Raw genomic sequence first — 57,671 nt, 5'->3', positions numbered from 1 at the left:
GTCAGACTGCATTGGCTGCCCCAGCAAGGTGCGCTACGGTGGCAACCTGACACAGGATTAGTCACAACTTTTTCGACAGATAGAACTGAATGGGCGTCGCTGTAGTATAGTAGGAGGAGTTGACTCGTTCGGGTCGCTACTTTTGGTGCGAATGTTTAGCTTCAAATTAGCGATCGAACTCAGGTCAAATCAACTGAATAACGCGATTAGCATAGCGCGATTGGAGAGGTGGCAGAGCGGTTGAATGCGGCGCACTCGAAATGCGTTTTAGGGAAACCTAACGGGGGTTCGAATCCCCCCCTCTCCGTTAAGGTTAGTCAAAAAAGTTAATTCAATTTCATTAAAGTCGCTGGTAGGTTCATATCCTTTATGCGTCTAGAGCAAGTTTTACCCTGGGGCCGATCGCTTCAGGAATACCGAGAAATGTTTGGGCTAACCCAGGCAGAGTTGGATCTGCAAATTCTCGATTGTGCCGGCGGGCCAGCCAGTTTTAACGCGGAGATGACCGCCCTAGGTAAACGGGTGGTGTCCTGTGATCCGGTGTACCAGTTTTCTGCTGAGCAAATTGCCCAGCGGATTGATGAAGCTGTGCCGCAAATTGTTAAAAGTGTGGAGGCCAACCGCGAAAAGTTCGTCTGGACGGGGATCGATACCCTGGACGAGCTCTTGCGGATTCGCCTAACGGCGATGCAGACGTTTTTGGCTGACTTTCCCCAGGGGCTCCTGGCGGGACGCTATCGTCAGGAAGCTTTGCCTCAATTGCCCTTTCCCGATCGCGCCTTTGACTTAGCTATTTCCTCGCACCTGCTATTTACCTATTCGGAGCATTTATCCTTAGATTTCCACATCGCCGCCATTACCGAAATGTGTCGGCTGGCTCCCGATGTCCGCATCTTTCCATTGTTAATGAATATGACGGGGGAGCGATCGCCCTATGTGGATCCTGTAATTGAGCATTTCCAGGCGATCGGCTATACCCTGAAGATTCAGACCGTCCCCTATGAGTTTCAGCGGGGTGGCAACCAGATTTTGCGGCTTTTATCGGCAACCTAAGGTAACTCATCAGCGATCCCCCGAGTGAAGAAGTAGATAGATCCATTGCAATGGATAAAACGTTATGTAACAAAACTTTTTGCTAAACGTTAACAATTGCTGCGAACGCGGGACGATGCTAGCTTTTTTTGGAAGAATGCTTGGTACATAAAGATTTCCACGCGTTAACAAAAAGAAGGAGACACACCTTGGTTACCACAACCTTACTCGCTGTTGCTCGCACAGTGGAATGGAGCCCCAAAGTTGCAGTTGTCATGATCCTGTGCAATATTCTGGCGATTGCGATCGGGAAATACACGATTCAACAAAAAAATGTTGGTCTGGGGCTGCCCTCCGCTGACCAGTTCTTTGGTGGCATGAGCCATGGTGCAATGCTTGGTGTGACCAGCTTGGGTCATATCCTGGGAGCTGGCGCAATTTTAGGTCTAGCCTACGTGGGTGCGCTGTAAGACGCCCTGGGTTTGCAGTTTCAAGTCCTCTGCTTCTGATGTCTCACGGGCTGGAGTCTATGCGCTCCAGCTTTTTTGTTGGCATCCCATGGGTGGGCGATCGTGTCAATTGCCGATCGACTGTTAATGCCAACTCGTTTGTTTTGATATCACTTTAAATCGTTTGCTGTTTTTAAATCGCTTGCTGTTTGCATCGCTGTTTAGACGGCGGTTTGCACGATGAAACATTTGCAATTGCCCACTCGCCGAAGATTCCTCAGTTGGGCGGCTTTGGGACTGGGCTGGGTGACCCAAGCCTGCCAACAATCCCCACGATCGATTCCCAAAAATACCGCTACAGGGGCGATCGAACTCACCGTCATGATCGGAGCCCAGGAAATTCCCACCTGGAAGCCTGTTATTGATCAGTGGGAAGCTGAACAATCTAAGATTCGCATCAAGATTATTGAAGGGCCAACAGCCACTAATTTGGTGGAAGATCTCTACACTTCAGCCTTTTTGTTGGGCGAGTCCCCCTACGATTTAATTTTCATGGATATCGTCTGGGTGCCGAAGTTTGCGGCGGCGGGGTGGCTGTTAGATCTCTCCGATCGTCTCTCCGAGGCTGATTTGGCCGATTTTCTCAAAGCCGATGTGGCGGGGGGGCGCTACGCAGGGGGACTGTATCGCCTGCCCGCGCGGACGGATGCCGGGATGTTGTTCTACCGCAAGGATTTGCTGACGGCAGCGGGCTATCAACCGCCGGAGACGACGCTGGAATTAATCAAAATTGCTCAAGAGCTGCAAACTCAACAAAAAGTGCGGTGGGGCTATCTTTGGCAGGGACGCCAGTATGAAGGGCTGCCCGCTATGTTTGTTGAGGTGTTGGCGGGGCATGGGGGCTTTTGGGTCAACCCGGAAACGCAAGAGGTGGGCCTCGATCGACCCGAGGCGCTGAATGCACTACAGTTCTTGGCTGATACGATCGCGGCTGGAATTGCGCCGCCCGGAGTCACGACCTATCAAGAGGAAGAAACCCGTCGCATGTTCCAAAACGGGGATGCGCTCTTCCTGCGAAACTGGCCCTACGTCTGGCCGTTGGCCAATGCCGCTGATTCCCCCGTGCGCGGCAACATTGCAATCAAACCCATGGTACACGCGCCGGGATTTGCCAGTGCAGGCTGCTTGGGCGGTTGGGGCTGGGGCATTGCCAAATCGACCCGCCATCCCGAAGCCGCATGGCAAGCGGTGCAACAGTTATGCAGTCCCAGGGCACAAAAACAAATCGCCCTGTCCTATGGTTACCTCCCCACCCACCGATCGCTGTACCAAGATGCCGAAATTTTGCAGAAATATCCCTTTTTCCCATCCATGCTAACGGTGTTGGAATCGGCAGTGTTGCGGCCTCCGATCGCCCAGTATGCCCAAGCTTCTGATATTCTCCAGCGCTACCTCAGTGGGGCCTTGAGCAAACGCATACCTCCCGACCAGGCCCTGAAATTGGCAGCCCAGGAAACGCGCCAGTTGTTAGGGAAGAAGATTTAAATGAATGAGGATGCCAGAGATGATAGATTCCCCGTCTGCCACAATTCCAACGATCGCTCAACGAGAGCGACGGATCGGTTGGCTATTGATTGCTCCAGCATTGTTACTTTTAACCTTAGTCTTTGCCTACCCGATTCTGCGTGCCATTGGACAAAGTTTTTTTACCCAGAATTTAGGGACGGCATTGCAACCCCAGTTTTCTGGGTTGGCAAACTATGCTCGGATGGCAGCGGATAGCCGATTTTGGCAAAGTTTGACCAATTCTGCTGGATTCACGATCGTGTCTGTCGCGATCGAATTAATCCTTGGTATGGGGATTGCGCTTGTTTTAAACCAATCCTTTCGGGGTCGGGGCATCGTGCGGACGATCGCGATTTTACCCTGGGCGTTGCCGACTGCATTAATCGCTTTGGCTTGGACATGGATTTTTAACGATCAATTTGGCATTGTCAATGATTTACTCCTGCGCATCGGGATTATGCGGCAGGAAATAAATTGGCTCGGGGATCCCACCTTAGCGATGGTCGCATTGATTGTGGCGGATGTTTGGAAAACCACACCATTCATTAGCATCCTATTATTGGCTGGGTTGCAAGCCATTCCAGCGGATCTCTACGAAGCCCACGCGATCGATGGTGCGAGTCCGTGGCAGAGCTTTTGGAAAATAACGTTACCGTTATTAATGCCTCAAATTTTAATTGCAGCGCTCTTCCGCGTTGCCCAGGCTTTTGGAATTTTTGATCTTGTCGCCGTGATGACTGGGGGTGGCCCTGGCGGAGCGACGGAGATGGTTTCGCTTTATGTCTATGCCACTATTATGCGCTACCTAGATTTTGGCTATGGCTCAGCGTTAGTCGTCGTAACGTTTCTCGTATTAGTGCTTGCGATTGTTGTGATGACCTTTTTAGTGCAAAGACTTCGTAAAAACTTGGCATAATCCTTTCAACTCACGATCATGACTTCCCCTCAAATGTCCAAAACCCTCCGATCGATCGTCATTGCAATTGTCATTCTTTTCTGCCTTGCGCCTATTCTCTGGCAGTTGCTGACTTCCTTTAAAACCAATGCAGAGATTGCAGCCATTCCCAATGTCTATTTCCCTACAAGTCTGACCTTAGCGCACTATCAAGAACTCTTTGTCCGTCGTCCGTTCTGGAATTATTTAATGAATAGTGCGGGGGTGGCGAGTGTTTCCACACTGTTGTCCTTGGTATTAGGTGCCCCTGCGGCCTACGTTCTAGCTCGGATAAAACTGCCGGGGAAACAACTAATCTTAGGGACGATTTTATTGATGACGCTCTTTCCGTATATCCTGCTGTTTTTGGGGCTATTGGAACTGGTGCAGAAATTTGGCTTAGGCAATCAATATCTCGCATTAATTATTCCCTATACTGCAATTAACCTGCCATTGACAATCTTAGTGTTAAGAAGTTTTTTCCAGCAATTACCGACCGACCTAGAGGATGCTGCTCGAGTGGATGGTTACAATACAGTGGCAATGCTGGTGCAAATTGTTTTGCCGATGACAATACCCGCTTTGATCACTACAGGAATTTTGGCATTTATTTTTGCCTGGAATGAGTTTCTTTTCGCTCTAACTTTTATTACCCAGGAATCCATGAAAACCATTCCTGTTGCGGCGGCTCAACTGGGGGGTGCATCGGTGTTTGAAATTCCCTACGGCCCGATCGCCGCTGCAACTGTTTTAGGAACCTTGCCGTTAGTTGGCTTAGTCTTAGCATTTCAGCGGCGAATTATCAGTGGCTTAACTGCTGGAGCTGTCAAAGGATAAGCCTGAATATCAGTCTCGACAGCATCGTATATCAGGTAGGAGATTACAACGAGGTTAACGATGGCAACGCTGGAATTACAAAATCTACGAAAGGCTTATAGCCCAACCGTTATTCCTGTCAAACAGATTAATGTAACGGTACAGGAGGGAGAATTTCTAACACTGCTTGGGCCTTCAGGCTGTGGTAAATCTACAATTCTGCGCTTAATTGCAGGACTGGAACAGCCAACTCAGGGCAAAATTCTCATCGATCACCAAGATGTGACTGCCCTGAGTCCCGGCGATCGTAACATTGCCATGGTGTTCCAAAGCTACGCACTCTATCCCCACATGACCGTCCGGGATAACATTGCTTCTGGGCTGAAACTTCGCAGGGTTCCCGCCGGTGAAATCCAGCAACGGATTCAAGAGGTCGTGCTGTTTCTGGGTTTGGAAGCATTGATGGATCGCAAACCGGGCCAACTTTCTGGGGGGCAGCGCCAACGGGTGGCTGTGGCACGGGCCTTGGTGCGTCAACCCGCAGTCTTTTTGCTAGATGAACCGCTCAGTAATTTGGATGCGCTGCTACGGGAACAGGTGCGGGCAGAACTCAAGCAACTGTTTGCGGCCCAATCTGCCCCTGTAGTCTATGTCACCCACGACCAAACCGAAGCCATGACCCTATCGACCCGAGTCGCGGTACTGTACAACGGTGAGCTGCAACAACTGGATACGCCACAACAGATTTATACTCACCCTGCGAACCAGTTTGTCGCTGGATTTATTGGCAGCCCCCAAATGAATTTTTGGACGTTGCCCTGTGTCGATCGCGCTGTTCATCTGGGGAATTGTCAAATTCCATTGCCTGCTTCGATTCCCAGTGTCAATACTCTCATCCTGGGCGTTCGGCCTGAGCAAGTGGCGTTGGCTTCAGAACCCAACGATCGCAGTATTCTAGGCAAGATTACCCTTGTAGAACACCTTGGGATGTCCTGGTTAGTCACGGTTACGATTCCCTCCACAGAAACGCAAGCGTTGACATTACGAGCTGTGTTACCCATCGATCGTCGCTATTCTGTGGGAGATGAAATTTCGCTGCAACTTCCGATCGAGTATTTTCATTGGTTTGATGTCACCAGTGGCCAAGCTTTTGAATTTGATTCACTCTAGCGATGGCGATCGGGGTATTTCGCTATATGGGTTCTAGCAACTCATGGGAGAGTCCCACCCAAACGGCTTGGGGCTAGGACACACAGGCCAGGACGCATGGGGTAGGACGCATGGGGTAGGACAATTTGGGAATCGGCATGTAATCCGTCGTGATCCGCCCCTAAAATCGCTACACTGGCAAATACACGGCGCATCTCACCAAATTAAGTTGCGGGCCGCCCCCAGTCCCCCTATCACCCATCGACTGTTCATAGAGCGCATCTTCACATTCATGAGTTCTGTAAACTGATCGGTAAATGTTCCATGGATAACGCTATATTCAGGGGGTAATTCTTGGTGCGCATTTTCCGTCGCTTACCTCTTGTCTATCACCAACCTCTTGTCTATGGCTGTCTGACATCACCTCTGACATCACTTCTGACATAACTTAAGTCGTCCTCTATGACTTAATGGCTTTGTGCCTTGTTGTCCAATTCTGTGTTCCTATGACTAAATTTCAGCCCTATGGGTTCTCTTCTAAGCAAGTCCAGCAAGATACCAAGATGGAAATCGATCGCATGCGCGAAGTGGTCATCCTGCTGGAACATTTAGCGAAACAAGAAGAAAATACCCTGCGGATGATTTTAGATCGTTTGTATGATATTGGTTCCATTCATCTCATTAATCAAAAACTGCCCCAACCTTGGCTGAATCAATTTTCTCGATCGATCGCCTGCATGTCCAAACCTGTTTTTCGAGTATTTGCAGTGCGATGGTTTCACAGAAATTGTCCGCAAATGATTGCCGACTGGCTCTATACCGTAGCCACTTTTCAAACCCAGCGTGCTCAAGCCCGTAAAGCTCAAGGTAATCAGCCTGAAGGTCAAACTGCCAAAATAGCTATCGAAGATGCTGGAATCTCGGCTGCGGTTCCTACCCCTGCCCTGCCCCCTGCCCCATCGGTTTTGTCTCCCGCTAGCACGGCTGAAACCCCTGCCGCGATCGCGGTGCTGAACCAACTTGAGGCTTCCCAGCAGGAAGTGCTCTTTCTCAAAAGCCGGATCAAGTGGTTGACGGGGATTGTGGTTGGCTTAACGATCGCCCTTGGCAGCCTCACGGTCAGTCTAACCAAACCCCTCCAACTGGTACCGACCCCCACTAGTTCAACCCCGGCTCAGCGCAGTTTAACCACCACCATTAGCCAAACACCCTGACCCAAAATCATCGTGCAATGCTGATTGCCCATGGAGCCTGATAGCAGCCAGTTGCTCAATCAACACTCGTAAAAAGGCTTCAAGCACGGTGAATTGAACTTGAGGACTGATGACGAGCCGCTAGAGGACGATTGGTCAAGAGGTGCCATCTTCGTTCAAGGTCAGAAGGCTTGATGTCAAATAGCCTCATGTGTACAACGGATGATCATGATAGTTGGACGAGAAATTATAAGAAAGTTGTTAATCTTGGTAAGTTGCATGGCAAGAAATGGATTTAGGTTGGGAACGCTATAGAGCAGGTTAATCCCAATCAGCGACAAGCGATCTATGGTTATCTCGATCTCGGCGACTTCTAGCATTTCCTTGTATTTAGGCAATTTACTGCACCGCATTAATCACCGGATTCGGAAATCCATAGATCTTGCCGAAATCCTGAATGCCACTGCTATTGAGCTACAAGGATTTCTAGAAACCGATCGAGTCAAGATTTACCAATTTCATGGGGATGGTAGCGGTAAGGTTGTTGCTGAATCGCTCGCGGCAGAACAGCGTTTACCTTCTCTCTATGGTTTGAACTTTCCGGCAGATGATATTCCACCTGAGATTCGCCAACTGTTCATTGCGGCTAAAGTGCGAACAGTGGTGGATGTGGCATCTCGCGAGATTGGACAAAGCGCTATGCGCGATCCGCAAACCGGAGAACTGCAAGCAGAAAAATGGGTTTTTCGTCCCTTGGATCCCTGTCATGCGGAATATTTAACAGCAATGGGGGTTAGGTCCACGTTGGTGGCTCCCATTCTGCATCAAGATCGTCTCTGGGGGTTAGTCGTCTCCCACCATGCTGAGCCGAAGCGGCTGTCCCATGAGCAGATCGAAGGCGTCCAACTGGTCGTTGATCAACTGTCGATCGCGATTTCTCAATCGACTCTGGTTCAACAAGCCCAGGAAAAGGCATCTCGGGAAGCAGCACTCCGGCGGATTACGAACTTACTCTATTCCTCCACTAGCATTGAATTGCAGGCGGCTTTAGAAGAAACTGTTCAGGCATTTCAAGGAACTGGAGGCCGCTTATTTATCCAGTCCGGGGTTTTGGCCCAGGCATCGGATTTCACCTCGACTGACCAAGTGATAGATGCAAGGGTCTATACCTCTGGTCTGCAACCGAATCAGCAATTTTCGCCCCTGCTCCACATGGAACAATGCCATGGCCTCCAGCGGCACTTTAAGACGGGTGAAGGGATGCCTTGGGCGATCGATGATATTTTCCAAGTCCCAGTGTTACGAACCATTCAGCCACTTTTCCATACGACTTCCATTCGCAGTTTGTTAATTATTCCCTTGATTGCGCGGCAACGATTGCTGGGATACTTGACGGTTTTCCGCAACAGTTTTGAAACAGAAACTTTGTGGGCGGGTGAATTTAATCCTGATCAACGACAACTCTACCCTCGTCAGTCCTTTGAAATTTGGCGACAGTCCCGCAATAATCAGGTTCATCCTTGGAGCGAGAGTGAAGTGGAACTGGCACAAGCGATTGGAAATCAGTTTTCTGCGGCGATCGAGCAATATGAGCTCTATCAAAAGCTGCAAAGCCTCAACGCCAACCTTGAACAACAAGTCCAACTTCGTACCGCTGAACTGCAAGAGACCACGGATGATTTGCAACAGGTAACGGAGCAACAACATGTTCTCTTTGAAGTGGTAACACGCATTCGAGAGTCGCTGGATCTAGAAACAATGTTTCAAACCACAACCCAAGCCCTCTGTCAGGCGTTGCAAGCTGAGCGGGTTGCTCTCTACCAGTTTAATTCGGACTGGAGTGGCACCTTTGTGGGGGAATATGTGTTTCCCGGTTGGAATAAATTAGTCGAGACAGACCATCGCGTTACGATCGCAGATACCTATCTTCAAGAGACTCAAGGTGGACGCTACCGTAACCATGACTCCTTCGTGGTTGACAACATTGATCAAGCTGGCCTAGCAGATTGTCATACTCAGCTTTTGGAGCAGTTCCACGCCAAAGCGTTTGTGACGGTACCGATTTTTGTCGGACAAGATTTGTGGGGGTTACTCGGTGCTTACCAAAATTCCCAGCCCCGCCATTGGGAATCCGCTGAAGTGAAGTTTCTGGTTCAAATTGCCAATCATTTAGGGGTTGCAATTCAGCAGGCGAGTCTATTAACTCAAACCCAACAGCAGGCTACGGAACTCTCGCAGGCTTTAGCTGAACTGAAGCATACCCAAACTCAACTGATTCAAACGGAAAAGATGTCCAGTTTAGGTCAGTTAGTGGCAGGGGTGGCCCATGAGATTAATAATCCAGTCAATTTTATCCATGGCAATATTCGTCATGTCAGTGACTATGCCGATGATCTACTCAGTCTATTGAAGTTGTATCAGCAGGAGCATCCCATTCCCAGCGATCGCATTCAAGATTGTCTTCAGTCAGTAGATATGGATTTTTTGGTTGAGGATTTACCAAAAACCCTGAATTCCATGAAGCTAGGGACAGAGCGCATTCGACAAATTGTGCTGGCTCTCCGCAATTTCTCACGGTTAGATCAAGCCGAAGTTAAAGCTGTGGATCTGCATGAGGGATTAGAGAGTACGTTGATGATGGTGCAACACCGTCTTAAGGCTCAGTGCAATCATCCCTCTATCCAAATCGTAAAATCCTACGGTGAGTTACCGGAGGTGGAATGCTGTGCAGGTTCGATTAATCAGGTGTTTATGCATCTGTTGAGTAATGCGATCGATGCGATCGAAGAAAAACGCCGTCACCTATCTCCGGAAGAACGGGCCATCTATTTGAGTTCAATTGAGATTCGTACAGCGGTGATCAGCGACGATCGAGTTGCAGTGCATATCGCGGACAACGGACAGGGAATTACTAAAGCGATTCAGCCGTCAATTTTTGACCCCTTCTTTACCACTCGTCCCGTCGGCCAGGGCACCGGATTGGGACTATCTATTAGCTATCAGGTGATTACAGAGCAACATGCGGGTAGTGTAACTTATATGTCGGAACCCGGTGTGGGAACTGAGTTTACGATCGAATTACCGATTTTCTTCCGAGCTTAGGGATTTGCAAAGAAATAATATCCCCTCTTCATTCCCCTACCCTCCTACCCTTTTACTCTCCTACCCTACCCAATTGGAATTTTATTTATGCGCTGTTCCCTTAGGTGCATTCATTCGCTGAAGTAGATTCAAACGATAGCAACCCATGGCGGGTTGATTCACGAGTTATCAAGCTTCCTGATGATGAATTCTAGCCTGCCTGTTGTTGCCGTTGTATTTGCCGTTCGCGAATCCGTTCCAGGGTACCCACGGGAATTGCTTGAATTAGCGTTTTTGTATAGTCCTGCTGGGGCGATTGGTAGATGCGATCAGCAGCATCCATTTCCTCAATTTTGCCGCGATTCATCACCATAATCCGATCGCTCATAAATTTCACAACACTCAAGTCATGGGAAATGAAAATGTAAGTGAGACCAAATTCTTCTTGGAGTTCTTTTAGCAAGTTCAATACCTGCGCTTGAACCGAGACATCTAACGCAGAAACCGACTCGTCACAGATAATGAATCGGGGATTCATTGCCAGCGATCGAGCAATGCAAATCCGTTGTCGCTGACCGCCAGAAAATTGATGGGGATAGCGGGTTATGGCATCCGCCGCTAATCCAACCCGGTTGAGGAGATAGATGGCTCGATCGCGAAATTCACTAGTGTTTTTGCCCCCAAAAATCTGCATAGGTTCCATGATGGCGTCACCAATGCTCATGCGAGGATCGAGGGAGCTGAAGGGGTTTTGGAAGATAATTTGCATTTCCTTGCGCAATTGCCGTAGCGCATTCGGTCGTAATTCCAAAATATCCTGACCGTCGAATAAAATTTTCCCCGACTGGGCATTGACCAACCGTAATAGCGTCCTCGCTAGCGTCGTTTTGCCACAACCTGATTCGCCCACTAACCCTAAGGTTTCCCCAGGATAGATGTCAAAGGAGACATCATTGACCGCCATCATATAGCGCTGGGTACGGCCTAAAACCCCTTTAACCGGATAAGCAACGCGCAAATTTTGTACAGACAGTAAAGGTTTTTGCGATCGCAGGGTTTGTAACCGATCCTGTTTTTCCGCTGCCGTTACTTCCGGCAGAGTCTGCAAAACCTGATCAACATTAACCTGACGAGCCTCAATTTGCCGCTCTCCTGTGCTGGTAGTGACCACATCCATGAAGTCGGATACAGTAGGCAGAATTTTGAACGATCGATCGGGACGGGGACGGCAAGTGAGTAGACCTCGAGTATAGGGATGGTTAGGCTGTTCAAACAGTTCCATCACCGTACCCTGTTCCACAATTTTGCCGTCATACATCACCGCGACTTGATCCGCAATTTCTCCAATCAACCCCAGATCGTGGGTGATAAAAATCATGCCCATGCCCCGGCGATCGCGCAGTTCCCGCAACAGTTCTAGAACTTGGGCTTGGATAGTGACATCTAAGGCAGTAGTGGGTTCATCGGCAATCAATAGCGCTGGATTGCAGGAAATGGCCATGGCAATCATCACCCGTTGCAACTGCCCACCGGACATTTGATGGGGATAGCGATTCAGCAGGGCTTCCTTGTGTCGGTTCATGGCGCGATCAATTGCGACTACCCCATCCGCCAATAACTGTTCCCGCAGGTCATGGTCGCTCGGTAGTAGGCGTACTTCCTGGAGCAGCGCTACAGCTCGACGACGCGCTTCGGGTTCGGCCACCTGTTGATGGAGTTGAATGGCTTCCGTCAACTGAAACCCGATCGTATATACCGGGTTGAGGGAGCTCATCGGTTCCTGAAAGATCATGGCAATGCGTCCACCTCGTAAATGCCTGAGCTGTTGAGGCGAAAGAGTTAACAGATTAATCCGGCGATCGCCATCCTGGAACCAGATTTCCCCCGCTGTAACTTTGCCAGGAGGATTGGGAACTAAACCCATCACGGCTAAGGATGTGACGGATTTGCCTGATCCAGATTCCCCCACAATCCCTAGCGTTTGCCCCGGCCAAACCTGAAAGGAAATGCCATCGACTGCGTTAATTACAGATGGGGATGTCCCTTTAGCAGAACTGGCTTCAGTGGTGAACTGTACTTGCAGGTTGCGAACGTCCAGGATGGGATGAGTCATGGCGGCTACGAGGGTAAACAAATCCAAACTAGCTTTACTTGCCATCTTACAGGAGGACTCCCAGCCTTAGGGTATCTCTGCGGTCAATTAAAAATTCAATTAGAAATTTATGTGCAGCATACCCCCTGAAATGGAGAAGCAAAAGGGAAAGTGTCCCTTTTGCTTCCTAACAATTCATCGAGACTTATGTATTGAGTGGACTGTTGTATTGAGTGAACTGTATTGAGTGAACCTTGACCAACTTAGTTAGAGGTTCCACTCCTGAAATCATCGAAACCTTCAATGCGCCAATTCAAGTCGGAATAGGCAGGCAAAATAACTGCACTTCCATAATTAGCACCACTCATGTACCAGACCTGGGTGGAACCTGTCGTTGGATTGACCCAGAAGATATCTAGTAATCCATCCCCGTTGAAGTCTCGGATGCCCTGAATCTGCCAGTTACCACTTGGAGCCTTGTTCACACGATAGGATTGCATCAAGGCAAAGTTATTCATTGTCCAAATGTCAACATCTCGAGTCAAGGTATTAAACCAAAGGATATCCATTCGTCCATCCTTATTGAAGTCACCAATTCCTTCAATGCGCCAGGTGATATCGGATACCAAGGGTAAGCTCAGGCTTTGTTGGTAATTAAATCCATTCATGCGCCAGATGTCAGTTTGTCCGGTGCGATAGTTGCGCCAGAGGATATCGGGTTTACCATCCAGATCAAAGTCAGCAATCCCTTCTATTTGCCAAGAAAGATCAGGAACTGTCATCACAGTATAATCTCGAACATAACGATCGCGATCCATTTTCCAAATGACAACTTGGCCGGTAGAGCGGTTTTGCCAGAGAATGTCAAGGCTCCCATCCCCATCGAAATCAGCAGTTCCTTGGACTTTCCAGCTGAGATCGGGCACTTGGGGAATCTTGGCTGTGGAGGTCACAAACTGTGTATTGTTCATGATCCAAAAGATATTAGATCCCGTCCGCTGATTGCGCCAGAAAATATCAACCTTCCCATCGCCATTAAAGTCACCTGTCAACTCCGCCTTCCAGCTCAAATCGTCAATGCGGCCAATGTTAATAGTTTGATTGAAGGTAGAGCTATCGATCGTCCAAATATAGGTAGCACCGGTTTTGGTATCTCGCCACAAAATATCAGTCTTCCCATCGGTTCCAAAATCATTGACGCCATTAATTGACCAACCAACAGGGGCATTGGGCAGGGCAAGACTAATGCCGTAGGCATCTCGGTTCATGTACCAAAGTGATACTTCTTGGGTCTGCTGATTCTGCCACAGAATATCGGGGCTACCATCTTTGTTAAAGTCTGAAATTCCCTTAATGACCCAGCTGGCTTCAGGTACCTTCAGAAGGTGGGTACTGCTGACGTACCGACCATTATTCATGATCCAAATATCATTTTCCCCGGTTCGGTAGTTCCGCCAGAGGATATCCGGCTTACGATCGCCATTAAAATCTGCAATGCCCGCCACTTTCCAAGCTAAATCAGGCACAGATAGCAAATCAACCGATTGGAAACGAACTCCACTAGCATCAGCATTGATTAACCAATCGGTCATCGCGCCTGTGCGTTGGTTGCGCCAAACCACATCGGTAACACCATCACCGTTCAAGTCACCCGTGCCTTCAACGACCCAATCTCCATTTCCGATCGTGAAGACTGAATAGCCCTTCACGAGTGTTACACCATTCATCGCCCAGACTTGTACAATCCCTGATTGTTTCTGCCGCCAGAGAATGTCTTGGTGACCCGCAATGCCCGTAAAGTTGCCAATTCCTTCAATTGTCCAGTTAGTATCCGTGACTGAAGGTAGGGCAATGGCTTCGCCAAAAGTGGTGCCATTCATACGCCAGATTTGGTTGGCTCCAGTGAAGGAATTACGCCACAGAATATCGGCATCCCCATCTCCATCAAAATCAGCGGTTCCTCGGACTTCCCAATTGGGATCGCTCATGACTTGATTGAGTGCATACTGCATGACCGAAGGGCCCTGATTCATCTGCCAGAAAATAACGTCTCCGGTGTTGGTATTACGCCAGAACACGTCAGTCTTTCCATCTACTGAAAGATTGGTGCCCATACCTGCATTATCATCATTAAGGATTGTGCCCGTAGCAATTGTTGCGCTGCTATTTAAAATGCCGTTACTGGGTGAAGAGAGTCTGACCGTAAAGGTTTCATCCGCCTCAAACTTACTGTCACCCACCACATTGACGGTAATCACTTTACTAGTCTCACCGGGGGCAAAGGTGAGTGTGCCAGCGGTCTGACTCACAACATAATCGCCATCGGCTAGAGTGGCGGTGCCATCTTGAATGGCATAGTTGACCGTGACCGCTTGAGTAGAAGCCTGGGAAAGTGTAACGGTGAAGTCATAGGCACGGTTTCCTAGGTTTCCTTCCAGTTGGCTTAAGGTGATCGGCGCGATCGAAATGGTTGGCAGGGCAAGGGAATCGTCGTTGATAATGGTTCCGCTGGCGGATGCGGTACTAATCGTTGCCCCAGAGGCATTACTCAACTGAACTGAGAAGCTTTCATCGGGTTCAACAACGGTATCTCCATTCACATCGATCGTAATGATCTTAGAAGTCTCGCCAGCGGCAAAGGTGAGTGTTCCTGATTTTTGGCCATAGTCGTTATTGGTAACCGTCGCTGTCCCATCTACGGTGGCATAGTTCACTGTAACTGGAGTGGTTGCAGCCTGGGAAAGATTGACGGTAAATGTGAAGGCTTTGGTACCGCTATTGCCTTCAGTTTGTGCTGCGTTGGTCGGTACAATGCTCAGGCTGAGGGACGGGGCAACATCATCATTTTGAATAATTCCATCTTGGCTAGCAGTCCCGATCGTGGCACCAACGGGGTTCTTCAGTTGAACTTTAAAGATTTCATTGGTTTCAACTTTAGTGTCTCCATTGACCGCAATATTGAAGGTTTTCGTTGTTTCTCCAGCATTGAAGGTCAAGCGCCCATTGCTGACTGGGGCATAGTCATTATCCGCAACGGTTGCCGTACCGTCGATCGTGTCGTAGTCAACGGTGATGGTGGACGAAGCTGGTTGAGATAGAGTTGCCGTAAAGGTATAGAGGGTTGTGCCAGAATTGCCTTCATTTTGGGTAATGGCGGTTGTTCCCAAGGAAACTGTTGGCAGAACTGGGCCATCATCATTGACAATCACTCCGGTTTGACTCAAGGTGCCTAAAACAGCATTGCTGGGGTTAGAGAGGCGAACGTCAAAAGTCTCATCGGGTTCAGGGATAGTGTCACCGATCGTGGAAACGGTAAACGTTTTCGATTGTTCTCCTGGGTTGAACGTAATGAGGCCCTTGGAAATGGGAACGTAGTCCTGTCCAGCGATCGCCGTACCATCTACGGTGTCTACTTGAACGGTGACCGTTTGGGTGGCGGGTTGGGAGAGGGTGATGGTAAAGAGCATCACTGAACCTAATGTATTCCCTTCCGCAAGGCTGACTGTACCCGTTCCCAGGGATACGGTGGGTGGCTGTCCATTGTTGGAGTCATCATTGGAAATGGTGACAAAAGCTGACAGAACATCAATCTTCGCGTTGGTTGGATTGCTCAAGTTCAGCGAGAAGTCTTCATCGGGCTCAACGGTATTATCTCCAATCACCGTTACATTGACGGTTTTGCTTGTTTCCCCAGGAGCGAATGTTAAAGAACCGGAGACGGGAATATAATCATTTCCGGCGGAGGTGGCTGTGCCATCTACGGTGGTATAGGTGACTGTGACGGGCTGAGTTGCAGCACTGGATAACGAAACTGTAAAGGTCACAGTCTTTGTGGTTCCAGCATTGCCTTCCACCACTGTAGTGGGTGTTGCAAGAACAGATAGCCCAGGTAATGGAGCCGCATCATCATTCAGAATTTCACCCGTAGCTTCCGTCGTTCCTAAGGTTGCATTTTGCGGATTGCTCAGTTGTAACTTAAAGGTTTCATTGGCCTCAAAATTGGTGTCTCCGAACACTTCGATCGCCACCGTTTTACTGGTTTCACCTGGCGCAAAAATCAAGGTGCCGGATTTGCCACCATAATCGGCGGAGAGGCCAGAACTGACGGCGGTTCCATCAACGGTTGCATACTGGACTGAGACCTGTTGGGTCGTTGGTTGATCTAATTGAATCGTAAATTGGTAGAACTGACTGCCACTATTTCCTTCAGTTTTGGAAACCAGCGTGGGAGTGATCGAAACCTTTGGAACCACTGGAGCATCATCATCCGTGATGGTTCCCGTGGCGACTAATGTACTGCCCCCACCGGAGAATGTTCCATTGGTGGCGCTGCTTAATTGAACCTGGTAGGTTTCATTAACTTCTGGTGTGGTATCACCAATGACTTGAATGGTGATATTTTTACTGGTTTCACCGGGATTAAATGTTAAGGTTCCGGTATTAGCGGTGTAATCTGAACCAGCCGTAGCCGTTCCATTCTGCGTTGCATAGTTGACCGTGACGACTTCGCTGGATGGATTGGATAAGTTAACCGTAAAGGTTGCGGGAGTGTTGCCGCTATTGCCTTCCACTGTTGAAACACTGGAGGAGGCGAAACTAATGGTCGGACGGGCATCATCGTTGGTAATGGTTGCTGTGCCGATCGAATTACCCGAAGTGATGGTCGCGCCCGCTGCATTTGAGAGCTCTAAGGTAAATGTTTCATCACCCTCGAACTTCGTATCCCCATTGACTTGAATGGTGATTGTTTTCTCTGTTTCTCCAGCGGCAAAGGTGAGCGTTCCATTTGCTGCTGTGTAATCTTCCCCTGCCAGGGCGGTTCCATCTTTGGTTGTGTAGTTGACACTGACTGCTTGCGTGGCAGGTTTGGATAACTGCACCTTAAAGCTATAGTTTGTCGTACCGCTATTCCCTTCCGGTTGACTAATCGTTAAAGGCACGATCGCGATGCCGATGTCATCATCTAGGATAGTTCCTGTTGCGGACAGCGTGCTGCCCCCACTGGATAATGTCCCATTAGTCGCGCCGCTCAACTGTACTTGATAGGTTTCATTGGATTCTACGATGGTATCGCCGGTAATTTGAACTGCGATATCTTTACTGGTTTCACCAGGGTTAAATGTGAGGGTTCCAGTGGCGGAAGTATAGTCGGAACCAGCCGTAGCCGTTCCATCCTGAGTTGCGTAGCTGACGGTGATAACTTCGCTGGATGGATTGGATAAATTAACCGTAAAGGTTGCGGGAGTGCTGCCGCTATTGCCTTCTAGGGTCGAAACGTTGGAAGATGCGAAACTAATGGTCGGACGGGCATCGTCGTTGGTAATTGTGCCCGTTGCGGTGGTATTCCCTGGCCCGATCGTGGCGCTGCCCGTAGGATTAGACAACACCAAAGACAAGGTTTCGTCGATTTCAAACTTATTGTCTCCTGCAACTTTGACCGTAATGGTTTTACTGGTTTCTCCAGGGGCAAAGGTCAAGGTTCCATTAACGGTTGTATAGTCCTCCCCAGCAAGAGCAGTCCCATTTTGAGTGGTGTAGTCAACGCTAATTGGACTACTAGAAGCTCCTGATAACTGAACGTTAAAAATCAGATCGGTCGTGCCGCTGTTGCCCTCCGTAACCGATGGCGTGAGTGACTGGAACGTAATTACAGGGGCAGGATCATCATTTGTAATAACGCCTGTTGCAGTCGAGGCCGTACTGTCTAGGCTCGCTCCTTGGGGATTGAGCAGTTCGACCAAGAAGTTTTCATTGGGCTCAAAGATGGTATCGCCATTGACTAAAACGGTAATCGTCTTAGGCGTCGTATCATTGGCGGCAAAGTTTAGCGTGCCGGTAGTGGCTACGAAATCTGCTCCTACCCCAGTGGAAATCGCTGTGCCATCAACCGTGCGGTAATCCACGGAAACAGGGGTTAGACTGGGTTGCGACAGACTAACGGTGAAGGTGTAGGCTACAGTACCACTGTTGCCTTCCGTGATTGCTGGGCTGGAGGGTACGATCGAGAACTGAGGCGTATCATCGTCTCGAATGGTTCCGGTTGCAGATGGCGTTGTCGCTAACGTTGCATTGACTGAGGGATTGCTCAGAACAACATTAAATGTTTCATTTGCTTCAACCAGCGTATCTCCGATGACGTTTACCGTGATCCGCTGGGTGGTTACACCGGGTGCGAAGGTGAGTGTTTGCGCCAGTGCCTGATAATCAGTTCCCTCCGTTGCGGTACCTGCTTGGGTCGCAACATTCACAGTCACGGTTTGGGCACTGGCCCGAGACAGCACCACATCAAATCCGTAGCCACTGGTTCCTGTATTCCCTTCAATGAGAGAGGGTACTACGGGGACGATCGAAATTTCCGGTTTGGATACGGGCACGGTGACGGCAAATTCGGAGGTGTCTCCGCTTTGGGTATCAATTGCCGTGGCGCTGACTAACCCTGTGATAGCGGTTGTTGTTGTGAAGGAAATGTCGGCAAATCCACTGCTATCGATCGTCACATCTTGGAAGCCAAGATAGGTTTCTCCTTCCCCATTGGTCGAGGGATCGGCGGCTGTATTGCTGAAAAACTCAACCCGAATGGTGCGTCCAGCAATTCCGTTGAGACGACCTGTAATAATGGTTTGATCGCCAGCAATGGTGTTTTCTGCAACCAGGGAAACGGGGAAGTTCTGTAGATTATTTGCGCCGGTATCAACATCACCGATATCATTGGGCGTGACTCCCGTTGGGCCTAGATCGATCCCTAATCCAGTGTTATTGCCGATCGAGTTGCCAGAGATCCGATTACCTGTGCCTGAAGTGACGGCAATGCCTGCTTGACCATTCCCAGTAATGATGTTGCTGCCAATTGTATCGACTGCCCCAAGCCCAATTGTATTATTACTTCCTGCAATTGCAATTCCGTTGCCTTTGAAATTAGTGATTTTGAGTCCTTTGACTTGGTTGCCATTGGTAGTGAGGTTTAAACCATTGGTTGTCGTGGCTATCGCGGTTCCATCTAGGGTGATGACGGGAATTGTTGTAAATCCGGCTTGGCTCGTGCCATCAATTATAACGGTATCCGTAATATCTGGAAGGGCTGATTGCAATGCGATCGTTTTGGCCCCTGTACCCGGAATTTGGAAGGTAATAGTATTGGTTCCCGCAAAGGCATTAGCATTTAAAATGGCCTGCCGCAGAGACCCTTCTCCCGAATCATTTGTGTTGGTAACAACCGTATCGTTATCGAGAATTGAAACGCTAGCACTGGCAGCGGCGCTACTGATTAAAAATCCCCCATCATCAACGAGGGCGAGTTCTACGGCTTCAGTTGGTTCTGCTACAACATCATCGATCGGTGTCACAACCAAAATCACATCTTTGACATTATCGCTCAGCGTCAAAGTGATCAGTCCAGTATTAGTATCCCGAACCAACGTAACGCCCGCTGTGGTGGTCGTAATGTCATAGTCTTGAACCGATGCGGTACCCGTGACCTTAGGCAACAACTTGACAATAAGTGTTCCCGTCGGATCGGTGCGGCTGACTTTATACGATCCAGTATCACCGGCCGTTTCAGTTGCAGTGCCATCCTGGGTCACAATGCTGACCGTTTGTTTCAGTTGGGTCCCAAAGACATCTGCGGCGCGGTTGAGATCATCCGCGACTAAATTACTCGCATCGCTGGTAAAGGCAATATAGGCGGCATTGCGGCTCAGGGTCGGATCTTTGGATGCTGCATTTCCTGCATTGATATCCGATTCATCTAAGCTGATTAAACGAGTGCGTCCCGTGACCGTGTCCCGAACAAAAACATCTTGGATATTGCCATTGGTGTCTCCTGTAACCAAATCCGAGGCTGTACTGACAAAGGCTACATAGCGACCATCAGCACTAATTACGGGATTCAGCGAGCCTGATCCGTTGCCACTGCCGGTTCCAGCGGAATTGACGCTCACCAGGGACGTCTGGCCCGTTTGCATATTGCGGATAAACACATCAGCAACATTGCCATTGGTATCCGTGGTCGTTGTTAAATCGCTGGCCGTGCTGACAAAGGCAATCAAATTACCATCTGCGCTCATGGTTGGTGCGTAGGAACCCAGCGTAGTAGGTGTCCCCGTTGTAACTCCAGCGTTACCACTGGTATTCACACTCACTAAGGCGAGGGGATTAGATGCAGCTTGCAGATCGTACCGGAAGACATCCTGGGTTCCGTTGGTATCGTTGGCGACAAGGTTGGTGGCATCACTGGTAAACGCTACATAGCGACCATCATCACTAATCACAGGATTGAAGGAATTATCATTCCCAATGCCGCTAGCCCCCGTACTTAGGAGGGTCACCGCACCAGTTTGGGTATTAAACGCAAATACATCCTGGGCTGCGTTTGTATCCCCTGCCACTAAGTCACTCGCGGTACTGGTAAAGACCACATATAACCCATTGGCGCTGATAGTGGCATTGGCAGATGCAGCATTGCCACTGTTACCCGAACCTGTTTTGCTAACTAACTGGATGACTCCTGTTGTACGATTCCATAGGAAGACATCCTGGGCATTATTGCTGTCATTGGCAACTAGATTACTAGCAGTACTGGTAAAGACAACGTACTGGCCATCGTTACTAATAATCGGATTGGCAGATGCTCCATTGGCTAATGTAGAACCAACTTTACTAATCAGTTGAACTGTACCCGTCGATCGGTTGTACAGGAAAATATCTGCCTGATTATTAGTATCCCCCGCAACCAGATCAGAAGCAGAACTGGTGAAAACAATAAAGTTGCCATCACCACTGATCATCGGTGTAGAGGATGCTCCATTACCAGCGTTGCCAGTGGTTGTGCGACTCACTAGCTTAATCGCATTGGGATCGCTACTGGGTAGTGTGACATCCCGTAGGAAAATATCTGTAACACCGTTGGTATCTCCTGACACCAGCTTATCCACCGAACTCGTAAAGACGACATAGCGGCCATCGGTGCTAATGGATTGATTGGCGGTGACTTCGGAGTTGCCATTTCCTGTAACGGAAGTGCGGGTAGCCCGGGAAACAAGACTGACTGCCCCCGTTGTTAAGTCAGTGAAAAAGACATCTTCAACCCCATTGGTATCCTGGGGAACTAAGTTAGTGGCATCGCTGCTGAAGAAGACAAATTTCCCGTCGCCGCTAATGGCTGGACTCTGTGTGCCGCTATCGCCAACTGTGGGAGGGGTAACCCCCTGCTGCCGGGTGACGAGGGATAACACTTGGCTGTCAATGTTATAGGCAAAGGCATCAGCCCGATTATTGGTGTCATTAGCGATTAAATTAGTCGCACTGCTGACAAAGACGATCGTTTTGCCATCATCACTCATGACAGGATTGAGGGATGAGGAATTACCAACCACACCACCGACTTGACTAATTAAGCGACTAGGATTGGCTGAATCCAGATCTCGCCAATAGATATCTAATGCACCGTTGGTGTCTCCCGTGGCAACTAAGTTACTCGCTAAGCTGCTAAAGGCTAAATATTGTCCATTGGCACTCAAGACTGGGGCATCGGAACTGTTATCCCCTGCTTGGGTGCCGGTAGCGCTGACACTACCCAGAATCAGGTTACCAGTTGCGCGATCCCATACATAAATATCATTTGATGTATTCGTATCGGTCGCTAACAATCGGGACGAAGTGGCAAAGGCGACCCGTCCACCGTTGGCACTAATGGCCAAGCGACCCGATGCAGTGCCATTACCACTGCCAGCGACTGCTGGATTAATACTAATCTGGTCAAATGTCCCACTCGTTACCCCATAGACAAAAACATCCGCTTGGAAACCATCATTGTCTCCAGGTAACAGGTCATTGGCAGTACTGATGAAGGCAACATAGTTACCATCGGCGCTGACAACAGGGTTGGAGGAGGAGCCATTCCCGCTTCCATTAAAGTTTTGGTTAACACTCACCAACTCCAAGCCATTGGTTTTTGTCCAGACAAAGACGTCTGATCCACTGACCCCGTTGCGATCGGGTACTCCCAGTAGGCCAGATGCTGTACTGGTGAACGCGACGACGGAACCATCTTGGTTAATCACCGGGTTCGTTGAGCTGCCAGCTTGGGTAACCCCACCCAAGTTACTCAGCAATGTGATCTTGCCGGTACTGCGCTCCCATAGGAAAATATCTTCTAGGTTGTTATTGTCTGTGACACCGCTGACCAGATTACTGGCGCTACTGACAAAGGCAACATAGTTACCATCACCACTAATTACAGGTCTGAGAGAGGTTCCGTTACCCGCGTTCGTATTGGTCGCATCGTGACTCACCAAAGTATAGGTGTTGTTAACGCGATCGTAGAGAAAAACGTCCTCAAAGCCATTGTTATCTTGCGAGACTAACCCATCGGACTTGCTCGTAAAGACGACATATTGGCCATTTTGGCTAACCATGCCGGGAGAGATGGAGCCTCCCACTGCTGCACTAGACAGGGTCGTTTGAATGCCAGAGAGCAGTTGGGTATTGAGATCATACCGATAGTTAACAGGGTTGAGACTGGCAGTGTTAATGGTGCCAATTTGAGTTTCTAACACCCAATCTCCATCTGCCCCGGTGATGTTATCCGATGCGGCCACATCGGCTTCCGTTAATTGGGCTAAACTTTGCAGGAACGATCGCCCGATCGAGCCCTGCCCCACATCACAACCGTATAACAGGATATCGGCATCAGCAGTCAATGCCTGCCCCCAGGACTTCAATTGCTGTGTGTAGGAGGCTAGGTTATCTCCGCTGAGCCAGGAATTTCCCAGCTGTAGCTGACCGGCGGCACCGTGGGAAAGAATATGGACTGACTCAACGCCCGTATGGTGTAACAGCGTTGCCGTAATTTGACCGATCGCATCCTGGTAAGGATTGAGGAAATAGACCGCCGTATTGCTATCAAGACTGCCTAGTAGGGACGCTGCGTCCTGGACTCCCGCATCGATAAATACTAAGGAGGATGCAGTCCCAGGATTGAATCCTGGCGAAGGAGTTAAGGGAGAAGCCCCGTAGCGATCGAGACTAGAGGAAAATGGAGGGATAGTGAGTGAAGATGAATTCCAGAGGGAAGACCCAGCAAATTCCATGCTCTAAACTCCTGAGATTGGCAGGTGCGAACAGTTACAACACAGTTAGAAAATGAGCCTCTTCCCTAGTGGGCGATCGGGCTGCTCCAAGATAACCGCTGAAGTCCAGTTTCGAACGTGAAACTTGCTTAAAACTTCGTTGAATCACGTGAGCTTGGTTATTTCGTTACCGGAGTGATACAGAATTTGAGATCCGTATAACCGTGTAAACAAAGTTAGCTTGCCCAAAAGCCCTCCGGAGATTTCACGTATTTTTTAGTCCTGATAAAATCTTGTCCGGATTGGTAGGAATTCACCTCATTCCCGGATGTTGGAGAACAGGTTGAGAAACCCGGGTTGGGAGACGCGGGTTGATCGAGGGGCAGGGCGAATAGGGATGGCCAGATAGGGAGGATGGGTAAGGTAGAAGGTTTAGGATGACGCCATTGAGTTTGATGCCATTGAGTTTGATGCCATTGAGTTTGATGCCATTGTGTTTGACGTCATTGTGCTTCGTATAATGGGGTCTGATCCCAAGCGATGTCGTGCAAATGTTCCCAAGTTTTTTACCTAGTCGTGCTAGCCAACTGACCGAAGCAGCTTCCATCACCCTGGCTCAAAATATCCAACGCCAGAAGATTGTTACCCCGCTCAGTTTGACGGCGATCGACACTACCTTTGTCCAGCAAAGCGAGGGCGGTACCCCGATCGTGCTCCTCCATGGGTTTGATAGCTCTGTCTTTGAGTTTCGTCGATTGCTGCCACTGTTAGCCGCATCCCAGGAAACTTGGGCGATCGATCTGCTGGGGTTTGGGTTTACCGATCGCGCTGTGGATCTTAGCTTTGACCCTGAAAGTATCAAAACGCACCTGTACTACACTTGGAAGACCTGCATTGGCCGACCCATGGTATTGGTGGGGGCTTCCATGGGGGGGGCAGCGGCGATCGACTTTGCCTTGACCTATCCCGATGCAGTGGCGCAGTTAGTTTTGCTGGATAGTGCAGGATTTGCCAAAAGTCCTGTGATTTCAAAGTTCCTGTTTCCACCTTTGGGCTATTTGGCAACAGAATTCCTGCGGCAACCGAAAGTGCGCCAACAGGTTAGCCTCAAAGCCTACTATGACTCCAGTTTTGTCACCCCCGATGCGGAACTGTGCGCCGCGCTCCACTTGGAATTACCCCGCTGGAGCAAAGCCTTAATTGCCTTTACCAAAAGCGGTGGCTATGGGTTTCTCAGCGATCGCATTGCCCAAGTGCAAGTCCCCACGTTAATTCTATGGGGACGCCAGGATGCAATTTTAGGGACTCCAGACGCTGATCGTTTCCGCACCACGATCGCCCAGAGCCAGTTAATTTGGATTGACCAATGCGGCCATGTACCCCACTTGGAGAAACCCCAGGAAACCGCAGACCATCTTTTAAGCTTTATTCGCAGTACCTGAACCGATCTCAGACATAGATCGCAGCTCGGCAACATAGTCCCAAGCCTGAGGGTAAGTCCCAAGCCTGAGGGTACCGGGTATCAATCAGATTCCTACAGGCTGATCAAACAGCAGGGCTGATAAAATGGCTGAGCGGCTCGTTTACCTGACCTTGTATGAGTAACCTGCAAATTATCTCTGACTCTGACTTCGAAACCGAAGTGCTGAAAGCGGACAAGCCTGTGCTGGTCTATTTTTGGGCTGCTTGGTGTGGGCCTTGTCGGCTGATGGCCCCCCTCGTTGAGGCGATCGCCAATAGCTATAGCGATCGTTTGAAAGTTATCAAAATGGAAGTGGATCCCAATCCAGAAAGTGTTGCACTGTGCAAAGTTGAAGGGGTTCCGGCTCTACGGTTCTTCCGGAATGGAGAACTCACGAGCCAACATGAAGGAGCCATTCCTAAGCAGAAGTTAGAGGACTTGATCACAACCTATCTTGCGGCTTAGATGAGCTGTTGAGCGATGGCCATGATCGCTTCTGCCTATCACCTCCAAGTATCACTAGGTATCACGCAATCCAACCGGGTATGGAAGTCTATGCCCGGTTAGCTGTCTTTGAAGAATTCACACTTGATCTGGATCGATACCCAACTGGCGCAGGCGATCGGCCAAACGATCGGCCCGCTCCTCTGCTCGATCGGCTCGGCTGCGTTCCTGGCGTACCTGCTCTTGGGGCGTCAGATAGCGCGTTCCCTGCTGGTCATACCAAAACAGCCATTCCCGATCGCGCCCCTGGTAGGTTTGCCGTTCCTTGCCTAACCCTAAGCCGAGTTCCGGCAACCAGATCGGATTGCCAACGAGGGGAAGGTAGGTGCCGTTGATCAACTTATACAGTTCTAACGTCGGTTTGCGCTTGCGCCGAGGATTGTAAATGGCGTAGTAGAGAATGCCCAGCCTTTGGTAGAGGTCTTTTTTACTGCTGTATTCGCCCCGATACTTTTGGGATACCACTTCGATCGCTAACTGGGGCAGAATTCCATTCTCTTCCCATAGGACATAGCTGGGACGCAGCGCTTCGGTTTTGACACTTGCCACGCCTATACTGAGAAATCCATCGGGTACGATCGGCGGCTCATCTGGATTATAGTAAATCCCCATATCGATCCCGAAAAACCAATCGAGACGACTGTCCCAAATTTCCGCCAAAATCAGCTTGAGCAGGGTGGGAATCAATTCTTGGAGTTCGTTATCCAAAGGCGTATCATCGGAATCGGGCAATTCTGCGGCGGTCGGGAGCCAGTCTAGGGGTTCAACATATTTCAACATAATGGTTGCAGTTTAATAGTTGCAGCTTAATAGAACGGTTTAGAACTGCGACATCCTGGAATTGCGATACCTTAAAATTACTATGTTTATTGTATCAGTAGTACAAATAAACTTAATTTAATCCACGTTTCTGTCCGATCTCATTGCTGACCGGCAATCTCTAAAAAACTTCCGTTCAGCTTCCATGACCAGCTTTTACAATCAGAAATACGCCCCTTTGCGAGTCATCTGCTATGCAATTTGCCGATCGCTTAATTCCGCTGCAATCCAATGTTTTTGCTGATATGGATCGTGCAAAGGCCCAAGCCAGAGCAACGGGGCAGGATATTATCGATCTCTCCCTGGGATCCTCTGATTTACCCACCAGTCCCCACATTCTTAAAGTCATTGCTGATTCGCTGCAAGATCCGGCGACCCATGGCTATCTGCTCTTTAACGCCACCCAATCTTTTCGCAAGGCTGCAGCCCATTGGTACGAACGCAAATTTGGCATTCCTGTTGACCCTGAAACGGAAGTTCTACCCCTGATTGGGTCCCAGGAAGGTACGGCTCACTTACCCCTAGCGATTCTGAATCCGGGAGATTACGCGCTTTTGCTTGATCCGGGGTATCCCTCCCATGCCGGGGGCGTGTACCTAGCGGGGGGACAGATTTATCCCATGCCGATTCGGGAAGATAACCAATACCTGCCGAATTTTGCTGAGATTCCAGCAGAAGTCTTGGCCCAAGCCCGAATGATGGTGTTGAGCTATCCCCACAACCCCACCAGCGCGATCGCCCCGTTGGAATTTTTCCAAACTGCCGTCAGCTTTTGCCAACGGCATAATTTAGTATTGGTACACGACTTTCCCTATGTAGATTTAGTGTTTCGGCAGGAGCCAGTGCCGTCAATTTTGCAGGCCGACCCCGATAAAACCTGTGCGATCGAATTTTTTACCCTGTCCAAAAGCTACAACATGGGCGGCTTCCGCATGGGTTACGCGATCGGTAATGCAGATCTGATTCGGGCCTTGCGACAAATTAAGGCCACCGTGGATTTCAATCAGTATTTAGGCATTTTAAATGGCGCGATCGCGGCGTTAACGGGGCCTCAGGATACTGTTCACCACACCGTAGAAACCTTTCGTAAACGGCGTGATGTCTTCGTCAATGCCCTCCATGCCATCGGTTGGAATGTACCTGCGCCAGAAGCGGCCATGTACGTTTGGGCCAAGCTTCCGCAACCCTACGCCCAAAATTCCATCCAATTTTGCCAAGACTTAATTGCCCAAACTGGAGTAGCGGCCTCTCCAGGGGTGGGCTTTGGTCCAGCGGGAGAAGGTTATGTCCGATTCGCATTAGTGCATGAACCCGCAATTTTGATGGCTGCGGTCGATCGAATCGCTCTGTTTCTGGATCACAATAAGCTTTCACAGACTGTCCCACGGTGAGAAGGCTCCACTGCTTATTACAACAACCCAGAAAAATCTGTAAAGAAAAAAGGCTATCAGCAATGGAGCGGCTGTGTCCTAGGCCAAAATCCCAAACGCTGATAACCCACTGTCACTCATCGGACAAACTTGTGTTAATTGACCCCCCGTGCATTCTGAAATCGGACTTGCCATGGATTGTACAGTCGATTTAACAGGGTCACAGAACTGGCCGAATTCACTCAATAGTGTTTAGAGAATCGTAGTGAAAAACAACTATCAAGAGCACTCTAAGCTGAGGGTGTCAAGATTGAGCGCACTCAAAATTAAATCTTCTAAGGTGACGTATTCTTCAGGACTCAAGCCTCCTACACAATAGGAACTGTAACAATGACGCAGAGCGGTTCTGACCACGGCTGCTTGAACAAATCGACGGGCTGCAGCTCGAGCTGAACTTCCGGATTGATAGAACTCTCGATCGTGCCATTCTTCGTTGTTGGAAGAAGTACATTGAAACGAGTAGCCTTCGGAGGTTGAGCTAACTTCAATGAGCCAGCCACAATACGTATCCCTAACCATCTTTTACCATCCAATCCAAACGATCGATCTGGACGGATCAGTTCACCTCACACAACTTTCTCTAAAAGGGGTAGATGCTATCGATCCGGTATCACACACTGCATCCACAAACGGACTGCAATGTCGAATCAGGACGTTAGATATACGCCACTTCTGAAAAGCCCAACATGAGACAGGCACCCTTGTACAAGTTGACATCATGCATCTTGAAAACATGTTGACACCGTACACGTTGACATCGTGTGCGTTGACAATCAATCCAATTTGCAAGCGATCGGTTGCACTGACCCAGTACCTTCAAGCTATCAAAGCCCTGTGGGAAAACCGAGGGGAAATCGGGTAGAAAAAGGGTAGATTTGGTTAAGAATACAATTGACATCTAACTTTAGAAAGGTTCTTCTTTTTTAACTCCGTAAATATTTCCTTGATCAATCCCCTGAATTTGCGACCCAATCCTTGCGACCCAATCCGCATCCGCATACTCGAGCCTCGATGTAAAGACAGGTGCAAGAAGCTAGCAGGGTGATCTATTTAGTGCTGGAGGTTTGAGGCGATAGCCCATGCTGTGAACCGTTTCAATAAAGTTATCGGGGGCACCGGCAGCTTTTAATTTTTGTCGTAGAGCCTTGATATGGGACTTAACGGCTTCTTCCGTTGGAGATTCTGGCAGCGACCAAATTTGTTCAATAATGCCCGATCGACTGAGTACGCGCCGACCATTGGAGACGAGCAATTCTAAAATGGCATATTCCTTAGGCGTGAGGCTGAGGGAATGGTTGGCATAGGTGACTTCGTAGGTACTGGGATCAATTTGCAAGTTCCCCCAGGTGAGTTGTACCGGGACAGTCCCGGTACCCCGACGCAGTAACGCACGCACCCGCGCCATCAGCTCTTGAAGATCGAAGGGTTTCACCATATAGTCATCCGCCCCCGCATCCAGGCCATGGATTTTGTCTGCGATCGTGTCACGGGCGGTCAGCATCAGCACGGGCAAACTATAGTGGCGGTTGCGCAATTGCCGACAGAGACTGAGACCATCCAGTTTTGGGATCGTCACATCTAGAATGAGTAAATCGTAGGGTAAGGTCTTAATCCAATCCCATGCAGTTTCTCCATCCCGCACCACATCTACCAAATACTGGTGCTCGGCCAAAGCGTCACTGAGGACTTCAGCGATTTGAATGTCATCTTCAACCACTAAAATTCGCATAGATTTGTCACCTCTGCTTCTTATGGTAACGAGAGGGCGTCGATTTTGTGAGCCCATTCAAATTTTGTAAATCAACACGAATCAGAATCAATGGGAATTACAGTGTGTAGATGGTAGGAGTAGGCACTTGATTGCAATCAATTTCGAGCAATTGCGATCAACTATGATGAATCGTTGTGTGAGGAGTAGGTTCTGGTATGGGGAAGTGGTTCTCTGAACAAAAATGGTTGGCAGCAGGATTCTCCACAGCGACAATTTGGCTGGGGATCAGCAGTTGGGCATCCTATCGCAATACAACAGAGTTCATTGGCACTACTCAACGGTTACTCCATTCCTATGAGGTCACTCGTACCCTCTCGATGATTTCCCTAGAGATGACGATCGCGGAATCGAGTCGGCGGGGCTATGTTTTTATCGGCAATCGGGAAGAATTCGATCGATATCAAGAAAGCGTAACCCAGCTTCATCCTAGTCTGCAAAGTCTGGAAGATCAGTTAGGGGAAGATCCAGCACAATTGGAATATTTCAACCAAGTCCAGGAACTCATTCCCAAACGGGTCGCGTTACTAGAAAAATCAATCCAGCACTATCGCACGACTAATCAGATTGACATTGAACAACGGCGAATCACAGCGGAAAGTTTACGATTGCGCGATCGTATTCAATGGCTTCTTGCAGAAATGAAAGGAATGGAGGAAGTGCGCCTAAAGCAGTGGCTACAGCACTCCCAGGATTTAATGCAACGTCGAATGAGTTTGGAAGTTTGGTTAACGTTTTCAATGTTTCTGGTTTTATTATTAGGGTTTTTGGCGGTTTATCGTCAGGTTATGAAGCGGCAGCGATTGGAAGCGATGGAAGCCAAATGGGCACAGCAGCAAGAATTAAGTAATTTAAAGTTCAACTTTTTTTCCATGGTTTCCCATGAGTTTCGGACACCATTAAGTGTTGTTTTAGGATCTAGCCAACTGTTGTTTGAAAACCATACCCAATGGTCAGCAGAAAAACGATCGCACAGCCTCCAACGCATTCACTCTTCTGCCCAGGTGATGAAGCGGCTATTGACTGATATTTTGATGCTGAGTCGAGCAGAGGCAGGGAATTTAGAATTTCAGCCGGAGTGGGTTGAATTGGATTCCTTTTGCTTGAATTTAGTCGAGGATATTCGCATGGCCGATCCCCTACAAGATTCAATTAAGTTTATCAGTCATTTCCACGGACAGCGAGTTTATGTGGATGAAAAGTTACTGTATTCAATTCTGAGTAATTTGTTATTAAATTCCGTAAAATATTCTGCGGTTAACCAGGATGTTTATTTAATTGTTGAGGTCGATCGCTACGATTTACTTTTCCACGTGCAGGATCAGGGTATGGGCATTCCTTCGGAAGATTTACCGCATTTGTATGAGCCGTTTTATCGTGGTCGGAATGTCTCTACGATCGCGGGAACAGGGTTAGGATTGGCGGTAGTGAAGAAGTGTGTTGATCTGCATCAGGGAACCCTTAGTGTCGTGAGTCAAGAAGGGCAGAGCACCATGTTTACGATCCGATTGCCTGCGGTCGTGGGTCATCTCAATAAACATCTCTCAGATTGACCTGCTTAATGGTAGAGTCCTAGTCAAGCGGTTGTGAATTTAGTGGAGAGGAGTCATTAGGATGAAGGCACAGGTCTTTCGTGGGGTCAATAACCTACAATACGAAGAAATTCCTATGCCGGAACTGGCCGATGATGAAGTTCTCGTGCAGGTTAAAGTGGTCGGTCTCTGTCAATCAGATATTAAAAAAATTAAATATCCCCTCTATGAACCCCCTCGAATTTTTGGCCATGAAACCGCAGGCACGATTTTCCAAGTCGGTGCAGCGGTGGAAGGTTGGCAGGTGGGCGATCGAGTGGTGGTCATGCACCACATTCCCTGCATGAATTGTGGCTACTGCGAAACCGGTAGCTATTCCATGTGCGAGACGTATAAAAAAATTACGACAACCGCAGGGTTTGCGCCCAGTGGTGGCGGCTTTGCCGAGTATGTCAAGGTGCCAGGACATATCGTGCGTCAAGGTGGGCTGATTCCCATCCCGGAGCACGTTACCTTTGAGCAAGCCAGCTTTGTTGAACCTACGAATTGCTGTCTCAAGGCCGTTAAAAAAGCCCAAATTCGCGCAGGCCAAACGGTATTGATTACAGGGGCAGGGCCGATCGGTTTAATGTTTGTCATGCTGGTCAACCACTTTGGCGCAAGGGCGATCGTCACAGATTTGATTCCAGCCCGGTTAGAAAAGGCAATGGCTGTGGGGGCGTTGGCAGCCTTTGATGCCCGCGATCGATCGCTAACTCAAAAGGTGCAGGACTTAACCCAAAGCTATGGTGTAGATGTTAGTTTATTGGCGGTTCCCAGCGATAAGGCATTTTTCCAGGCGTTGGATTGTACGCGCAAGGGCGGCAAAATTTTGTTTTTTGCGGAGTTTCCCGATGAGGTGGAAATTCCCCTAAACCCCAACTTGCTGTACCGTCGGGAAATTGACTTGATGGGCAGCTATAGTTCTGCCTTTCCACTGCAAGCCTTATCCGCAGAATTGGTGTTTGGGAAGAAAATTGATGTGGATGCGTTAATTAGCGATCGCTATCCACTCAGTGAGTTAAGCCAAGCCGTGGAACAAGCGATTCAGCCGACTCCAGAAACTTACAAAATTTTGCTCTATCCTTAGGTACGGCTACCAAGCTGCCCCTCCCATCGGCTATGTCAGCAGTCAGATTTTTGATGCAATCGAAGACGAATGCGATCGCATCAAAAATTCCCGTGAATTCATTGCGTTAATCTATGGCAAGGGCGTAGGCTCGTACAGGTGGACACGTTCGAGTTTGGCAAATGGGAATTTGAATCAGAAATTCTGTTCCTTGGGGACTAGATCGGCAAGTTAGTTTGCCGTGATGTTTTTCTTTAATAATTTGATGACTGATATAGAGTCCTAATCCGGTTCCCTTCCCAATAGCCTTAGTAGTAAAGAATGGATCAAATAACTGATTTTGGATGCTTTCAGGAATACCAGACCCATTATCAGCTATGGAAATCATAATCCATTCATTATCCATCTGCTGTGTTTTGATATGAACATTTCCTTGGGGGATGGGAACTGTTTGGGGATATTGTTCTATCTGTTCTTCGATCGCGTCGATCGCGTTCGAAAGAATATTCATGAATACTTGATTGAGTTGACCTGCATAGCATTCTACGGATGGCAGCAAACCGTAGTCTTTGGTGACTTGAATTTCAGGTCGCTTGGTTTGACTTTTTAATCGGCTGCGCAGAATCATAATGGTACTGTCGATGCCATCATGAATGTCTACTGCTTTATAATCGGATTCATCTAACCGTGAAAAGTTGCGTAGCGATTTGACAATTTCTGTAATCCGTTCTGCACCCACTCGCATCGATCGAACTAACTTGATGATGTCACTGGTTAAAAAATCAAAATCGAGTTCCTGTAACTTGGCTTGCACCACGGGAGAAGGTTGGGGATATTCCGATTGGTACAGTGCAATGACTTCTAAAAAGTCGCGAATGTAGCGATCGACGTGATTCAGGTTACCGTAGATGAAGCTTGTGGGATTATTAATCTCATGGGCAACCCCTGCAACGAGCTGACCTAAAGCAGCCATTTTTTCAGTTTGAAGGTGGCGAGAATAGTTGTACTGGAGTTGTCGCAAATTCGCTTCAACCAATTGAGCTTCCTGTTGGGCCTGCTGGAGCGATCGTAAAGAGAGAGTATGAACTTGGGAATAGGCCAGCAATAATTCGTGGAAATCTAGCACTCGATAGCTTCCCGATGCTGTTTCCATCAAGATGGGTTCATAGATGGAATCAGCCGATCGTTGGAGTGCCTGTTGCGTCGCTTCCACGATCGAGGTGGTTCCTGGCAGAATCAGAGGTTCCGTAGCCCAAGCATCACAGAATCGCTCCAATGGATGACGGGAAAATAATTCCAAACTGTAGGGACGACTCATTTGCTCAAAAAAGTGTCGCCTTGAAATCATGCCTTGATAGCCCCGATCGCGGGTTAATACCACACCCGGCAAGAGCGGATCTTGATCGAAGAGCACAATTAAGCATTGGCCAATCTCTTGAATCTCTAACTGAGCTTCCCAAGATTTCAACTCAGAGATGGTTGAAGTTAATTCAAAACGCACAGGCCCAACATTCCTTACAATCATTGGCTGGTTGAAGTTTTATCTCAGGCTACAGAAATAAATTCTAGGGATCTGAGTGGATCGCTATAATTCAATTTTTATGAAGGCTTCTGTAAGATTCTCCCTAGACTTACATTTCAGACAAGGGAGAATACATGACTCAGCTACATTGATCGACTACATCTCAGGTGATGCATTGAGGAGTCATAGAGATTAATACAGTTTTAGGAATTAATACTCACGACTATTTTTGAAAAGTATCAACAAAATCATTCACCCTGATCAAACCCAATATTTTTTAGCATAAAGCACTGTATATATTCAAGGGATTAGCCTATCTAAAATAAGACATTATCAGGAATACCTCCCTAAGGTAAGGCAAAGCTGAGGAGGGGATTCCCTTCTTGAATTACTTGGAAGAATACCTTATTTTCCATAGACTTTATTACCCCTAGACTGTATGACTGAGCTGCTTATCTAATTCATAATCTTGACTGTAAAAGATGCATTTTAAGATTAATAAATAGGTCATTTTTAGATTAACTTCTCGTTAAAAATCTGAGTAGAATTTAGGAGATGATTCCCCAGGAATCAAAAGATCGAGTTCCATCCTCTCTCAATCAAAAGCCAGTGGCTTGAACGAATGACAAACCACTGGCTCTGATGAGGAAATGATTGTTGGCTATACCTCTAAATTGCGATCGCAGGTCGCTGTTTTTGCCAATTCACGATCGCCTCGAGTTGCCTTGCCACGGAAATTAAAGTCGCCTCATCCGCCGGACGCCCCACCAGTTGCACACTTACCGGAACCCCTTCTGAGCTAAATCCCATGGGCAGCGCGATCGCAGGTTGGCCGCTGACATTAAACGCAGGGCAAGGGGCAATCCAATGAATTACCTTTTGCAGAATCTGCTGGGCGCTGAGGTGTTTCCAAGCTCCCACCTTTAAATCGGGATACATTAAGGTCGGCAGTAAGATCACATCGTATTGGCTGCATACCTGCACGACCCGCCGTGCAAAGGCATAGAGTCGTTGCCGGACTCGAATATATTGACCTGCCCGAAAGAACTGCGCCTTAAACCACAGATCCCGATTCACTTTCTCTAGGAAAATGCCAGGAATGCCAACATCGCTGTGAATTTGCCAAGTCAACCGAAAGGGCTCAATCATCTCACTAAATTCAAACGACCCAAACTCCAACGGTTCTACCCAATGACCGATCGACTCCAACAGATGGGCCGTCTTCAAAACAGCCTCGTGGCAATCCGCTGCGGCTTCTCCGAGGGGCGGAATCTGGGTGGCAAAGCCAATGCGAAGTTTCCCGGGTTCGCGCTGGGTCGCTTCCAAAAAGCTGTCTTCCGGTTCCGGTAACCAATAGGGATCGCCCATTTCGTATCCTGACAGTACATCCAGTAACGCTGCCGCATCCGCCACCGATCGGGCCAAGGTGCCACTGACCACACAGCCACTGAAATACTCATCCACTGGCGCACAGGACACTCGCCCCCGCGACGGCTTGAGTCCAACGACGCCACAACAGGCTGCCGGAATTCGGACCGACCCGCCCCCATCGGTTCCCGGTGCAACGGCACACAGTCCCGCTGCTACAGCGGATCCCGATCCCCCACTTGATCCTCCAGCGGAGTAGTCTACGTTCCAGGGCGTACGGGTGGGCGCAAAACCGGGGGGTTCCACGTAGGGCAAGGCACCGAGTTGGGATGTAGAGGTTTTCCCCAGGATCACAAATCCGGCTTGCTTCATCTTGGTTGTCACCAAATCATCCTGGGGCGCTATGCGGTTGCGTAGCAGTTTGACACCGTAGCAACAGGGCATATCTTTCACAGAATTAAGGTCTTTAATGCCTGTAGGCACCCCAAAGAATGGAGGTAAATCTGCGCTGGACTGGGTAAGGAGTTCTGTTTTGGCTTGGGCATCCTGCAATGCTTGTTCCGCTGCAACGTGGAAAAAAGCGCCCAGTTTGGGATCTAGCCGTTCAATGCGATCGAGGTAAAGTTGGGTCAGTTCTAGGGGCGAGATCACCTTTTCGCGAATTAACCGAGCTTGGTCTAGGGCGGAGGTAAAGGCTAAATCAGTGGGATTCATAGACGCGATCGAGGAGCCAATGGAGAACGAGGTTGATGCCTAATCTAAGCAAGATGCCACAGCTTAGCGTTAAGGTGAGATCAAGTTTAACAATTGGCACAAAGTGCTTGGCCGGGGATGGTTATGAATCGGATCGATTATCTGCGCATTAGTCTTGTCGATCGCTGCAACTTTCGCTGTACCTACTGCATGCCAGAGGACGCAGACATCCATTACGCGCCCTCCCCTCAGATCCTAACTCCAGCGGAATTACTCACCCTGTTGCGCGGGGTCTTTATTCCCTTAGGGTTCACGCGCTTTCGACTCACTGGAGGCGAGCCGCTGATCCATCCGCAGGTGGTGGAGTTAGTTCGATCGATCGCCCAATGGTCGGAAACCCAGGACATCGCCATGACCACCAATGGGTTTCTCCTGGCCGAAAAAGCCCAGGATTTGTACGATGCGGGCTTACGACGACTCAATATCAGCCTGGATTCCTTGGAACCGGAGATTTTCGATCGCATCATTGGCAATCGCGGGCAATCGCGCTGGCCTGCGGTTTGGAACGGCATCCAAACGGCTTATAGGGTGGGTTTTAATCCCCTCAAGCTCAACGTAGTGGTGATTCCGGGTGTCAATGACCACGAAATTCTCGATCTGGCAGCGTTGTCGATCGATCGGGAATGGCATGTGCGGTTTATTGAATTTATGCCGATCGGGAACCATGACCTGTTCCACGATCGTGGCTGGATCAACTCGGAAGAATTGCGGCAACGGATTCGCGATCGCTGGGGACTCACCTCAGCACAGGTGCGCGGGAATGGCCCTGCCGATGTCTTCCAAATTCCCGGAGCCCAAGGCACCCTGGGATTTATTAGCCAAATGTCCGAATGTTTTTGCGATCGCTGCAATCGGATGCGGCTCTCAGCGGATGGATGGCTGCGACCCTGTTTATTGAATGAAACCGGGCAAATTGATTTGCGAAGTCAACTGCGCCAAGGGGTTGCGATCGAAGAATTACAAACCCAAGTCAAAACGTTAATCGATCTCAAACCAGAGATTAACTACAAGCTACGGGAATCGGGAACGACGGGAACCTACAGCCGTACCATGTCCCAAATTGGAGGATAAATTTATACGGCTAGCTTTAAATGTATCAAGGGCCGCTTTGGAACTCGCAGAATGCAAGCACAATAAAAAGGGCACCCACTCAGTGCCCCACAGATACTCAGATCAGTTTGTCACAGCAAAAAACACCGCCATTAGAAAACCGTAGCAACATCAAAACTTGTGTTGCCTCAAGTTCTCCTAGGGGAAATTCTTGCTTATTCTTCAAGATAGATGAAAAAACGGGATAAATACAGTCTCTATATGAAAACTTAACCTGCTTAAAAGGGTGGTTTTACCGATCGTGTTACCAATTTCCACTGAATAATCGGTGTTTCTAGAACATATAAAGCTCTTTCCATCAAATTGCGGTGATTTTTCCAGGAAATGGCTGTTTTTCTGTCTTGGCAATTTTTTCTAAATATTGCTAATCCTCTTGCTGTCTGGGTTTTCAGTGAAGGCAGAGAAGGGCACCCATTGAAACAGTTGAAGTTCGTAGTCTGCCCGTTTTTAAAGTTTGTGTGAGTGGGTGTGAGTGGGCTTGACATTGAGTAGAATCTGTGAATTCAGAGATAGGAGGAAACTCAGCCTGGGTCTGGCTGTGAAGATCGGCCCGTCGATCGGGGAATCCATGGGCTACTAAGTTTAGGGCTGTACGTCTTGAAGGGAGGCGGTGAGGGCCGTGAGAAGATAGAGGTGTAGAAGAGATTTATGGCGGGAGGGCTGGTCGGTTCCTGATAGGATTTATCTGATTGAGAGGATCAGACCACAAGCAGGATATATGAACGTAGCTGACGATAAAACCGTTGTTCGAGACTATTTCAACTCTAAAGGGTTCGATCGCTGGCGACGAATCTATGGTGAAACCGACGAAGTTAACAAGGTTCAACGGGACATTCGTGAAGGCCACCAACAAACGATCGACCATGTGCTGCGGTGGATCGAAGAAGACGGCAATGTGAGTGAGTTAACCATTTGTGATGCAGGTTGTGGCGTCGGCAGCCTCAGCATTCCCCTAGCAAAGGCAGGCGCAAAAGTCTTTGCCAGCGACATTTCCGAAAAGATGGTCGGCGAAGCCCAGGAGCGAGCAGCCCAGGAATTGGGGGAAAACCTGTCGAATGTTAGCTTCCATGCCCAGGATTTGGAAACCCTAGATGGCAAATACCACACGGTGATTTGCCTGGATGTGTTGATCCACTACCCTCCGGACAAAGCGGGGGAAATGATTGCCCACCTCAGTTCCTTAGCGGAGTCGCGGCTGATTCTCAGCTTTGCCCCCAAGACCCTCTGTTACTCCCTGCTGAAACGGATTGGTGACTTTTTCCCAGGGCCAAGCAAAGCCACCCGTGCTTACCTGCATCCGGAATCCTATGTGGTCAAGATTCTGCAAGAACAGGGTTGGAAGATTGAACGGAACGAAATGACCAAAACTCGGTTCTACTTCTCCCGTTTGTTGGAAGCTGTGCGAGCTTAGACAACGGCGATCGGTTATCTAGTTTGTAACCCTAGTTATCATGACCCAGACACCGTTGAGAGGAAGGATGATGAAACCAGTGGGATTGATCCACCAGAGACTCGATCGCGGAGTTCGACAGCCTGTATCCCTGGGGCTAACCTCGATCGCGGCGGCGATGCTCACCGGAATGCTGACCTATGGCTGTGGCCAGGGTGCGTCTAACCCAGGGCAAAGCAAAGCTCCCGCGATCGCTGTTACCCAGATCGTTGAACATCCTTCCCTCAACGCAGTGCGCGACGGCCTCAAGGCAGAACTAACCCAAGCGGGCTATCAACCGGATCAAACCCTGAAGTGGCAATGGGAAAGCGCCCAGGGCAATCCCAGCTTGGCGGCCCAGATTGCCAAAAAGTTTGCTGGGGATAATCCTGATGTGGTGGTGGCCATCTCCACCCCCTCTGCCCAGGCCATGGCAGCAGCGGCTCCTAAGTTACCGCTGGTGTTTTCCACAGTGACCGATCCCCTGGCAGCTAAGTTGGTGAACAATTTGGAAAAACCCGGTGGATTAATTACGGGCGTCAGTGACCTGACTCCGGTGGATAAGCACCTGCAACTGATCACCCAAATTACCCCCCAGGTGAAGCGAATTGGCGTGCTTTACAACGCAGGCGAGTCCAATTCGGTTTCTCTGGTGAAATTGCTCAAGGCTGCGGCAACCAATCAAAAGCTGGAAGTGGTCGAGGCCACCGTAGCCAATACCAGCGAAGTGGCTAATGCCGCGAAAAGTTTGGTGGGCCGCACCGATGCCATCTACATTCCCACAGACAATACCGCTGTATCGGCGCTGGAATCGGTTATCCAGGTAGGTGTGCAGAACAAACTGCCTGTCTATGCTGGAGATAATGACTCCGTGGAGCGGGGGGCGATCGCCAGCATAGGCTTTGACTATTACGATGTGGGTCGGCAGACGGGGAAAATGGTGGTGCGGGTGCTGCGGGGCGAAAAGCCGGGTGAGATTGCTGTGGAGACGCCCACTAAGTTGAATTTGACGATTAACGTCAAATCGGCCCAGCAAATGGGGGTGACGGTGCCAGAAAAAGTACTCTCCCAAGCGGTGAAAGTGATTAAATAAAACGCAAGACCGCCCTGGTAGGCTTGCTATGACAACTCTGGTATTGTCCAGTTTGATTGATCCCGATGCCCTCGATCGCTTGATTGTGCCGCTCTCTGGTGCGCTGGAGTTGGGCTTACTCTACGGCTTGGTGGCGATCGGGGTCTATTTATCGTTCCGGGTGTTGAATTTTCCCGATCTCACCGTAGATGGCAGCTTTCCCCTAGGGGCAGCGGTGGCGGCGACGCTAATCGTCAAAGGCATCAACCCGATCGTGGCCACAGGAGTCGCAATGTTGGCTGGAGCGATCGCGGGGCTTTGTACGGCTTGGCTGAATGTAAAACTGAAGATTTTAAACCTGCTGGCCAGCATCCTGACCATGATTGCGCTGTATTCGATTAACCTGCGCATTATGGGACAACCCAATGTGCCACTCCTGGGGCAAACCACGGTGATGACGCTACTTGAGGGCTGGCTTAAGCAGCTTCCAGCAGCCCTCTCGCCCTTCGGAACCAGTTTGGTTCTGCTGGCGATCGGGCTGTTGGTCAAGCTGGTGATCGATCGCTTTTTCCAGTCGGAACTGGGGCTGGCGATGCGAGCCACAGGGGAAAATCCCGATATGGCAAGAGCCCAGGGCATTGCGACCCAGCAAATGGTGCTGTTGGGCATGGCGCTGAGTAATGGTTTGGTGGCACTGGCGGGGGCACTTTTTGCCCAAGTCAATGGCTTTGCGGATGTGACCTTGGGGGTGGGGACGATCGTCTTTGGTCTTGCTGCGGTGATTATTGGAGAAACGGTGGTGTCCGGTGCAACGATTTTCTGGGCGACCCTGGGGGCGATCGTCGGCTCGATCGTTTACCGCATCGCTGTGACCGTGGCACTCAATACAGATTTCCTAGGCTTGGAAACCCAGGATTTAAATCTGGTAACGGCGGTTCTTGTCGCCTTAGCATTGGTCTTACCCCAATACAAACGAATCAAGTTAAGATTTCGCTAGTGTTCAGATTCATGGAAATGAATTGTTATAGATTTCAAGATTGAATGATTTACGATGTATTTTCTATCATAATATCGATTCTATATCGTTTCTTAAACTGATAGTTTTGCATAACTTCCAAGTCTAATTGTTGCGATTGATTTCATACAAACTTCTATGATTCAACTCGACTCGATCGACGTTACCTTTAGTCCTGGAACTCCGTTGGAGAATCCGGTGATCCGGGGATTGAACTTAACAATTCCTACAGGACAATTTATTACAGTAATTGGTAGTAATGGTGCGGGAAAATCGACCCTGCTGAATGTGATTAGTGGTGAGGTCAAGCCCGATCGGGGGCAGGTCATCATTGAAGGCCAAACCGTGACCCGTTGGTCTACCCATCAGCGGGCCAAGCTCGTGGCACGGGTCTTCCAAAATCCCCTCGCGGGTTCCTGTCCGCAATTGACCGTGGAAGAAAACATGGCCTTGGCCTATCGCCGGGGCAAATCTCGTCGCCTAGGAATGGCGTTGTCGCCCAAATTACGATCGGAATTTCGTGATCAACTAGCGCGTTTAGGGCTCGGGTTGGAAAAACGTTTGGGCGATCGCATGGGTCAGCTTTCCGGTGGCCAGCGTCAAGCCATTAGTCTACTCATGTCTACCTTGGCTCCCAACCAAATTTTGCTGCTGGATGAACACACAGCCGCCTTAGATCCCAAAACGGCGGAATATGTGCTCGACTTGACCCGCACGATCGTTGCCGAACGCCAATTAACCACGCTCATGGTAACCCACAGTATGAAGCAAGCCTTGGCCTTGGGTGATCGGACGATCATGCTCCATGGCGGCCAAATTATTTTTGATATTGCGGGACCGGAGCGATCGGATCTCACAGTCGCTGATTTACTTCAGCAGTTTGAACAATTGCAGGAGGAAGATTTAGCGGATGATTCCCTGCTGTTAGGTTAGGTTATAGAGTGAGCGTGAACTGGGTGAACGTGAATTTTCCAGAGCCTTTAGAGCAGGTTCCGCCCTTTGCCCAGGATTGCGCAATCGCCCAGTATCACAAGCACAGAAGGCATTCCATGGAACCGGAGTCTCGTCAATTCCCTATCTTGTCAACTGTCCAGACGAAGGATGAACTCTCGGAACAGGATTTATCACAATTGTTGCCGTTGGCCTATCGCCTCAAATTTCCTCTGGATCTAGAAAGACGTTTTCAAAGTTTCTATTATCAGAATTCTATATTTTTTATTCGAACTGTTTTGATTGCCTTTTTAATCGGCTATGGAGCATTCGGGATTGCTGATTTTTTTAATTTACCCATTACTCGGCAGTTTGCCTGGATGATTCGCTATGGTTTCATTTGCCCAGCCTTCACAGCAGTAATTATTTTTAGCTTTTCTAGAAACTTTCAACGGGTGATGCAAGTTGCCATCACAACAGTGCAATTAATCGGTGGTTTAGGCATTGTCATGATTGCTGCGCTCGCGCAACCGGAGGAACCGGGCTATCGCCTCTATTTCATGGGGTTTGTCTTTGTGATTTTAGGAATCCATTTTTGCCGGATTCGGTTTATCTATGCCAGTGCAATCGGTTGGATTATCTGGTTAACCTATGCTTGTATTGCGCTATTTGGCCAGCAAATGGTTCACTCTGACTCAGGCTTGGTATTTGTTCTGGGAAATTTGTTTTATCTTGGTATGATGAATTTCGCTGGTATGTTGGTGGGATACCTTTTAGAAGCTTCTGTGCGGATCGATTTCCTGCAACGTCGAGCCCTCGCCTACGAAAAGCGTAAATCAGAAAGTCTATTGCTGAATATTCTGCCCCAATCGATCGCGGCGCGACTGAAGCAAGATCCCAGCACGATCGCCCAGGAATATGCGATCGCCAGCATTTTATTTGCAGATATTGTTAACTTTACGCCTTTATCTTCCCAACTCTCTCCGACGGAACTCGTAAATTTGCTAGATGAAATGTTTTCCCACTTTGACGAACTGGTGGAACAGTATGGCTTAGAAAAAATTAAGACCATTGGCGATTGCTATATGGTGGCCTCGGGCGTTCCGACCCCACGCGAGGATCATGCGGAAGCCCTAGCCCACTTAGCCCTGGATATGTTGCAATATCTCCGCACCTTTGCCCAGCAAACGGGCTATCCCGTCAATTTGCGCATCGGGATTCATACGGGTTCTGTGGTAGCAGGCGTTATTGGCCGCAAAAAATTTCTCTATGATCTCTGGGGGGACACGGTCAATACAGCCAGCCGCATGGAATCCCACGGTGAACCGGGTTGTGTGCAAATTAGTCGTACCACCTATGAATATCTTGCTTCTCGCTTTATCTGCCAGTCTCAGGGGGCGATCTCGATTAAGGGTAAAGGGGCAATGGAGGTGTGGCATTTAATTGGACGTAATCCAGCAGCTTGCTCCACGTTGGAGAGGGAGCCTCCAAGATCCTAGAATGCCGATGTTAAGTTGACTGAGTTTCAGGGCAGTATAAACAATATGCTTCTATTGGCCTGTAAACTCTTTTGATAGGCCACTTTTGATAGGCCACTGTGCCTACGGAGTTTTTCTGACTAGCTGTTCTTCCTATCTAAGCCTCCTTCCACATGAGTGAAGTTCATGGTCGATCCAGATATCAAGTTCGGTTCACAAGTGATCCCAACTTCCCTAGAAGCCTCATTACAAAAGTCTCTAGAAACTTCATGGCAAGAAATCTCTAGCCATCAATTGCAGTTTTTGCAGAGTTTGTGGGAAGGGGTAAGCTATGGCATTTATGTCCTAGATGTTTTGGACAAGGGGAAAGACTTTCGCTTCAAAGCATTTAACCCCTTTATTGCGCGGACTACCTTAGTTCCTGTTGATCAACTTTTGGGAAGAACTTTAACAGAAACCTTTCCTCCGGAGACGGCTGAACGCTATCGACAGCATTATCAGACCTGTGTTCAGTCCCGTCAGCCACAAGTCTTTGAAGAATGTCTACCCTATGGGGGGCAGGAAACGTGGTGGATGTTGACGGTTAGTCCGCTACTGAGCCACGATCGGGTAGAACAGCTTTTAGTCACCCTTGTTGATATTACCGATCGGGCTAAGTTAGAGGCAGAGCGCAAAGCTGCGGAAATTGCTCTTGCCGAAAGCGAAGCAAAGTTTCGTCGATTGGTTGAAAATGCCCATGATATCATTGGGATTTGGAGTCTAGATGGAACTCTGACCTATCTGGCACCGGGATTGAAGGCATTGCTAGGTTATAGTCCAGAGGATTGGGTGGGAAAATCCTTTGTTCCCATGGTGCATCCGGAGGACTTACCATACTGTTTAGAAGCCAACCAAAAGGTTGTGCAGACAGGAGAAAGCATTTCAGGGCTGGAATTTCGAAATCGTCATCAGGATGGTCGCTGGATTTGGTTATCAGTGAACATTGCCCCGGTCAAGGATCTCCAAGGTCAAGTGATTGCCCTGCAAGGGGTGTTGCGTGACATTCACGATCGCAAGCAACAGGAGACAGCCCTGCGATTTATTGTAGAAGGAACCCTAGCCAAAACGGGGGATACATTTCTCCAAGCCTGTGTGAAACACTTAGCAGAAATCGTTCAGGTTAAATATGCATTTATTACGGAAGCTGTAGATGATAGCTACCAATTTACCAAAATGCTAACCCTTTGGGATGGGGAAGACTTTGTTGAACCCTATGAATTTGAGCTAGCTGGGACACCCTGTAGCTGTGTCTTTCAAGAGAATTGGGGGATTTTTCCACATTCTCTCCAATCATATTTTCCCGAATCTTCGACCCTAGCAACGCTAAATGCTGAAAGTTATCTGGGGACAGTGATTGTTAATTCCCAAGGGGAAAAAATTGGTAACATTGGCATCCTAGATACTCAACCCATTACGGAAAATTTGGAGACAGCAAAGTTTATTCTTCAAATTTTTGCAACTCGAGTCGGTGCAGAATTAGAACGTAGAGCCTCTGAAACTAAACTACAGGAACAAGAACACTTTCTTCGGACAGTTTATGAAGGCTCGGTGCAGCCCATGTTTGTCGTAGATGTGTTACCGGATGGAGATTTCCGCTATGTAGGCTGGAATAGAGCAGCAGAAGTCGTATCAGGTCGATCAAGTCAGGAAATTGCTGGAAAAACGCCAGAAGAAATCTACGGCGATGAGGTAGGTACGCTAGAGCGTCAACGATTACAGGAATACCTCGAGTTAGGAATTTCAGGTAGTTATGAGGAATGTATTAATCTTAATGGTGAAGATTATTGGTGGGTCACAACTCACAATCCGGTAAGAGATAGCCAGGGCAATATTCATCGATTTATTGGTACGACGTTTGACATTACAGAAATCAAGTTGGCAGAGGTCGCTTTGCAAGACTATGCCGATCGCCAAACCTTATTAAATCAGTTAGCCAATCAAATCCGTAATTCCTTGGATCTCGATACCGTGATTGCAACGACAATTCAATCAATTCGGGAAGTCTTGGAGATCGATCACTGTGCTTTTGCCTGGTACGAGATTCATGAAGGGACTTCCTATTGGATTGTGGTTCAGGAGTCCAAGTTAGAGGGCGTGGTCAGCGGCTTAGGAATGTATGCAGCGTCCTTCGTTGGGCCAATAGAACCCATTTTGGAGAAACAGGCAATTTTATGCATTGATGATGCAAGTCAGTATGAGGAGCCTAACCACCGTGCTTTTCTACAATCTATTCGGGCTCAATCGGAGATCTTATTGCCGATTCGGACTAATAGTCAACGGACTGGAGTGATCATTTGTGTGAACCATGGGCATGTGCGGCCTTGGGTAGACAGTGAGGTTGAGTTGTTGTTTGCAGTGCGGGATCAACTCGCGATCGCGATCGACCAAGCTGACCTCTATTCCGAAAGCCGTGCAAAAAGCCAAGAACTTCAAGACATCTTACAAGAACTGCAACGTACCCAAACGCAAATGCTGCAAAGTGAAAAGATGTCTAGCTTAGGCCAATTGGTGGCAGGAATTGCCCATGAAATCAACAATCCAGTCAATTTCATCCATGGTAATGTGACCTATGCTGAAGACTATATTCAAGATTTATTGAATGTGATTCAACTTTATCAAGACTCTTATCCTCAGCCGATTCCAGCGATCGCAGATAAGCTCGAAGAAGTTGATGTCGAATTTCTTAGCGAAGATTTGCCTAAGGTCGTTAGCTCGATGAAAGTAGGAACGGAAAGAATTCGAGAAATTGTCAAATCTCTTCGGCTTTTCTCCCGGCTCGATGAAGCAGAATATAAGGCTGTTAATATTCATGATGGAATTGATAGCACCTTAATGATTTTGCAAAATCGCTTGAAAGCAAAAACAAATCGTAATGAAATTCAGGTGATTAAAGACTACGGTAATTTGCCAGAGATTGAGTGTTTCGCAGGTCAGCTTAATCAGGTATTTATGAATATTCTGGTGAATGCGATCGATGCGTTGGAAGAACGGGATATGGATCGATCGTTGGAAGAACAAGAGCAATCGCCCAGTATTATTCGTATCAAAACTGAACAAGTCACTCTAAATTATATCAACATTCGTTTTCTAGATAATGGAGCCGGGATTCCTGAGCCGATTCAAAAGCGTTTGTTTGATCCGTTCTTTACGACGAAGCCGATCGGGAAAGGAACGGGGATGGGAATGTCCATTAGCTACCAAATTGTGACTGAAAAACATAGAGGAAAGTTACTCTGCCATTCCACACCAAAGCAAGGGACTGAGTTTATTATCCAAATTCCGATTCAACAAAGCTCTACTAAGTCTAATAGTAGTCATTAGTCAATTGACCACCTGAAACTCTTATTCTGTCTCAATTTTAGAAATCGATTTAATGCTCAGTCTTTTGGCTGAAAGCCTTGCCATACAATATTTCTCAATAAAGACTCATAACTGATGATCTCTGCTGTAGAAGATTTTGAGATATTCATTCAACAAAGCTAGATAACCGTTTAAGATATAGCTAAGATTTCCTTTAGATCTTTTGCCTTGTTCAGGGCTGATGGTGTCCCGTAAATTCATTGATTTTTTAGGTGTCAGTATAGCTACTGTCCCATATTCCGTTAGAAGGCATGATTGAGATAGGACCTGTTCAAACTCTAATTGATAGATGACTGTGGTAACCAGAGCCAAGTCGTCGTTGTGCAGTACATTAAATTAAGGATTCTAGCTTCAGTGAAATCCCTAATTTAATTATTTTGAGCTGAGCTACTTGGACCGCAATCCTAGTATTTGTAGCCAATTTTAAGCAATACTGTGTTTCACTCCTGGTACGACGGGTAGATTAGGAATACATCAGTAGTGGCTGACAAAAGCCAACGATTCAAATTATCAGAAAACTAGTTTGGATGGTTGACTAGCATCAGTCAAAAATCTTGATTGCTGTGTGTTTCCATCAATGGGTTAAGTCAGTAAGCACCTTAGATGTATCAACACTTGTTCTAGTTCGGGTCGTCTAGCAACTGCTTAACATCACTTGCCATGTTGGATCGCTTAAGTGTCAGCATCTCCCTGGGTTTCAAAATCAGCGGCTAGCAAAACTAGTGTTGATCAGCCCGAAGTCTTCTGCACCTGAGACATATTTGTATCTTTCTGACGAAATCTATGCAAGTTAAAAATCGTGCGGCTTATCGCCGTTTGCTAGCTGCCACTTTGATGGTAGGTAGCACACTTCCATTGGCATTACCTTTGCTTGCTGAAACTCCAGTGGGGACGCCTATTAGCAACACTGCAACAGCGACCTATGAAGATCCTAACGGAACCACTTTTAACGCGACTTCTAATACAGTAACTGTCACGATCGCGGAAGTTGCAGGCGTGTTTGTGACGCCCTTGGCCACGATCGACCAGAATGGCGGCAGTGTATTGCCCAACGACGTTATCAACTATGAATTTAAGGTTGAAAACGCGGGGAACGATACCACTCAATTATTCATTCCGCCCGCTCCCGTTGTCACAGGTCCCGGAAGTGCTTCCCAAGTCTTCATTACGGGCTATATCGATGCTAATGGCAATCGGACGAATTTTGCGCCTGTGACCGTGACTGCTAATCCTACGGGAAGTATTGCGGGTCTCCCAACGATCGGTTCTAACCCCGCTGGAGTCCTCCCTGCTGGTTACTCCTATGTGGTCAGCGTTCCTGTCACGGTTAGCAACCTAGCTGCTTCCGGTGCAAACATTGTTGTGCGATTGGGGGATACTGGCCCGAACGACAACACGACAGCGACCCAAAACCAACCCGATGCTCCCGATAGCGCACTGAACACCGAAGTCAGAACCGTTGACTATGCTGGTGAAACGGGGCCTTCCGCCGCAGTATTACCCGCTTCGGCAGAACGGGAAGCCAGCGCAGTACAAACCGTAACCGTCGGTTCCCAATCCCAAGCTTTGGCCACAATTCTGAAGAATCGCCTTGGGGTGAATGCACAAGACCCAGCCAGGTTAGAGGATGACATCATTACCTATGGGCTGAGCCTAGAAGTAGAATCTACAGCTCCTACAGGCAGCGTAGGCATTACCCCCGGTAAGCTGGTGGGGATTACAGTGAATGGTGTCGGCGCAAACCGTGTCTTGGTTTCTGATGCCGTTCCGACAAACACCGCACTGACTAATGCTACGGATGTACAAGCACCAACCAACTGGACTGCGGTCTACACCACAGATGCGCTGAGCGTGCCTGCAACCCAAGCCAACTGGTCTACTACATTCACCGCTGCTGCAACCCGGATTGGTTTCGTCTACGATACGGGTGCGAATGGCCCCATTAATGAAGGCACCACAGTCACAGGGTTTGAATTCAAGGTTATTACTAGTGGTATTCCCGTAGGTTCGACTACGCCAGTGAATATTGCCAACATTGCCCAGGTAATGGGTCAAACCCAAGGCAATACAGGGCCGACGGCTCCTCTGGTCTATGACGAATCCGGTGACCAAAATCCCTCGAACTTTAATGACAATGGTTCACCCTTTGTTCCGCCCGGTGGAACCATTCTGACCCCGACCTCCAATAACGTACCGACGGGTCAAGCTAACCCAACCAATGATGGCGTAGATAACAACAACGATAACAGCGGTGTTGGCCCTGGTGGGGAAGATAACGTTTACACCGTAGCGTTGCCAGGAACGGTATTGAATGGTCCTTCGGGCGTGCCCGGTGCCGTTGGCCCAACCAATAACAATGATGACTTTACCAACCGTAGCACCAACGTACCTCCTGGTATTGCACCGGGTCAACCAGTAGACTTTACAGCTACTACGGTTGATGCCACCTTCCAAAACTCAATCAGTAACCCCGACACCACGAACCCACTGACCAATATCTTGCTGGTACCGGATACGTTGGGTTTCACACCGAGTTCCCAAGAAACCCTGCCTCCCGATGGCACCAAAGTCACCATTACCTATGGTGGACAGAGTGCGGTGTATCGCTATGATGCAGGGGTTGGCAACTTTGTGTTTGAGTCAGGAACAGCGATTCTGATCCCCACGTTGGCTCCAGGACAAACCATTAACTATGACGTTTCAGTAGATCTGCCTGGTGCAACGCCGCAGTCTACGGATACTGGAATTGGTTACTCGATTCCCATCTATGCCTTCAAAGATGTCGATGGGGACTCGCGGCCTGATCCCGCTGAAACAACCCAAAACCGGACGATCGATCGGGTGTACGTAGGTTATCTGCGACTCCGGAAACAGGCTCGGATTCTGGATGTGGATGGTACGACGGAAATTCAAGCCTTCACAGAAGATAATTCCTTGTTAGCGTCTAAGGCAGCGCCGGGTCGGACGATCGAGTATCGGATTACCTACAATAACATTTCCATTGCACCGGTTGGAACTGGCAACATCATTCTAGATGCTCAAAACATCACGATTACTGAGAATGGTGACAACGGTACCAATACTTGGGCACAGGAACTCAACGGTACCATCATCACTAGCCACGTCACTGGCTCGGTAGTGGTGACCTACGGAACGACGACCTACAATCCTGCTGGTGAGCAAACGGGAACGACTAAGGCCGCTGATGTTGTGGAGTATGTTCATCGTCCAGGTGTGGTGATTCAGCCAGGTGCGAGTGGTTCCTTCACGTTCAAGCGCAAGATCAACTAGCAAGCAGTAGTGTCTCGTTACGCTGTCAAGGGTAATGAGACAGGAAGCGGTCTATTCATTATCTAAAATCACGATCGATAGGCCGCTTCAATCCTACTGACTCAATCTCACTGATTTTGCACTTTCCAGCAATTTTGTCACCCCCAGATTTTCACAATTACTATGAAACGTTCATTAATTATTGGCTTCTCAACCTTAGCGTTAGTTTTGGCAGCTCCGATCGGCCATGCTGCCTTCTTTTCCCAAGGTTTTTTTGGCGGTTCTGCGATCGCGCAGAATGCCCAACGACCCGATGTACGCCTACAATTGTTGGCTGAAAAGCGTCTCGTTGCACGCAATTCTCAAGGGCAAGAACAAGTGACCTGGCAAGCGATCGGTGGCCAAAATTCTGCCCGTCCTGGGGATGTCCTGCGATACTCCCTAACGGGCAAGAACCAAGGCAATCGGGCTGCTCGAAAATTTGCCCTAACTCAGCCCGTTCCGAAAGGCACCACCTATGTGATGAATTCCGCTGCTAAGGGCAAAGGTGCGGATGTGATTTATAGCATTGATGGCGGTAAGAGCTTTGTGGCCAATCCGACGGTTCCTGTCCGAACGGCAAGTGGCAAGGTTGAAAATCGCCCTGCACCTGCAGAAAGTTATACCCACATTCGTTGGCAGTGGGGAGGAGAACTCGCTCCTGGTGGAAATGTCAACGTTGCTTACCAAGTTAGAGTGCGCTAAGGGTGAATGGGGAAGTCAGTGGCGTTAAACCTCACCATTGAGTTCCCTCTTAAGAATATCTGTCGGCGGGAAAGTGTTTTCAGGTCAGAGCGAATAGCACGATCGCTGGTTCACCCACCCCTATATATCAAGCTTCCCGAAATCATCTACCCCCAGACATTTCTGTGCATAGCATAACTTGATTGATTCAGCTTATTGACTAACTTATTGACTAACTTGTTGATAGCTGCTGACTCAACCTGTTAACGAACTTGTTGCGAATTGCTAGACTTTACTCTGCTCTCACCATGCCGCCACGATTTTGTTCTTCCCTTCGCGTCTTTCAAAAAATTGCTCCGCAAAAATCAACCTTTTGGTTAGCGCTTCTGATTGTGGTTAATGGCGTTGCCAATCCTTGGGCATCGACTGTGCAAGCGCAGGAGGCATCCCAACCCACAGAAACCTACCCACTGGTTAATCAAGCTGCCTATGGCTACAGCACAGTATCGCAGACTAAATATCCCACAATCCAACAGTTCCAAGGCGTTACAGGTCAATTACAGAGTGAAATTATTCCTGCATTAGTTGACCCTTTAGGCCGCATTGTCGGCTGTGCTGGAGAAGTGTTACCCAGTTACGTTGGATTTAGTGTGGCCGTCTATGACGCGGATTCCAGCGATCCAACGGGAGCTAGTTTGGGGCAATTGACGCCGTTAACGCGCACTGAGTTACCTGATATTCCGAACAACGGAATTCTTAAAGGACTCGCCCCGAATATTGAAAATAGCAATCCCTACTTCTTGCCGACCAGCAGTGACGGAACCTATAACTTCCTCCTCGATCCGAATCGTGGACAGTTAGATGTGGGTCGAACCTATATTCTGGTCATTAATCCTCCAGCTAATTCGATTTACAGTCAGCGACGGATTCAAATTCGGATTGATTCTAGAAATGGCAATCTTGTTGCCTACACAGCGACCTCTCTAGATGGCAGACCCGTTAGTTCGAGCACGAATCAAAATTCAGTTTCTGGCACTCTACAAGTTTCCAACGCTGAAGCAACATCGTTGATTTTGGCAGCCCTCGACTTGAATGCGAGCGTGTGTCAGTCTCAGGAACTTCAAATTGTCAAGACAGCCGATCGGGCAGCAGCGCAACCGGGCGACACGGTCGTATACCGATTAACGCTCCGTAACCTCTCCAGTTCAGTGGTTAACAATTTACAGGTAACGGATGAATTACCCTTTGGTTTCCGTTACCGTGAAGGTTCAGCCAAGGCAGAGTACCAAAAACAATCTTTGCCCATTCAAGCAACGGCCAACGGCAGAAGTTTGGTCTTCAACCTAAATGGAGTCAATTTACCAGGTATTCAAGCGATCGACCAAGTTCAAATTATCAACATCGCCTACGCCGCTACCCTCACTCCCGATGCCATTCGAGGCAATGGTAAAAACTTAGCGTCAGTGCAAGGCCGTCGCGCTGATAACCAACAAACCGTCAAAGACGGCCCTGCATCCCATCAACTCCGGATTCGACCAGGACTGCTATCTGATTGTGGAACCCTTCTGGGTCGAGTATTTGAGGACAAAAACTTTGACGGGGAACAACAGCCCGGTGAACCTGGAATTCCCAATGCGGTTGTAATTCTAGATGATGGTAATCGCATTACTACCGATGCTAATGGACTATTCTCCGTAGCGAATGTGATCTCGGGGTATCGCACAGGCGTTTTGGATCTCAGCAGTGTTCCAGGTTATACCTTTGCACCTAATCGCAAGTTTAAAGAACGGAATAGTCAATCTCGATTGGTGCATTTAGCTCCCGGTGGTTTGGTTCGTATGAATTTCGCTGTGACGCCCGCAGCCCAGGAGGTTGCCAAATGAAATCCCAAAAGTTGTCCAAAAATGTTTACCTCCTGGGGATGCTTCTAGCTAGTGATCTGGTGGCGATCGCCTTAGTGCCTCACCTAGCTACTGCTAACACATCGAATGAAGCTACGGCAAAATCTCCTAATCCTGCAACGACTGCTAACCAAGCAACGAAAGTAACTGCCCAGCCTAAGGCAGTCATTCAGAATGTCAGTAAACCGAGCTTGATTGCCCAAGCACCAGAGGCGATTAGATCAGCAACAGCAGATCAGGTAAAAATTCTTGCACCTACGTCAAATACGGTTCTAGATACGTCCGCAGCGACGATCGTGGTGCAATATCCGATCGGAAGCCAATTAGATCTGCGGGTAGGTGATGTTCCGGTGGATGACAAGTTGATTGGTCGAACGGAACAGAACGATCGGGCCGGATTAATCACACAAACTTGGTATGGGGTAGCTCTCCAAGAAGGGACGAACACCATCACAGCCAATGTTATCAGCAATGGCAAAACCCTAGCAACAGCCAGCACGACAGTCCAAACCCGTGGCGCGATCGCGCGGATTCAAATTCAACCCAGTGCAACCCGTGTGCCTGCCGATGGCAAAACCCTGGTGACCATTCAAGGCCAACTTCTGGATGCCCAGAACAACCGCTCCAACCGGGATGGCATGATTACCCTGACCAGTAATGGGGGAGAATGGGTCACCAAGGATGCGAGTCCCGATCAGCCTGGATTTCAAGTTAAGGCGGAAAATGGTCGGTTTAGTGCTGAGTTGAAAGCAGGTTTGGAAGCGAAAACGGTTAACGTCAAGGCCCAAACCCTGGAACTGGAAGCCTTTACCCAGGTGCTGTTTGAAACTAACCTACGGCCTTCGATCGCCACTGGGGTGATCAATGTACGCCTCGGAAGACGGGGAACGGATTTCTTCGGGAGTTTGAAGGACTTTGTACCGCCGAATGGAAACAATGGTTGGCAACTGGACGCCAATGCTGCGGTGTTTGCAACTGGAAAAATTGGCGATTGGTTGTTTACCGGGGCTTACAACAGCGATCGGCCTTTGAATAAAACCTGTGAGGGAACGGTTCGTTTATTTCGTCAGGATCAGTTTTGTGAAAACCAGTACCCCGTTTATGGGGACAGTTCCAAGTCTGATATCCTGGCTCCTTCTATTGATAATGTTTACCTGCGGTTAGAAAGAACCTCTAAGACTCCCGGTGCGGGCATTGACTACGCCATGTGGGGGGATTACAACACGGAGGAATTTGCCACTAAGTCCCAGGAATTTACGAGCTTTACACGCCAACTACACGGCTTTAAGGCTAATTACAATTTCGGCGATCTGCAAATTTCGGGCCTCTATGCCAATAATGTGGAGGGTTTCCAACGGGATACGATCGCGCCGGATGGTACCAGTGGCTATTACTTCCTGTCCCGGCGGTTGGTGACGGAAGGCAGTGAAGATATCTTCATTGAGATGGAGGAACTGAACCGTCCTGGAACCGTTCTCGAACGCAGAAAATTAACGCGCGGCCCCGATTACGAAATTGATTACGATCGGGGGACAGTCCTGTTCCGGGAACCCGTTCTGCGCACGGATGTGGCTTCGGATGGTACGCCTTTGGTGCGTCGGATTGTGGCCACCTACCAGTACGATGAACCCGGTTCAGACAATAAGGTCTACGGTGCACGGGCTCGTTATCACCTCTCCCGCGAACAAAATCGCGAAAGCTGGATTGGTGCGACCTACTGGAAGGAAGACCGGGGGGCACGGGACTTTGAACTCTATGGCGCGGATGCCTTTGTCAGCCTCGGTTCCAAGGGATCGCTGATTGCAGAATATGCCCATTCCAAAAATACGTCCAATGAACTCGGCCAAGTCAGTGGTAACGCCTACCGCATCGAAGCCCAAGGGGAATTGGCCAAGGGCATCCAGGGACGGGCTTACTACCGATCGGCGGATTCGGGATTTGCTAACAATGCGACGGTGAGCTTTGTGCCGGGACAGACCCGTTATGGGGCTCAGGTGACGGCTAAGGTGTCGGATACGACGAATCTCAAAGTTCAGTACGATCGTGAAACCAATAAGGGCATTGCGGCTCAGCCTTTAATTACGGAATTTGATCTGTTCACCCCGCGCGAAGCTCCGATTCCCGGCAGTCGGGTTGATAATTCTCTGACCAGCATTACCGCAGGCATTCAACAGCGTTTCGGATCAGCGGATCTGAGTGTGGATTGGATTCATCGCGATCGCAACGATCGCATTAACCCCACGGCCAATACGGTTTCCGATCAACTTCGCTCTCGGTTCACGATGCCGATCGCGAAGAATCTGACCTTCCTGGCTCAGAACGAAATGACGTTGTCTTCCCAGAACGATGCCTATTACCCCGATCGGACGTTGTTGGGGTTGAACTGGCAGGTGATGCAGGGGGTGAATGTCCAGTTAGCCCAGCAGTTTTTTACCAGTGGCCAGTATGCGGGCAAATCCATTACCAGTTTGTCCTTGTCCGGGGATTACAAGCTCTTTCCGGAAACGACGATTAGCGGGCGGGCGGGCATCTATAGCGATGCGGGCAGTTGGACGACTAGTGGCGCGATCGGGATTAAGCAAGGCATTCGCTTTTCCCCAGGGCTGCGTATGGACTTGGCCTACGAGCATGTGTTTGGTAGCTTTATTGGCCAAAGTGCGACGGGTACCCAGTTTATTCAGCCCTTTGCGTCGGGACAGAGTGCGGCTTCCTTGGGGGTACAGGGGGGCGATAGCTTCAGCGTGGGGTTGGAGTACAACGATAGTCCCAACTTCCAGGCCAGTGCGCGGGTTGATCACCGCACTTCCAGCAGTGGCACCAACACAGTGATTTCTGCGGGGGCTACGGGTAAGCTGAGTCCTTCCTTGACGGCATTGGTGCGCTACCAGCAGGCCAGTTCCGCGAACCAGGGGATTTCCGGTCTGGGGACCACGTCCAATTTAAAGATGGGGGTGGCCTATCGCGATTTGGCCAGCGATAAGTTTAATGCGCTGTTCCGCTATGAGTATCGCCGCAATCCCTCGACGATTCCCGATAGTTTGTTGTTTAGCTCGGGAACGGGGTCTGAGGAACATCTGTTCGGCCTAGAAGCGATCTATGCCCCGGCTTGGAATTGGGAATTCTACGGCAAGTTTGCCCTGCGCAATAGCAAGACGTTCCTAGCCGATGATTTTACGGCGAAAACGACGACCAGCTTGGCGCAACTGCGGGCAACCTATCGGCTGAACTATAGCTGGGATCTCTCAGGAGAAGCGCGCTGGATTAGCCAACCTACAACGGGCTATAGCGAAACGGGCTTTGCGCTGGAGGCGGGCTATTACCTAACGCCGAACCTACGGTTGTCTGCGGGCTATGCCTTTGGGAGTGCCAACGATCGGGACTTTGATGGGTATCGATCGGCGGGTGGGCCTTATGTGGGGCTGACGGTGAAGGTGAATGAGTTGTTCAACGGTTTTGGGTTACAAAAGGCACCAAAGCCGAAGAATACGGGGGAAGCGGTGGCAGAGAATCCATCTACTCCAGCCGCTACCTCAACCACGACGGCTTCAGTCAAGCAAAATGCAGACAAGCCGACGGAAGCCAAAAAGGCTTCAACTAATGCTGCGATTAAGTCCCTTTCGATCGCTCGTCCTGAAGTCCTAAAGTAGTTTGCTTTAACGGTAGTCTGCTTAGTCGTCCGCTCAATTGTCCAAAATCTTGTCCAAAACCTTGATCTTTCGCGCACCCTAGTCCCCCTACTGCACAGGTTATTATGAATCGCAACGATCGTTGGCTCCGTTCCGCTTGTTTGACGGCTGGAATGCTAGGAATAGCTTGGAGCTTGAGTTCACCTGCTTTGGCGGGCAATGCGCTTCGGGTGGTTGTGAATAGCAATCAAGATACTGTACAACCGGATGATGTGGTTACCTTACGAGAAGCGATCGCGTTGGTCAATGGAATGATGTCCATGGGACAGTTGACCCCCGCTGAGAAGAAACAGGTGAGTCGTCCGGTGATGGTGAATCCGGCGGAAACCTATGGCGGGCAGAACCGATCGATGATTCAGTTTGCTTTACCGCAGGATCAGACGCAAATTTTACTGACCCAACCGTTACCGCTGTTGACGACGGTGGGGATGACGATCGATGGTACGAGCCAACCGGAGTATCAGCCGGGAATGCCGATCGTTGCACTTCAGCCAGCCCCAGGGGTGAGTATTGCCCGTGGTTTGTCGATTTTGGCGGATGGGGTAACGGTACGCGGTTTGCAGATGTCTGGGTTCCGGCAGCGCGATCGCCAGGAGTACCTTGAGCCATCGGGCAATATCACGATCGGGAATCGGGAGCAGGTGCCGGAGGTAACGGTTGAGCAGGATGCGGCTCCCAAGGATGTGGTGATTGAGCAGAATGTATTGGGGACGGTTGCGAAGGAAAATAGCAGTCTCCCATCGGGATTTGGAGTGTATGTCTGGAATAGTGCAGGGACAACGATTCAGAATAATCGGATTGTTCGCAATCAGGGGAGTGGGATTGTAACGGGTGTGATGGCTAGCAATCTTGGAGTTCTTAACAATGAGATTGCTGAAAATGGATTGCAAGGAATGCCGGATGGGATTCGCTTAGAGGGGAAGATTACCAACAGTAAAGTGCTGGGTAATCAAATTGTGGGTAATGGCGGTAGTGGAATTTATTTATTCAAGTCTGAAGGGGCGATCGAGGTTCGTGAGAATACGCTGAAGGGCAATGGAAAGAAGGTTGCCCAGGCGGCGATTTATTTGATGGGGAACGATCACCGGATTGTGGAAAATCGCATTCTGGAACAAGCGGGCGCAGGGGTGGTGATGGCGGCCTATCCGGAAACGGTGCGCAATCAGGTGGTGAATAACCAGTTTGGCAGTTTGCAGGGGCTGAGTCTGGATTTGGTGGCGCGCCATGGCACTGGTACTTCGGATTATCAGAATGGGGATGGCCGGAATTTGACCATGAGTGCTTATCCCAGTCGATCGCACAGTGCGAACCGGGGAATGGATGCGCCGCAGTTGATTAGTCCAGAATTTTTGATCAGTTTGCTGGATGGGTCTGTAGAATTAGTGGGCAGTGCGGTTCCCAATTCAGATATCGAAATTTATCGGGTGCAATCTCTGGCGGATGGCCGGGAGTTCATCACGGAGGTTGTGGCGACGGCTAAGGCGGATGGTAATGGCAAGTTTGTCACCCGTTTGGAGCAGGTGTCAGCGGGCGATCGCTTGAGTGCAGTGGCAAGTCATCCGGATTACGGTACTTCGGAGGCATCTCGGAGCGCAGTGGTGCGATCGATAGGTAGTGATAACTAAGAACAGTTTCTAGCTATGTGTTGGGTTCCGAGATACAACGGAACTTTACCTTGTTATTACCTCGGCAATAAAGTATTAGGCGAAAGACAATTAAAGTGGAGCTATGATCAGGATAGAGGTACAAGGAGGTTTGTGATGGATAAACCGGATGCCCGACATCTCAGCATCGAAACGCAAGATTACCTGCGCCAGCAAGCGATTCGACTACGACAGCAGGGAAAGCAAGTGAACGATATTAGCGAATATTTGGGCATGCATCGTAACACAGTCTCAGAGTGGTGGTGGCAGTATGAACACTACGGCGATGCTGCCTTATCCCAACAAGTGCGAGGACGGCAGGTTGGAGAGGGACGGATTTTAAGTCCGCAGGAGGAATCCGAAGTCCAAGC

At 49.0% G+C, this 57,671-nt stretch carries 35 protein-coding genes and 1 tRNA gene (1 of these 36 running past the window's edge); 28 read left to right on the top strand and 8 right to left on the bottom strand.

From position 1 onward, the window contains the following. From ACN4EG_RS06650 to ACN4EG_RS06615, 8 genes are all read left to right on the top strand, one after another. A protein-coding gene (locus ACN4EG_RS06650; RefSeq protein ID WP_431628549.1) for a ComEC/Rec2 family competence protein crosses the window boundary here: on the top strand, positions 1-105 show its 3' portion. The gene continues 2,190 nt to the left of window position 1, outside the view; the window shows 105 of its 2,295 coding nt (coding positions 2,191-2,295); the start codon falls outside the window, past its left edge; it ends in the stop codon at positions 103-105. A gap of 117 nt (positions 106-222) precedes the next feature. Then, positions 223-307: transfer RNA gene (locus tag ACN4EG_RS06645), tRNA-Ser, on the top strand. A gap of 62 nt (positions 308-369) precedes the next feature. After that, complete coding sequence (locus ACN4EG_RS06640) at positions 370-1,053, top strand: class I SAM-dependent methyltransferase (RefSeq protein ID WP_431628548.1); 684 nt, start codon at positions 370-372, stop codon at positions 1,051-1,053. A 188-nt stretch (positions 1,054-1,241) separates the two neighbouring features. After that, the gene (gene psaK / locus ACN4EG_RS06635; protein WP_431628547.1) at positions 1,242-1,502 is read left to right on the top strand and encodes a photosystem I reaction center subunit PsaK; all 261 of its coding nucleotides are present in this window, start codon (positions 1,242-1,244) and stop codon (positions 1,500-1,502) included. A 219-nt stretch (positions 1,503-1,721) separates the two neighbouring features. After that, positions 1,722-3,026 (top strand): ABC transporter substrate-binding protein, encoded by a 1,305-nt coding sequence (locus ACN4EG_RS06630; protein ID WP_431628546.1) that lies wholly within the window; start codon positions 1,722-1,724, stop codon positions 3,024-3,026. Between the two features lie 19 nt (positions 3,027-3,045). Next, on the top strand, positions 3,046-3,963 hold the full coding sequence (locus tag ACN4EG_RS06625) for a carbohydrate ABC transporter permease (RefSeq protein ID WP_431628545.1): 918 nt from the start codon (positions 3,046-3,048) through the stop codon (positions 3,961-3,963). Positions 3,964-3,981: 18 nt separating this feature from the next. Next, the gene (locus ACN4EG_RS06620) at positions 3,982-4,818 is read left to right on the top strand and encodes a carbohydrate ABC transporter permease (RefSeq protein ID WP_431628544.1); all 837 of its coding nucleotides are present in this window, start codon (positions 3,982-3,984) and stop codon (positions 4,816-4,818) included. A gap of 60 nt (positions 4,819-4,878) precedes the next feature. Continuing rightward, positions 4,879-5,967, top strand: a complete 1,089-nt coding sequence (locus tag ACN4EG_RS06615) for an ABC transporter ATP-binding protein (protein WP_431628543.1) — start codon at positions 4,879-4,881, stop codon at positions 5,965-5,967. Positions 5,968-6,008: 41 nt separating this feature from the next. Here ACN4EG_RS06615 and ACN4EG_RS06610 read toward each other — a convergent pair whose 3' ends face one another. Beyond that, on the bottom strand, positions 6,009-6,161 hold the full coding sequence (locus ACN4EG_RS06610) for a hypothetical protein (RefSeq protein ID WP_431628542.1): 153 nt from the start codon (positions 6,159-6,161) through the stop codon (positions 6,009-6,011). Between the two features lie 291 nt (positions 6,162-6,452). Here ACN4EG_RS06610 and ACN4EG_RS06605 point away from each other — a divergent pair, with 291 nt between their 5' ends. Together ACN4EG_RS06605 and ACN4EG_RS06600 are read left to right on the top strand one after the other, a co-directional pair. Then, on the top strand, positions 6,453-7,160 hold the full coding sequence (locus ACN4EG_RS06605; protein ID WP_431628541.1) for a hypothetical protein: 708 nt from the start codon (positions 6,453-6,455) through the stop codon (positions 7,158-7,160). A 327-nt stretch (positions 7,161-7,487) separates the two neighbouring features. Then, positions 7,488-10,241 (top strand): GAF domain-containing sensor histidine kinase, encoded by a 2,754-nt coding sequence (locus tag ACN4EG_RS06600; RefSeq protein ID WP_431628540.1) that lies wholly within the window; start codon positions 7,488-7,490, stop codon positions 10,239-10,241. 190 nt (positions 10,242-10,431) lie between these two features. Here ACN4EG_RS06600 and ACN4EG_RS06595 read toward each other — a convergent pair whose 3' ends face one another. Together ACN4EG_RS06595 and ACN4EG_RS06590 are read right to left on the bottom strand one after the other, a co-directional pair. Beyond that, the gene (locus ACN4EG_RS06595; RefSeq protein ID WP_431628539.1) at positions 10,432-12,378 is read right to left on the bottom strand and encodes an ABC transporter ATP-binding protein; all 1,947 of its coding nucleotides are present in this window, start codon (positions 12,376-12,378) and stop codon (positions 10,432-10,434) included. A gap of 197 nt (positions 12,379-12,575) precedes the next feature. Further along, positions 12,576-23,399: a Calx-beta domain-containing protein gene (locus tag ACN4EG_RS06590; RefSeq protein WP_431628538.1), complete on the bottom strand. Its 10,824-nt coding sequence runs from the start codon at positions 23,397-23,399 to the stop codon at positions 12,576-12,578. Between the two features lie 530 nt (positions 23,400-23,929). On the opposite strand from ACN4EG_RS06590, the gene ACN4EG_RS06585 reads away from it, so the two are divergent. Both ACN4EG_RS06585 and ACN4EG_RS06580 read left to right on the top strand, forming a co-directional pair. After that, complete coding sequence (locus tag ACN4EG_RS06585) at positions 23,930-24,820, top strand: alpha/beta fold hydrolase (RefSeq protein ID WP_431628537.1); 891 nt, start codon at positions 23,930-23,932, stop codon at positions 24,818-24,820. 155 nt (positions 24,821-24,975) lie between these two features. Next, on the top strand, positions 24,976-25,305 hold the full coding sequence (locus tag ACN4EG_RS06580) for a thioredoxin family protein (RefSeq protein WP_431628536.1): 330 nt from the start codon (positions 24,976-24,978) through the stop codon (positions 25,303-25,305). A 117-nt stretch (positions 25,306-25,422) separates the two neighbouring features. Here ACN4EG_RS06580 and ACN4EG_RS06575 read toward each other — a convergent pair whose 3' ends face one another. Continuing rightward, positions 25,423-26,124 carry a Uma2 family endonuclease gene (locus ACN4EG_RS06575; RefSeq protein ID WP_431628535.1) on the bottom strand — a complete coding sequence of 234 codons (702 nt, stop codon included), beginning with the start codon at positions 26,122-26,124 and terminating at the stop codon, positions 25,423-25,425. Between the two features lie 233 nt (positions 26,125-26,357). Here ACN4EG_RS06575 and ACN4EG_RS06570 point away from each other — a divergent pair, with 233 nt between their 5' ends. Then, a complete protein-coding gene (locus ACN4EG_RS06570) occupies positions 26,358-27,554 on the top strand; it encodes an LL-diaminopimelate aminotransferase (RefSeq protein WP_431628534.1) in 1,197 nt (398 codons plus the stop codon). A gap of 258 nt (positions 27,555-27,812) precedes the next feature. Here the strand turns inward: ACN4EG_RS06570 and ACN4EG_RS06565 are convergent, their stop codons facing one another. Together ACN4EG_RS06565 and ACN4EG_RS06560 are read right to left on the bottom strand one after the other, a co-directional pair. Further along, complete coding sequence (locus ACN4EG_RS06565; RefSeq protein ID WP_431628533.1) at positions 27,813-28,112, bottom strand: hypothetical protein; 300 nt, start codon at positions 28,110-28,112, stop codon at positions 27,813-27,815. A gap of 514 nt (positions 28,113-28,626) precedes the next feature. Then, complete coding sequence (locus ACN4EG_RS06560) at positions 28,627-29,322, bottom strand: response regulator transcription factor (protein WP_431628532.1); 696 nt, start codon at positions 29,320-29,322, stop codon at positions 28,627-28,629. Between the two features lie 197 nt (positions 29,323-29,519). Here ACN4EG_RS06560 and ACN4EG_RS06555 point away from each other — a divergent pair, with 197 nt between their 5' ends. Further along, a complete protein-coding gene (locus tag ACN4EG_RS06555) occupies positions 29,520-30,914 on the top strand; it encodes a sensor histidine kinase (protein WP_431628531.1) in 1,395 nt (464 codons plus the stop codon). 61 nt (positions 30,915-30,975) lie between these two features. After that, the gene (locus ACN4EG_RS06550; protein WP_431628530.1) at positions 30,976-32,022 is read left to right on the top strand and encodes a zinc-dependent dehydrogenase; all 1,047 of its coding nucleotides are present in this window, start codon (positions 30,976-30,978) and stop codon (positions 32,020-32,022) included. A 106-nt stretch (positions 32,023-32,128) separates the two neighbouring features. Here the strand turns inward: ACN4EG_RS06550 and ACN4EG_RS06545 are convergent, their stop codons facing one another. Together ACN4EG_RS06545 and ACN4EG_RS06540 are read right to left on the bottom strand one after the other, a co-directional pair. After that, on the bottom strand, positions 32,129-33,502 hold the full coding sequence (locus ACN4EG_RS06545; protein ID WP_431628529.1) for a sensor histidine kinase: 1,374 nt from the start codon (positions 33,500-33,502) through the stop codon (positions 32,129-32,131). 690 nt (positions 33,503-34,192) lie between these two features. Beyond that, positions 34,193-35,605: an amidase gene (locus tag ACN4EG_RS06540; protein ID WP_431628528.1), complete on the bottom strand. Its 1,413-nt coding sequence runs from the start codon at positions 35,603-35,605 to the stop codon at positions 34,193-34,195. Between the two features lie 123 nt (positions 35,606-35,728). Between ACN4EG_RS06540 and moaA the strand changes: the two genes are divergently transcribed. The 13 genes from moaA to ACN4EG_RS06475 form a co-directional block, all read left to right on the top strand. Further along, complete coding sequence (gene moaA, locus ACN4EG_RS06535) at positions 35,729-36,715, top strand: GTP 3',8-cyclase MoaA (protein WP_431628527.1); 987 nt, start codon at positions 35,729-35,731, stop codon at positions 36,713-36,715. A gap of 757 nt (positions 36,716-37,472) precedes the next feature. Beyond that, entirely contained in the window at positions 37,473-38,165 is a 693-nt protein-coding gene (gene bchM / locus ACN4EG_RS06530; protein ID WP_431628526.1) for a magnesium protoporphyrin IX methyltransferase, read from the top strand. Positions 38,166-38,232: 67 nt separating this feature from the next. Then, positions 38,233-39,276, top strand: a complete 1,044-nt coding sequence (locus ACN4EG_RS06525; protein ID WP_431628525.1) for an ABC transporter substrate-binding protein — start codon at positions 38,233-38,235, stop codon at positions 39,274-39,276. Between the two features lie 28 nt (positions 39,277-39,304). Beyond that, entirely contained in the window at positions 39,305-40,252 is a 948-nt protein-coding gene (locus ACN4EG_RS06520; RefSeq protein WP_431628524.1) for an ABC transporter permease, read from the top strand. Between the two features lie 156 nt (positions 40,253-40,408). Beyond that, positions 40,409-41,203: an ABC transporter ATP-binding protein gene (locus tag ACN4EG_RS06515; RefSeq protein ID WP_431628522.1), complete on the top strand. Its 795-nt coding sequence runs from the start codon at positions 40,409-40,411 to the stop codon at positions 41,201-41,203. 14 nt (positions 41,204-41,217) lie between these two features. Continuing rightward, on the top strand, positions 41,218-42,699 hold the full coding sequence (locus tag ACN4EG_RS06510) for an adenylate/guanylate cyclase domain-containing protein (protein ID WP_431628520.1): 1,482 nt from the start codon (positions 41,218-41,220) through the stop codon (positions 42,697-42,699). A gap of 165 nt (positions 42,700-42,864) precedes the next feature. Further along, positions 42,865-46,038 carry a PAS domain-containing sensor histidine kinase gene (locus ACN4EG_RS06505; RefSeq protein WP_431628518.1) on the top strand — a complete coding sequence of 1,058 codons (3,174 nt, stop codon included), beginning with the start codon at positions 42,865-42,867 and terminating at the stop codon, positions 46,036-46,038. Positions 46,039-46,860: 822 nt separating this feature from the next. Next, positions 46,861-49,368: a DUF7925 domain-containing protein gene (locus ACN4EG_RS06500; protein ID WP_431628517.1), complete on the top strand. Its 2,508-nt coding sequence runs from the start codon at positions 46,861-46,863 to the stop codon at positions 49,366-49,368. Positions 49,369-49,530: 162 nt separating this feature from the next. Continuing rightward, positions 49,531-50,091, top strand: coding sequence for a hypothetical protein (locus tag ACN4EG_RS06495; protein WP_431628515.1), 561 nt, complete (start codon positions 49,531-49,533; stop codon positions 50,089-50,091). A gap of 287 nt (positions 50,092-50,378) precedes the next feature. Next, positions 50,379-51,953, top strand: coding sequence for a hypothetical protein (locus ACN4EG_RS06490; protein ID WP_431628513.1), 1,575 nt, complete (start codon positions 50,379-50,381; stop codon positions 51,951-51,953). Further along, positions 51,950-55,618, top strand: a complete 3,669-nt coding sequence (locus ACN4EG_RS06485) for a TonB-dependent receptor (protein ID WP_431628511.1) — start codon at positions 51,950-51,952, stop codon at positions 55,616-55,618. Before ACN4EG_RS06490 ends, ACN4EG_RS06485 begins: the two co-directional genes overlap by 4 nt. 104 nt (positions 55,619-55,722) lie before the next feature. After that, a complete protein-coding gene (locus ACN4EG_RS06480) occupies positions 55,723-57,282 on the top strand; it encodes a right-handed parallel beta-helix repeat-containing protein (protein WP_431628509.1) in 1,560 nt (519 codons plus the stop codon). 135 nt (positions 57,283-57,417) lie between these two features. Then, positions 57,418-57,671 (top strand): helix-turn-helix domain-containing protein (locus ACN4EG_RS06475; RefSeq protein WP_431628507.1); only part of this gene is annotated, 254 nt, incomplete at its 3' end.

The sequence above is a fragment of the Alkalinema pantanalense CENA528 genome (genome assembly GCF_050753345.1).
Taxonomy (GTDB): domain Bacteria; phylum Cyanobacteriota; class Cyanobacteriia; order Leptolyngbyales; family Leptolyngbyaceae; genus Alkalinema; species Alkalinema pantanalense.
This window is presented reverse-complemented; position numbering and strand designations above follow the sequence as displayed.

Bases quoted from the DNA above. Each gene is read 5' to 3' on its own strand.
- ACN4EG_RS06630 (WP_431628546.1), top strand. From the start codon at position 1,722: ATGAAACATTTGCAATTGCCCACTCGCCGAAGATTCCTCAGTTGGGCG.
- ACN4EG_RS06625 (WP_431628545.1), top strand. From the start codon at position 3,046: ATGATAGATTCCCCGTCTGCCACAATTCCAACGATCGCTCAACGAGAG.
- ACN4EG_RS06580 (WP_431628536.1), top strand. From the start codon at position 24,976: ATGAGTAACCTGCAAATTATCTCTGACTCTGACTTCGAAACCGAAGTG.
- bchM (WP_431628526.1), top strand. From the start codon at position 37,473: ATGAACGTAGCTGACGATAAAACCGTTGTTCGAGACTATTTCAACTCT.
- ACN4EG_RS06565 (WP_431628533.1), bottom strand. From the start codon at position 28,112: ATGGTTAGGGATACGTATTGTGGCTGGCTCATTGAAGTTAGCTCAACC.
- ACN4EG_RS06590 (WP_431628538.1), bottom strand. From the start codon at position 23,399: ATGGAATTTGCTGGGTCTTCCCTCTGGAATTCATCTTCACTCACTATC.
- ACN4EG_RS06490 (WP_431628513.1), top strand. From the start codon at position 50,379: ATGCCGCCACGATTTTGTTCTTCCCTTCGCGTCTTTCAAAAAATTGCT.
- ACN4EG_RS06495 (WP_431628515.1), top strand. From the start codon at position 49,531: ATGAAACGTTCATTAATTATTGGCTTCTCAACCTTAGCGTTAGTTTTG.
- ACN4EG_RS06550 (WP_431628530.1), top strand. From the start codon at position 30,976: ATGAAGGCACAGGTCTTTCGTGGGGTCAATAACCTACAATACGAAGAA.
- ACN4EG_RS06620 (WP_431628544.1), top strand. From the start codon at position 3,982: ATGACTTCCCCTCAAATGTCCAAAACCCTCCGATCGATCGTCATTGCA.
- ACN4EG_RS06500 (WP_431628517.1), top strand. From the start codon at position 46,861: ATGCAAGTTAAAAATCGTGCGGCTTATCGCCGTTTGCTAGCTGCCACT.
- ACN4EG_RS06540 (WP_431628528.1), bottom strand. From the start codon at position 35,605: ATGAATCCCACTGATTTAGCCTTTACCTCCGCCCTAGACCAAGCTCGG.
- ACN4EG_RS06600 (WP_431628540.1), top strand. From the start codon at position 7,488: ATGGTTATCTCGATCTCGGCGACTTCTAGCATTTCCTTGTATTTAGGC.
- ACN4EG_RS06560 (WP_431628532.1), bottom strand. From the start codon at position 29,322: ATGCGAATTTTAGTGGTTGAAGATGACATTCAAATCGCTGAAGTCCTC.
- ACN4EG_RS06615 (WP_431628543.1), top strand. From the start codon at position 4,879: ATGGCAACGCTGGAATTACAAAATCTACGAAAGGCTTATAGCCCAACC.
- ACN4EG_RS06515 (WP_431628522.1), top strand. From the start codon at position 40,409: ATGATTCAACTCGACTCGATCGACGTTACCTTTAGTCCTGGAACTCCG.
- ACN4EG_RS06595 (WP_431628539.1), bottom strand. From the start codon at position 12,378: ATGGCAAGTAAAGCTAGTTTGGATTTGTTTACCCTCGTAGCCGCCATG.
- ACN4EG_RS06520 (WP_431628524.1), top strand. From the start codon at position 39,305: ATGACAACTCTGGTATTGTCCAGTTTGATTGATCCCGATGCCCTCGAT.
- ACN4EG_RS06525 (WP_431628525.1), top strand. From the start codon at position 38,233: ATGATGAAACCAGTGGGATTGATCCACCAGAGACTCGATCGCGGAGTT.
- ACN4EG_RS06480 (WP_431628509.1), top strand. From the start codon at position 55,723: ATGAATCGCAACGATCGTTGGCTCCGTTCCGCTTGTTTGACGGCTGGA.
- ACN4EG_RS06485 (WP_431628511.1), top strand. From the start codon at position 51,950: ATGAAATCCCAAAAGTTGTCCAAAAATGTTTACCTCCTGGGGATGCTT.
- ACN4EG_RS06570 (WP_431628534.1), top strand. From the start codon at position 26,358: ATGCAATTTGCCGATCGCTTAATTCCGCTGCAATCCAATGTTTTTGCT.
- ACN4EG_RS06585 (WP_431628537.1), top strand. From the start codon at position 23,930: ATGTTCCCAAGTTTTTTACCTAGTCGTGCTAGCCAACTGACCGAAGCA.
- ACN4EG_RS06555 (WP_431628531.1), top strand. From the start codon at position 29,520: ATGGGGAAGTGGTTCTCTGAACAAAAATGGTTGGCAGCAGGATTCTCC.
- ACN4EG_RS06605 (WP_431628541.1), top strand. From the start codon at position 6,453: ATGACTAAATTTCAGCCCTATGGGTTCTCTTCTAAGCAAGTCCAGCAA.
- ACN4EG_RS06610 (WP_431628542.1), bottom strand. From the start codon at position 6,161: ATGCGCCGTGTATTTGCCAGTGTAGCGATTTTAGGGGCGGATCACGAC.
- ACN4EG_RS06575 (WP_431628535.1), bottom strand. From the start codon at position 26,124: ATGTTGAAATATGTTGAACCCCTAGACTGGCTCCCGACCGCCGCAGAA.
- ACN4EG_RS06640 (WP_431628548.1), top strand. From the start codon at position 370: ATGCGTCTAGAGCAAGTTTTACCCTGGGGCCGATCGCTTCAGGAATAC.
- ACN4EG_RS06505 (WP_431628518.1), top strand. From the start codon at position 42,865: ATGGTCGATCCAGATATCAAGTTCGGTTCACAAGTGATCCCAACTTCC.
- moaA (WP_431628527.1), top strand. From the start codon at position 35,729: ATGAATCGGATCGATTATCTGCGCATTAGTCTTGTCGATCGCTGCAAC.